50 protein-coding genes (1 of these 50 running past the window's edge) are annotated in these 57,671 nt (G+C 49.3%); 19 read left to right on the forward strand and 31 right to left on the reverse strand.

From position 1 onward, the window contains the following. Positions 1-27: 27 nt before the first annotated feature. Together gabD and gabT are read right to left on the reverse strand one after the other, a co-directional pair. Positions 28-1,416 (reverse strand): succinate-semialdehyde dehydrogenase, encoded by a 1,389-nt coding sequence (gene gabD, locus NQS30_RS11960; protein WP_007410282.1) that lies wholly within the window; start codon positions 1,414-1,416, stop codon positions 28-30. A gap of 105 nt (positions 1,417-1,521) precedes the next feature. Further along, a complete protein-coding gene (gene gabT, locus NQS30_RS11965; protein WP_023356706.1) occupies positions 1,522-2,829 on the reverse strand; it encodes a 4-aminobutyrate--2-oxoglutarate transaminase in 1,308 nt (435 codons plus the stop codon). Positions 2,830-2,936: 107 nt separating this feature from the next. Here gabT and gabR point away from each other — a divergent pair, with 107 nt between their 5' ends. Next, positions 2,937-4,346, forward strand: coding sequence for a MocR-like transcriptional regulator GabR (gene gabR / locus NQS30_RS11970; protein WP_099566396.1), 1,410 nt, complete (start codon positions 2,937-2,939; stop codon positions 4,344-4,346). Positions 4,347-4,373: 27 nt separating this feature from the next. Here the strand turns inward: gabR and NQS30_RS11975 are convergent, their stop codons facing one another. Next, entirely contained in the window at positions 4,374-4,688 is a 315-nt protein-coding gene (locus NQS30_RS11975; protein ID WP_012116810.1) for an ArsR/SmtB family transcription factor, read from the reverse strand. A 141-nt stretch (positions 4,689-4,829) separates the two neighbouring features. Here NQS30_RS11975 and NQS30_RS11980 point away from each other — a divergent pair, with 141 nt between their 5' ends. The 4 genes from NQS30_RS11980 (at position 4,830) to NQS30_RS11995 (ending at position 8,358) form a co-directional block, all read left to right on the forward strand. Continuing rightward, positions 4,830-5,117, forward strand: coding sequence for a putative quinol monooxygenase (locus NQS30_RS11980; RefSeq protein ID WP_003156323.1), 288 nt, complete (start codon positions 4,830-4,832; stop codon positions 5,115-5,117). A 16-nt stretch (positions 5,118-5,133) separates the two neighbouring features. Continuing rightward, positions 5,134-5,880: an oxygen-insensitive NADPH nitroreductase gene (nfsA, locus tag NQS30_RS11985; protein ID WP_025284232.1), complete on the forward strand. Its 747-nt coding sequence runs from the start codon at positions 5,134-5,136 to the stop codon at positions 5,878-5,880. A gap of 160 nt (positions 5,881-6,040) precedes the next feature. Continuing rightward, positions 6,041-6,916 carry a TetR/AcrR family transcriptional regulator gene (locus tag NQS30_RS11990; protein ID WP_218791489.1) on the forward strand — a complete coding sequence of 292 codons (876 nt, stop codon included), beginning with the start codon at positions 6,041-6,043 and terminating at the stop codon, positions 6,914-6,916. A gap of 17 nt (positions 6,917-6,933) precedes the next feature. Next, positions 6,934-8,358 (forward strand): MDR family MFS transporter, encoded by a 1,425-nt coding sequence (locus NQS30_RS11995; protein ID WP_218791488.1) that lies wholly within the window; start codon positions 6,934-6,936, stop codon positions 8,356-8,358. Positions 8,359-8,399: 41 nt separating this feature from the next. On the opposite strand, the gene NQS30_RS12000 is transcribed toward NQS30_RS11995, so the two are convergent. Genes NQS30_RS12000 through NQS30_RS12015 form a run of 4 tightly spaced genes read right to left on the reverse strand, consistent with a single transcriptional unit; the run spans position 8,400 to position 12,008 of the window. After that, complete coding sequence (locus tag NQS30_RS12000; RefSeq protein WP_218791487.1) at positions 8,400-9,344, reverse strand: siderophore ABC transporter substrate-binding protein; 945 nt, start codon at positions 9,342-9,344, stop codon at positions 8,400-8,402. A gap of 21 nt (positions 9,345-9,365) precedes the next feature. Next, positions 9,366-10,124: an iron ABC transporter ATP-binding protein gene (locus NQS30_RS12005; protein ID WP_003156330.1), complete on the reverse strand. Its 759-nt coding sequence runs from the start codon at positions 10,122-10,124 to the stop codon at positions 9,366-9,368. Continuing rightward, entirely contained in the window at positions 10,118-11,065 is a 948-nt protein-coding gene (locus NQS30_RS12010) for an iron chelate uptake ABC transporter family permease subunit (RefSeq protein WP_007410274.1), read from the reverse strand. The genes NQS30_RS12005 and NQS30_RS12010 overlap by 7 nt, the downstream gene beginning before the upstream one ends. After that, positions 11,055-12,008 (reverse strand): ABC transporter permease, encoded by a 954-nt coding sequence (locus tag NQS30_RS12015; RefSeq protein WP_012116802.1) that lies wholly within the window; start codon positions 12,006-12,008, stop codon positions 11,055-11,057. The genes NQS30_RS12010 and NQS30_RS12015 overlap by 11 nt, the downstream gene beginning before the upstream one ends. A 413-nt stretch (positions 12,009-12,421) precedes the next feature. On the opposite strand from NQS30_RS12015, the gene NQS30_RS12020 reads away from it, so the two are divergent. Together NQS30_RS12020 and NQS30_RS12025 are read left to right on the forward strand one after the other, a co-directional pair. Continuing rightward, positions 12,422-13,786 carry an aspartate kinase gene (locus NQS30_RS12020; RefSeq protein WP_052827044.1) on the forward strand — a complete coding sequence of 455 codons (1,365 nt, stop codon included), beginning with the start codon at positions 12,422-12,424 and terminating at the stop codon, positions 13,784-13,786. A 79-nt stretch (positions 13,787-13,865) separates the two neighbouring features. Further along, positions 13,866-13,976, forward strand: a complete 111-nt coding sequence (locus NQS30_RS12025; protein ID WP_369719092.1) for a YjcZ family sporulation protein — start codon at positions 13,866-13,868, stop codon at positions 13,974-13,976. A 148-nt stretch (positions 13,977-14,124) separates the two neighbouring features. Here the strand turns inward: NQS30_RS12025 and phrC are convergent, their stop codons facing one another. From phrC to yclJ, 4 genes are all read right to left on the reverse strand, one after another. Then, positions 14,125-14,244, reverse strand: a complete 120-nt coding sequence (phrC, locus tag NQS30_RS12030; protein WP_033575081.1) for a phosphatase RapC inhibitor PhrC — start codon at positions 14,242-14,244, stop codon at positions 14,125-14,127. Then, positions 14,228-15,376: a Rap family tetratricopeptide repeat protein gene (locus NQS30_RS12035; protein WP_007410270.1), complete on the reverse strand. Its 1,149-nt coding sequence runs from the start codon at positions 15,374-15,376 to the stop codon at positions 14,228-14,230. The genes phrC and NQS30_RS12035 overlap by 17 nt, the downstream gene beginning before the upstream one ends. A 152-nt stretch (positions 15,377-15,528) precedes the next feature. After that, positions 15,529-16,962: a two-component system sensor histidine kinase YclK gene (yclK, locus tag NQS30_RS12040; protein ID WP_162492834.1), complete on the reverse strand. Its 1,434-nt coding sequence runs from the start codon at positions 16,960-16,962 to the stop codon at positions 15,529-15,531. Then, a complete protein-coding gene (gene yclJ, locus NQS30_RS12045) occupies positions 16,949-17,632 on the reverse strand; it encodes a two-component system response regulator YclJ (RefSeq protein WP_007410267.1) in 684 nt (227 codons plus the stop codon). Before yclJ ends, yclK begins: the two co-directional genes overlap by 14 nt. Before the next feature lie 212 nt (positions 17,633-17,844). Between yclJ and NQS30_RS12050 the strand changes: the two genes are divergently transcribed. Together NQS30_RS12050 and NQS30_RS12055 are read left to right on the forward strand one after the other, a co-directional pair. Further along, positions 17,845-19,281 carry an ABC transporter permease gene (locus tag NQS30_RS12050; protein WP_218791486.1) on the forward strand — a complete coding sequence of 479 codons (1,437 nt, stop codon included), beginning with the start codon at positions 17,845-17,847 and terminating at the stop codon, positions 19,279-19,281. Positions 19,282-19,295: 14 nt separating this feature from the next. Next, positions 19,296-19,979 carry an ABC transporter ATP-binding protein gene (locus tag NQS30_RS12055; RefSeq protein WP_099566393.1) on the forward strand — a complete coding sequence of 228 codons (684 nt, stop codon included), beginning with the start codon at positions 19,296-19,298 and terminating at the stop codon, positions 19,977-19,979. 103 nt (positions 19,980-20,082) lie between these two features. Here the strand turns inward: NQS30_RS12055 and NQS30_RS12060 are convergent, their stop codons facing one another. The 10 genes from NQS30_RS12060 to gerKA all read right to left on the reverse strand — a co-directional run bounded on the left by NQS30_RS12060 (position 20,083) and on the right by gerKA (position 30,871). Then, entirely contained in the window at positions 20,083-21,429 is a 1,347-nt protein-coding gene (locus tag NQS30_RS12060) for an MmgE/PrpD family protein (protein WP_218791485.1), read from the reverse strand. Next, the gene (locus NQS30_RS12065) at positions 21,426-22,577 is read right to left on the reverse strand and encodes a M20 peptidase aminoacylase family protein (RefSeq protein WP_124692595.1); all 1,152 of its coding nucleotides are present in this window, start codon (positions 22,575-22,577) and stop codon (positions 21,426-21,428) included. The genes NQS30_RS12060 and NQS30_RS12065 overlap by 4 nt, the downstream gene beginning before the upstream one ends. 17 nt (positions 22,578-22,594) lie before the next feature. Further along, on the reverse strand, positions 22,595-23,344 hold the full coding sequence (locus NQS30_RS12070; RefSeq protein WP_012116792.1) for an amino acid ABC transporter ATP-binding protein: 750 nt from the start codon (positions 23,342-23,344) through the stop codon (positions 22,595-22,597). Positions 23,345-23,357: 13 nt separating this feature from the next. After that, positions 23,358-24,032 (reverse strand): amino acid ABC transporter permease, encoded by a 675-nt coding sequence (locus NQS30_RS12075; protein ID WP_007410261.1) that lies wholly within the window; start codon positions 24,030-24,032, stop codon positions 23,358-23,360. Between the two features lie 22 nt (positions 24,033-24,054). Beyond that, positions 24,055-24,846, reverse strand: coding sequence for an amino acid ABC transporter substrate-binding protein (locus tag NQS30_RS12080; protein WP_012116791.1), 792 nt, complete (start codon positions 24,844-24,846; stop codon positions 24,055-24,057). A gap of 28 nt (positions 24,847-24,874) precedes the next feature. Then, entirely contained in the window at positions 24,875-25,366 is a 492-nt protein-coding gene (locus NQS30_RS12085; RefSeq protein WP_003156352.1) for a GNAT family N-acetyltransferase, read from the reverse strand. A gap of 13 nt (positions 25,367-25,379) precedes the next feature. Then, entirely contained in the window at positions 25,380-26,705 is a 1,326-nt protein-coding gene (locus NQS30_RS12090; protein WP_029326230.1) for an LLM class flavin-dependent oxidoreductase, read from the reverse strand. Between the two features lie 169 nt (positions 26,706-26,874). After that, positions 26,875-27,993, reverse strand: a complete 1,119-nt coding sequence (locus NQS30_RS12095) for an endospore germination permease GerKB (RefSeq protein WP_014416891.1) — start codon at positions 27,991-27,993, stop codon at positions 26,875-26,877. A gap of 24 nt (positions 27,994-28,017) precedes the next feature. Further along, entirely contained in the window at positions 28,018-29,244 is a 1,227-nt protein-coding gene (locus NQS30_RS12100; protein WP_218791484.1) for a Ger(x)C family spore germination protein, read from the reverse strand. Then, positions 29,231-30,871 (reverse strand): spore germination protein GerKA, encoded by a 1,641-nt coding sequence (gene gerKA, locus NQS30_RS12105; RefSeq protein ID WP_039252803.1) that lies wholly within the window; start codon positions 30,869-30,871, stop codon positions 29,231-29,233. The genes NQS30_RS12100 and gerKA overlap by 14 nt, the downstream gene beginning before the upstream one ends. A 122-nt stretch (positions 30,872-30,993) precedes the next feature. On the opposite strand from gerKA, the gene NQS30_RS12110 reads away from it, so the two are divergent. Further along, positions 30,994-31,215 carry a YczF family membrane protein gene (locus NQS30_RS12110; RefSeq protein ID WP_007410254.1) on the forward strand — a complete coding sequence of 74 codons (222 nt, stop codon included), beginning with the start codon at positions 30,994-30,996 and terminating at the stop codon, positions 31,213-31,215. 91 nt (positions 31,216-31,306) lie between these two features. On the opposite strand, the gene NQS30_RS12115 is transcribed toward NQS30_RS12110, so the two are convergent. Further along, positions 31,307-33,052, reverse strand: coding sequence for a right-handed parallel beta-helix repeat-containing protein (locus NQS30_RS12115; protein WP_124692597.1), 1,746 nt, complete (start codon positions 33,050-33,052; stop codon positions 31,307-31,309). A gap of 278 nt (positions 33,053-33,330) precedes the next feature. Between NQS30_RS12115 and NQS30_RS12120 the strand changes: the two genes are divergently transcribed. Continuing rightward, positions 33,331-34,809 (forward strand): peptide MFS transporter, encoded by a 1,479-nt coding sequence (locus NQS30_RS12120; protein ID WP_012116786.1) that lies wholly within the window; start codon positions 33,331-33,333, stop codon positions 34,807-34,809. A gap of 48 nt (positions 34,810-34,857) precedes the next feature. On the opposite strand, the gene NQS30_RS12125 is transcribed toward NQS30_RS12120, so the two are convergent. Genes NQS30_RS12125 through NQS30_RS12140 form a run of 4 tightly spaced genes read right to left on the reverse strand, consistent with a single transcriptional unit; the run spans position 34,858 to position 37,602 of the window. Next, positions 34,858-35,319 (reverse strand): hypothetical protein, encoded by a 462-nt coding sequence (locus tag NQS30_RS12125; protein ID WP_076425718.1) that lies wholly within the window; start codon positions 35,317-35,319, stop codon positions 34,858-34,860. Next, positions 35,319-35,546, reverse strand: coding sequence for a non-oxidative hydroxyarylic acid decarboxylases subunit D (locus tag NQS30_RS12130; RefSeq protein ID WP_007410250.1), 228 nt, complete (start codon positions 35,544-35,546; stop codon positions 35,319-35,321). Before NQS30_RS12130 ends, NQS30_RS12125 begins: the two co-directional genes overlap by 1 nt. 17 nt (positions 35,547-35,563) lie before the next feature. Continuing rightward, positions 35,564-36,985 (reverse strand): phenolic acid decarboxylase BsdC, encoded by a 1,422-nt coding sequence (gene bsdC, locus NQS30_RS12135; RefSeq protein WP_007410249.1) that lies wholly within the window; start codon positions 36,983-36,985, stop codon positions 35,564-35,566. Positions 36,986-36,987: 2 nt separating this feature from the next. Continuing rightward, positions 36,988-37,602 (reverse strand): non-oxidative hydroxyarylic acid decarboxylases subunit B, encoded by a 615-nt coding sequence (locus NQS30_RS12140; protein WP_094032062.1) that lies wholly within the window; start codon positions 37,600-37,602, stop codon positions 36,988-36,990. 91 nt (positions 37,603-37,693) lie between these two features. Between NQS30_RS12140 and NQS30_RS12145 the strand changes: the two genes are divergently transcribed. The 6 genes from NQS30_RS12145 to NQS30_RS12170 all read left to right on the forward strand — a co-directional run bounded on the left by NQS30_RS12145 (position 37,694) and on the right by NQS30_RS12170 (position 42,441). Next, complete coding sequence (locus NQS30_RS12145) at positions 37,694-38,566, forward strand: LysR family transcriptional regulator (protein ID WP_025284216.1); 873 nt, start codon at positions 37,694-37,696, stop codon at positions 38,564-38,566. A 128-nt stretch (positions 38,567-38,694) separates the two neighbouring features. Further along, positions 38,695-39,492, forward strand: a complete 798-nt coding sequence (gene tcyA / locus NQS30_RS12150; protein ID WP_020955311.1) for a cystine ABC transporter substrate-binding lipoprotein TcyA — start codon at positions 38,695-38,697, stop codon at positions 39,490-39,492. Then, the gene (locus tag NQS30_RS12155; RefSeq protein ID WP_003156375.1) at positions 39,479-40,183 is read left to right on the forward strand and encodes an amino acid ABC transporter permease; all 705 of its coding nucleotides are present in this window, start codon (positions 39,479-39,481) and stop codon (positions 40,181-40,183) included. The genes tcyA and NQS30_RS12155 overlap by 14 nt, the downstream gene beginning before the upstream one ends. Before the next feature lie 12 nt (positions 40,184-40,195). Then, positions 40,196-40,939: a cystine ABC transporter ATP-binding protein TcyC gene (gene tcyC, locus NQS30_RS12160; protein WP_025284215.1), complete on the forward strand. Its 744-nt coding sequence runs from the start codon at positions 40,196-40,198 to the stop codon at positions 40,937-40,939. An 81-nt stretch (positions 40,940-41,020) separates the two neighbouring features. After that, complete coding sequence (locus NQS30_RS12165; RefSeq protein WP_007609337.1) at positions 41,021-41,668, forward strand: YczE/YyaS/YitT family protein; 648 nt, start codon at positions 41,021-41,023, stop codon at positions 41,666-41,668. A 98-nt stretch (positions 41,669-41,766) separates the two neighbouring features. Beyond that, a complete protein-coding gene (locus NQS30_RS12170; RefSeq protein ID WP_024084876.1) occupies positions 41,767-42,441 on the forward strand; it encodes a 4'-phosphopantetheinyl transferase family protein in 675 nt (224 codons plus the stop codon). On the opposite strand, the gene NQS30_RS12175 is transcribed toward NQS30_RS12170, so the two are convergent. Further along, positions 42,436-43,746, reverse strand: a complete 1,311-nt coding sequence (locus tag NQS30_RS12175) for an aminotransferase-like domain-containing protein (RefSeq protein ID WP_007609335.1) — start codon at positions 43,744-43,746, stop codon at positions 42,436-42,438. The genes NQS30_RS12170 and NQS30_RS12175 overlap by 6 nt on opposite strands. Positions 43,747-43,864: 118 nt before the next feature. Here NQS30_RS12175 and NQS30_RS12180 point away from each other — a divergent pair, with 118 nt between their 5' ends. Together NQS30_RS12180 and NQS30_RS12185 are read left to right on the forward strand one after the other, a co-directional pair. Then, complete coding sequence (locus NQS30_RS12180) at positions 43,865-44,827, forward strand: DMT family transporter (RefSeq protein ID WP_163113839.1); 963 nt, start codon at positions 43,865-43,867, stop codon at positions 44,825-44,827. Between the two features lie 139 nt (positions 44,828-44,966). Next, a complete protein-coding gene (locus NQS30_RS12185) occupies positions 44,967-45,362 on the forward strand; it encodes a YcxB family protein (protein ID WP_015239136.1) in 396 nt (131 codons plus the stop codon). A gap of 34 nt (positions 45,363-45,396) precedes the next feature. Here NQS30_RS12185 and NQS30_RS12190 read toward each other — a convergent pair whose 3' ends face one another. From NQS30_RS12190 to srfAB, 4 genes are all read right to left on the reverse strand, one after another. Beyond that, positions 45,397-46,707, reverse strand: coding sequence for an aminotransferase class I/II-fold pyridoxal phosphate-dependent enzyme (locus tag NQS30_RS12190; RefSeq protein WP_012116776.1), 1,311 nt, complete (start codon positions 46,705-46,707; stop codon positions 45,397-45,399). Positions 46,708-46,828: 121 nt separating this feature from the next. Next, positions 46,829-47,560 carry a surfactin biosynthesis thioesterase SrfAD gene (srfAD, locus tag NQS30_RS12195; protein WP_012116775.1) on the reverse strand — a complete coding sequence of 244 codons (732 nt, stop codon included), beginning with the start codon at positions 47,558-47,560 and terminating at the stop codon, positions 46,829-46,831. Positions 47,561-47,579: 19 nt separating this feature from the next. Then, positions 47,580-51,416 (reverse strand): surfactin non-ribosomal peptide synthetase SrfAC, encoded by a 3,837-nt coding sequence (gene srfAC / locus NQS30_RS12200; protein WP_032866972.1) that lies wholly within the window; start codon positions 51,414-51,416, stop codon positions 47,580-47,582. A 34-nt stretch (positions 51,417-51,450) separates the two neighbouring features. Then, on the reverse strand, positions 51,451-57,671 hold the 3' portion of the coding sequence (srfAB, locus tag NQS30_RS12205; protein WP_167340473.1) for a surfactin non-ribosomal peptide synthetase SrfAB. 4,540 nt of this gene lie beyond the right edge of the window; only the last 6,221 of its 10,761 coding nucleotides appear in the window; its start codon lies off the right edge, out of view; its stop codon occupies positions 51,451-51,453.

Raw genomic sequence — 57,671 nt, forward strand, 5'->3', positions numbered from 1 at the left:
TAGAAGCGGGGCTTTCTTTTCGGCTGATTAAAGTCCGATAGACATGTACTTGGTTTCCAGGTACGGCTCAATGCCTTCCGTACCGCCTTCACGGCCGATGCCGCTTTCTTTCATTCCTCCGAACGGCGCTTGAACCGCGGACGGACCGCCGTCATTCCAGCCGATGATGCCGTATTCAAGCTGTTCAGAAATATAGATGCCGCGGCGGTAGTTTTCTGTGAAGAAATAAGCCGCAAGCCCGAACGGCGTATCGTTCGCAAGCTTGATCGCTTCATCAATATCTGAGAACGTAACGATCGGCGCAACCGGGCCGAATGTTTCTTCATGCATGATGTTCATGGATGTATCTACATTTGACAGCACGGTCGGTGTCACGAAATAGCAGCCTTTTTCATCGTTTTGGTCATACGTTCCGCCCGTCAGCACTTTTGCGCCTTTTTCCACGGCGTCATTAATTTGGCCGACGATTTTATCGAAGCCTTTTTTGTTGATGACAGGGCCGACGTTTACGCCTTTTTCAAGACCGTTTCCGACTTTGAGTTTCGCAGCTTCTTCACTCAGTTTTTTCGCAAACTCGTCTTTTACGGATTCGTGTACGATCAGCCGGTTCGCACAGACGCAGGTTTGGCCGGCATTTCTGAATTTAGAGGCCATTGTTTGAGCTACCGCCAGATCAAGATCAGCGTCTTCATCCACGATCAGCGGCGCATGTCCGCCAAGCTCCATTGACATATGTTTTACGGTGTCGGCGCTGTTTTTCATCAGGATTTTGCCGACAGGCGTTGAGCCGGTAAAGGTAATTTTGCGAATTTTCGGGCTGCTGGTGAAGACGTTTCCGATTTCGGCTCCGTCACCGATCACCACTTGCAGCACGTCCTTCGGAATTCCCGCTTCATATGCGAGACGCGCAAGGGCGTAAGCGGAAAGCGGCGTATCCTCCGCCGGTTTGATGATGAACGTACAGCCTGCCGCCAAAGCGGGCGCGGCTTTTCTTGTAATCATCGCATTCGGGAAATTCCACGGCGTGATCGCGGCTACCGGGCCGACCGCCTGACGGGTGACGACAATCCGTTTGCCCGTTGTCGGCGCAGGTACTGTTCTGCCGTAAATCCGTTTTGCTTCTTCGGCGAACCATTCAATATAGCCGGCGCCGTATAAAACTTCTCCGACCGCTTCTTCGTACGGTTTGCCGTTTTCTTTCGTAATTAATTCCGCAAGTTCTTCTTTATTTTCAACAATCAGCTCATACCATTTTCGCAAAAGTGAGGCACGTTCTCCCGCTGATGTTTTGGACCATGATTGAAACGCTTGATGTGAACGTTCAATCGCTTTTTCAACATCTTCGGCCGTCTGCTGGGGGATGCTTTCGATCGCCTCTCCCGTTGCCGGGTTGTACACTGTTAATTGTTCTGGCATATTGAACATTCCTTTCTCTGCTATAGTAAAGCCATTGAATGCTAGTTGATGTATCTCACACTTTCATGATAGCAGACACATCCGCCGGCATTCCAATAATTGAACTCACAGAGCTGCTTCGATAATGGAAAGGCCTTCTTTGAGCTGCTCATCCGTCACGACAAGCGGCGTCAGGAATCTGATAATGTTGCCGTTAATGCCGGCCGTCAGCAGCAGCAGTCCGTTCTCGTTCGCCGTTTTGGCGATCGCCGCGGCTTTTGCTTTGTCCGGTTCCCGCGTGTCCGGATCTTTGACAATTTCGATGGCCGCCATCGCGCCGAGTCTGCGCACTTCTCCGATACAGGCATGCTCTTTTTTCCACTCGAGCGCTTGATGCTCGATGATCCGGCCGATCTCCTCGGAACGCTGATTCAGCCCTTCTTCTTCAATAATATCCAAGACCGCAAGCGCAGCCGCACAGCCGAGCGGGCTTCCCGCATATGTGCCCCCGAGTTCCCCCGGCGCGGCGGCATCAAGCATTTCCGCCCGGCCGATGACGCCGCTGAGCGGCAATCCGGCCGCAAGTGATTTGGAAACGGTGATCAAATCAGGAACGGCTCCGAAATGTTCAATCGCAAAATACGTTCCCGTTCTGGCAAAACCGGTCTGAATCTCATCCGCCACAAAAACGATGCCGTGTTTTTGACAAAAAGCGGCGACGTGCTGGACGAAACGTTTTGACGGAATGATGAAGCCGCCTTCTCCCTGAACCGGCTCCATGACGACACAGGCGACGGTTTCCGGTGCAACTGCGGCGATAAAGAAATCCTCAAAAGCGCTGATGATAAAGTCGTCATACTGCTCGTCGCTCATGCCGGCCGGCTTTTGATAATAGTAAGGAAACGGCGCCTGATACACCTCTGAGGCAAACGGGCCGAAACCGAATTTATAAGGCTTCACCTTGCTCGTCATGCTCATCGTCATGTTCGTGCGGCCGTGGAACCCTCTTGTAAATGACACGACAGCCTGGCGCTTCGTGTATTTTCTGGCGATTTTCACGGCGTTTTCCACCGCTTCCGCCCCCGAATTGAGAAAAATCGCTTTTTTCGCATGATCTCCCGGCGCAAGGGCGCAAAGTTTTTCGGCCAGCTCAATATAAGACGGATACATCATGACGTTAAATCCCGGGTGAATCAGATCCTCCGCCTGTTTCTTCACGGCCTCCACCACTTTCGGATGGGAATGGCCGACATTCAGCGTTCCGATCGCTCCGGCAAAATCAATGAATCGTCTGCCGTCCAAATCGTACAAAAGCGCCCCTTCCCCTTTTACCGCCATGCTGCGGTTTCCGTTGCCGACCCCCTTGGAAACGAATTGATCCCGTTTTTGCTGCCACTGGGCAGTTGTCACTTCCGATGATGCTGTTCGACTCATAGATTCCATCCCCCTGCATTGTTTTCTTATCATTCTGACTTCTTTTTGGTATGATGAAAAGTACCAAAATCAATTTATCCATGGTATCAGAAAGGGGCATGGTCTGGATGCTGACGATTTCCATTGATCATTCGGAAACGGCGGATTATATCTATCAGCAGATCTATCAGCACATAAAAGCGGCCGTTTTGAAGCGCAGTCTGATGCCTCATACAAAGGTGCCGTCTAAACGGGAGCTTGCCGAGACGCTGAAGGTCAGCGTAAATTCAGTGAATTCAGCTTATCAGCAGCTGCTTTCGGAAGGTTATTTATATGCAGTCGAAAGAAAAGGTTTTTTCGTGGAGGAAATTGATACGGTTTATCATGAAGAAACGCCTTCGCTCTCATTGCCTGATAATTTGAAAGAGCGGGAGACGGATAAAAGCGGCTGGATTTCGTTTTCTCATATGAGCGTGGATACGGCGCATTTCCCCCTGAAAAGCTGGTTCCGCTGTGAGCAGAAAGCAGCCGCCCGTTCATTTCATACACTCGGAGAACTCGTCCATCCGCAAGGTTTATATGAAGTCCGTGAAACAATTTCGCGGCTTATTTCCCTGACAAGGGGCGTTACATGCCGCCCGGAACAAATCGTGCTCGGAGCGGGCACGCAATTGCTGGTGCAGCTGCTGACGGAACTGCTGCCAAAAGACGCGCTCTACGCCATGGAGAACCCGGGATATATGAGGATGTACCGGCTGCTGCAAAACCTCGGGAAAAAGACGGCGACGATCAGCCTTGATGAAAAAGGCATGTCCATGAACGAAATCGAAAAACGCCGGCCCTCTGTATTGATCACCACGCCTTCCCATCAATTCCCCTCAGGCGTGATCATGCCGGCTTCCCGGCGGATTCAGCTTTTAAACTGGGCCGCCGAACAGAACGGCCGCTTCATCATTGAAGATGATTATGACAGTGAATTTAAATATGACGCCGATACGATACCGGCGCTTCAAAGCCTTGACCGGTTTCAAAATGTCATCTACATGGGGACCTTTTCAAAATCCCTTTTCCCAGGTCTGCGCATCAGCTATATGGTTCTGCCGCCCGGGCTTTTGCGGACTTTCAAAGAGAGAACGTATGACCTGCATACGTGCAGCACGCTTGCCCAGCTCGCGCTGAAAGAATTTATCGAATCAGGTGAATATCAGAAACATATTAAAAAGATGAAGCAGCATTATAAGAACATGCGGGAACGCCTCATTTCGGCTTTGGAAGAAACATTCGGTGAAAGAATCAGTGTAAAGGGCGCCAATGCGGGGCTTCATTTTGTCACTGAGTTTGACTGCGCCCGTTCAGAAAAAGAGATATTGGCACGGGCGGATGCGGAACAGCTCGATCTGTTTGCGATGAGCCGGTTCCGTCTGAGAGCGGGAGGCGATTCAAACAAACCGCAGCTCATTCTGGGGTTCGCCCGCCTGAAGGAGAGCGATATTCAAGAAGGCGTCTACAGGCTTTACCGGGCGGTTTTCGGCGCATAAAAAAACCCCCGGAATTCGGGGACTTATTTACCAGCGGTCCGGCTCTGTCTGCAAAATCGCCTCCAGCAGGCCGGGAAACGCCGCTTGTAAATCATCTTTGCGCAGGGAATAATAGCGGTGCTTCCCGTCTATGCGCACCTGGGCGATCCCCGCTTCCCGCAGCACTTTGAAGTGATGGGACAGCGTTGATTTAGCGACCCGGACATCAGCGCAGGTTCCGCACGTTTTTTCTGTTGTTTCCGCCAATTGTTTGACCAGCTCTAAGCGGAGCGGATCACTCAGAGCATGAAGAACCTTTGTCAGCTGTAAGCGTTCGGTTTCAGGATGGTTTGGAATGTTCATGAGTCAAATGTAACACAGATCATCGGCGGGTGACAATTTAGGCGGTGAGGGTTTTTCCTTTACCATTCGCAACGAAACATGTTACAGTTAGTTCGATAATATTCGAACTATAACAAATTAACCCAATCAGGAGGAATAACCATGATCGTCTTACAGGCTTACATGAAAGTAAAAGCGGATAAACGCGAGGAATTTTTAGGAGAAGCGCAATCACTTGTTCAGCATTCACGCGCAGAAGAAGGAAATGTGCAATACGACCTTTTCGAAAAAGTCGGTGAGGAAAATACATTCGTCATGCTTGAACAATGGAAAGATGAAGAAGCGATGAAATTCCACAACGCAACTGACCATTTCCAAGGATTCGTGGCAAAAGCAAAAGAAGTGCTGAGTGCGCCGCTTGACGTCGTCCGCACAGAACTGTCAGAGTAACGAAAGGATGAATGACATGAACGAAGTCCTTCAATTATTAACAGACCACCGTTCCATCCGCAGCTACACAGATGAACCCGTATCGGATGAACAGCTGGACCTTATCATCCAAGCCGCTCAGGCAGCGCCCACTTCCATTAACGGCCAGCAATTTACCGTTATTGCGGTGAAAGATAAGGAGCGGAAGAAAAAAATATCCGAATTGGCTGGCGGCCAGCCGTGGATTGACCAAGCGCCGGTTTTCCTTTTATTCTGCGCTGATTTTAACCGCGCCAAAATTGCGCTTGAAGAGTATAATGATACACCGCTTGAGATCACGAACGGTTTAGAGTCCGTCTTAGTCGGAGCCGTAGATGTCGGGATTGCGCTGGGTACGGCAACGGCTGCGGCTGAATCAATGGGACTCGGCACTGTGCCGATCGGCGCCGTGCGCGGCAAGCCGGACGAACTCATTGAATTGCTGAAACTCCCGAAATACGTTTTCCCGGTTTCCGGTCTCGTCATCGGCCATCCGGCAGACCGCTCCGCGAAAAAACCTCGTCTGCCGCAAGCAGCCGTTCTGCATCATGAAACGTATCAAGAAGAAGATTTAAGAACACATATCGAGGCCTATGACAAGCAGATGTCCGAATACATGAAAAAACGCACCGACGGACAGGAAACGAGAAACTGGTCACAAGGCATCACCTCCTACTATAAGCAGCTTTATTATCCTCACATTCGTGAAATGCTTGAAAAACAAGGGTTTAAGACGGATAAATAAGCGGATCAGCCTGCCGGAACACTCCGGCAGGTTTTTTCTGTTTCTCAAACAAAAGCGTTGACACTGTGTAAAAATTTTTGTTAATATTTTCATCATATACTCATTGGTTTTCTGTGAACCGATGGGTTTTCTATTGTGACGAAAGAAGGAATCTGGGCTTATGAATGATAAGAAAACGGATATTCTGCTGGCGGCAAGGAAGCTTTTTTCCGGGAAAAGCTTTTCGTCGGTTTCGATGCAGGCGATCGCAGAGGAGTGCAAAGTCTCCAAAGCGTCTTTATATAAGCTGTTTGAATCAAAGGAAGACCTGCTGTTGGAGCTGCTCGACTTTAACCAGAAACAGATGGTAGCCGCCGCTTCATTATTGAATGAAGAAACAAGCCTCTCCCCTGAGGAACGGTTTGCCAAAAAACTGATGGCTGAGCTTGAAGGCTTCAGGCGCAATCAGCAGTTTTTTAATATGCTGATGTACGGAAGCCCCTCTTCCATTAATGAGCGGGTAAAACGGCATATTCACAGGGCCCGCTCCACCTTTATCTGCTGGCATCGCGATTCACTGATTCAGACGTACGGCGAAGACATTATTCCTTATGTATGGGAGCTGGTGATCGTCCTGCAGGGGCTCCTGAGAGAATGCATCACGCTGATTAAGCTGGAAAAAGAACCGCTCGCCCTGGAGCCGCTCACGGAGTTTATCATCCGCCACCTCAATCTCATCGTCGAAAACAGGACAACCGAAACCGCTTTGCCTCAGGAGATGATTGACCTTTATATCGCCTCCGCTACCTCATTTGAGCCGAAAGACAAAACCGTATTGCTGGCTGAAAGCCTGAAGGAACTGAAAGAAGCCGTCTCAGCCCTTCCGGAGGAAAAATATGACGCCGCAGGACTCGCTTCCGCGGCGGCTATGCTGGAGAAAGAATCAGCGGACAAACAGCCGCGGGATTTTCTCATCAAAGCGCTCATCGGTTATTTGGAGCAGGCCGGACCGCTGCACCAGCCGCTTGCAGCCGTTAAAACATTGCTCAAACTATAAAGAAAGAAGGAATCAGCTTGAATAAGAGTATTAAAACTGCACCATACAACCGCTCTGTCATTGTCGGGATTCTTTTGGCGGGAGCGTTCGTCGCCATTTTGAACCAGACACTGCTTATCACGGCGCTGCCGCACATTATGAATGACTTCAATATAGACGCCAACAAAGCGCAATGGCTGACAACATCGTTTATGCTGACGAACGGGATTTTGATTCCGATTACCGCGTTTTTAATAGAGAAATTCACAAGCCGCACCCTCTTGATTTCCGCCATGAGTATTTTCACGGCGGGCACCATTGTCGGCGCATTCGCACCGAACTTTCCGGTGCTCTTGACGGCCCGGATTATCCAGGCGGCCGGTGCCGGAATTATGCTGCCGCTCATGCAGACGGTATTTCTCACGATTTTCCCGATGGAAAAGCGCGGCCGCGCCATGGGTATGGTCGGCTTAGTTATTTCGTTCGCGCCGGCGATCGGCCCGACGCTTTCCGGATGGGCGGTCGAAGCATTCTCTTGGCGGTCTTTGTTTTATATCATCTTCCCGATCGCAGTCATCGATTTGCTTTTAGCGATTATTCTGATGAAAAACGTCACGACATTACGAGAAACACAGATTGATATTTTATCCGTGGTCTTATCGACCCTCGGATTCGGCGGTCTGCTTTACGGCTTCTCAAGCGCCGGTTCATCAGGGTGGACCAGTGCTGAAGTGCTGACTTCGCTGCTTGTCGGAGCGGTCGCGCTGATTTTCTTTATCGCAAGACAGATGAAGCTCAAAAAACCGATGCTGGAATTCCGCGTGTTTTCTTTCGGGATTTTCAGCCTGACCACCCTGCTCGGAACGCTTGTTTTCGCGCTGCTGATCGGAACGGAAACCATTCTCCCGCTTTACACGCAAAAAGTCCGGGGCGTAACCGCGTTTGATACCGGATTAATGCTTTTGCCGGGCGCGATTGTGATGGGGATGATGTCTCCGTTTATCGGCCGGGTGTTTGACAAAATCGGCGGAAAGGGCCTTGCGATGACCGGATTCTTCATCATCCTGCTCACGTCCCTGCCGTTTATGAATCTGACGGACTCGACGTCTCTCATTTGGATTGTCGTCGTTTATACCGCGCGGCTTTTGGGAACAGCCATGATTATGATGCCGGTGACGACAGCGGGTATCAACGCCCTGCCGCGCCACTTAATTCCGCACGGCACAGCCATGAACAATACCGTCCGCCAAGTCGGCGGTTCTATCGGTACGGCGCTGCTAGTTTCCGTGATGAGCAGCCAGGCCGCGCACGCAAATGCGACAACTCCGGCAAACGCCGCCCTGCACGGCATGAATGCGGCATTTGTCGTAGCCGCCTGCATCGCGCTGGCCGGCTTCCTCCTATCTTTTATATTGAAGAAAAAAACGCGTCAGCCCGAGCAGCAGCAGGCCGTTACGCGGTAAACCAAAAAGAACCCGATCACGTATGTGACCGGGTTCTTTTTTTACTTCTCGATTCCGTCTTTAACTTCTTTCACCATTTGTGCCATGGATTCCAGGCCGCCTCCTGATAAATACCATGTAGCTGAATCAAGGTAGACAACATGGTTGTTTTTCACGGCTTTCACCGATTTTACATAATCATTTTCAACCACTTGTTTTGTTGAAGATTTTGTGCCGATCGCTGTTCCGCGGTCAACGACAAACATGTAATCAGGGTTTGTTTTGGCGATATATTCATAGGAAATGCTTTGTCCGTGCAATGAGGCTTCGATGTTTTTGTCAGCCGGTTTGACGCCGAACACATCATGAATGAAGCCGTATCTTGATTTAGATCCGAACGCGCTGATTTTGCCGTCGTTCGCCATCACCACTAACCCGTTTTTATCCGTGCTGCTTGTCTTTTTCTTCAGATCCGCAATGGATTTGTCAATTATCGCAAGCTTATCTTTCACTTCATTTTCTTTGTTAAAGATTTTGCCGATCACTTCGGTGTTGTGCTTGAATCTGTCAACGTAGTTTGTATAGTCATCATCAAGATAAATCGTCGGAGCGATTTTTGAGAACTCTTTAAAAGAATCAGATTGTCTGTGGGCGATAATGATTAAATCCGGATCAATATCCGCGACTTTTTCAAAATCCGGTTCTTTTAAACCGCCTGTATTGGCGTATTTATCACTTTTATATGAAGATAAGTATTTTGGAAGGTTTTGTTTCGGAAGTCCCGCCACATGATCCTGTAAACCGAGTTCATCCATCGTGTCCAGCATTCCGAAGTTGAATACGACGACTTTTTTCGGATTCTTCGGCACTTTGACGCCTTCTTTGTTCAGGTCATCTTTGATTGTGATTGTTTCTTTTGATTTGCCTGATGTTTTGTCCCCGTTTCCGCATGCAGAAACAACAAAAATCGTAACGAGCGCAATGAATAGCAGCGCGAATTTTTTCATGACTTTCACCTCATCTGGTTTTTAAGAAAAGTACACACCGATCCGCTGACTGTCAATCTCTTGAATCGGGATGGTCATATCATAAATATCTTCAAGCACGGAGGTTTCAATGATCTCCTCCGCCGGCCCTTCTTTGACGATCCGGCCGTTTTTCAGTGCGACGATATGGTCTGAATATACGGATGCGAAGTTGATATCGTGAATCACTACGACGACCGTTTTTCCGAAGTCTTCCACAAGCCGCTTCAACAGCTTCATCATTTCAACGGAATGCTTCATATCTAAATTGTTCAGCGGCTCATCGAGAAAAATATAGTCCGTATCCTGAGCGATGATCATCGCGATAAACGCCCTCTGGCACTGGCCTCCGCTGAGCTGATCGAGATATTTATCCTTTAAGTCATCCAGCTTCATATAACTGAGTGCCTGGTTGATATGCACCCAATCTTCATCCGTCAGTTTCCCCTGGGAATACGGAAATCTGCCGAAGCTGACCAGGTCTTTAATCGTCAGCCTGATATTGATTTGGTTCGTCTGCTTCAGGATGCTGATTTTTTTTGCCAGATCGTTGCTTTTACAGGCACCGATCTCTTGCCCGTCGACCGTGATTTCCCCGGAATCCGTCTTAATCAGCCGGCTCATGATAGACAGCAGCGTGCTTTTTCCCGCGCCGTTCGGACCGATAAATGAGGTGAGCCTGCCCTTTTGAATGGATAGAGACGTTTTCTCAAGGACGGTTTTCCCTCCGTATTGTTTGCTTACATTTTTGACCTCTACCATGATTTATTCTCCTTTAACAGCAGATAGATAAAATAAATCCCGCCGGCAAAATTAATGATGACGCTCAGCGTCGTGGAAAACGTGAACACTTTCTCCACGACGAACTGGCCCCCGACGAGCGCGACGATGCTGATCAGGACAGAACCCGCGATTAAATACGTGTGCCTGTAGGTTTTTAAAAACTCTCTCGCCAGATTGACGACAAGCAGTCCTAAAAACATAATCGGCCCGACAAGAGCCGTAGAGACAGACACAAGAATGGCAACGACAATGAGCATCTGTTTCACAAGCTTATCGTAATCAATCCCCAGGTTGACGGCGTGCTCCCTGCCGAGCGACAGCACGTCAAAAAACCGCGTGAACCGCCAGACATAAATGCCCGTCAGAAGAAAGACAGCACCGGCAAACCCTAAAAGATCGGTATTGATATTGTTAAAACTGGCAAACATTTTGTCCTGAACAACCTGGAACTCATTCGGATCAATCAGCATCTGCATAAAGGATGACAGACTGTTGAACAGCGTCCCGAACACGACGCCGACAAGCAGAAGGAAAAACACGTTCCGCCCCTCGCCTTTAAACATGAGCTGATACAAAACGAGTGACAAGAGCACCATCAGCCCGACGGAGATGACGAAATTAAGATTTTTGTTCATCATGACGATATTCATTGAACCGAACAGGAACACGATGACGGTCTGAATGAGCATATACAGGGAATCGAGGCCTAAAATGCCCGGTGTCAGTATGCGGTTATTTGTAATCGTCTGGAAGATGACCGTTGAAAACGCGATCGCTCCTCCGGTGAGCATCATGGCAAGCACTTTGAAGCATCGTCTCGGCAGGGAGTATTCCCAATTGCCCAGTCCGTAGAACAGGAAGAATCCGATACATATCATGGCGAGCGCCGCCAGCAGCGTAATTTTTTTATTATGACTCATATGCTTTTCTCCTTAACAGCATATACAGGAAGATGCCGCTGCCGATAACACCGACCATCAGGCCGATGGAAATTTCGTACGGGAAGATGATCACCCTTCCCAAAATGTCGCAAAACAGCACAAAAACAGCGCCCAGCAGAGCGGTGTGAGGCAGGCTGCTCCTCAGGTTGTCCCCTTTGTAAATCGACACCATATTGGGAATGATCAAACCGAGAAACGGCAGCATCCCGACGGTCAGGATCACCAGTGAAGCGATGAGCGACACGATAATCAGACCGATATTAACGACGCGTTTGTATTTCAGGCCGAGATTGACGGAAAAGCTCTCTCCCATTCCCGCCACCGTAAATTTATCCGCATACACATAAGCGATGATCAAAAGCGGGATACTCAGATATAAAAGCTCATACCGGCCTTTGACGACCAGTGAGAAATCTCCCTGCAGCCAAGACGACAGGTTTTGGATCAGGTCATATTTATATGCGATAAACGTGGCGACTGAACTGACGATGTTCCCAAGCATTAAACCGACGAGAGGAATAAAAATCGCATCATTGAACTTGATTCTCTCGAGGATTTTCATGAAAAGGAAATTTCCCGCCAACGCGAAAACGAAAGCGATAGACATTTTCACAAGCGGACTCGCTGACGTAAAAAGCATTAATGAAATCAAGATTCCGAGCCTTGCCCAATCCATCGTTCCCGCAGTCGTCGGCGATACAAATTTATTCCGGCTGATCTGCTGCATGATTAATCCGCAGATGCTCAGGCTCATGCCGGCGATGATAATGCTCACCAAACGCGGCAGCCGGCTGTCAAACAATGTACCCGCCTGTTCTTTATTTAAATGAAAAATATCCAGCGGCGACAAATCTTCTACACCGATAAATATAGAAGTACACGCCAAAACCGCCAGTAGCAAAAGTAAGTAACGTAGCTTCATGCTGCCTCCCTGCACCCATCACAAACGGTATGACTGATTGCCAAACAACTCCCATATATCCCACTCGTAATGATTATCATTATCAACGACAATTATAATCTTATCATCTTTCCAAGCGCAGTCAATACAGTTTTGCTTTCAAAAGCGGTCATCCGCGGGCCGTACACTAAATTGTCTTACAATCAGTCTATCAAGAATTTGCAGGATTTTCTATAACCTACATTTGGCTGCTTATCATTTTTTGCACATGATGACACGCTTGAGGGAAACAAATCTGACAAACAGCGGCAAAATTCCTCCACGAAAATACAAATGTTCTTCTCACGTAGAAAAAATCCTTGATTTACATGTTTGAAAGAGAGATAATAAAAATTAAATTTGTGAGAAAATTTAAATATTAGGGGATGTAAATCATGAAAGTTGTAAAATTCGGAGGCAGCTCTCTTGCGTCAGGAGCCCAGCTTGAGAAAGTGTTTCAAATCGTGACGGCTGATCCCGCGCGGAAAGCCGTCGTCGTATCGGCACCGGGAAAACGCTTCTCGGACGATACAAAGGTGACGGATCTGTTAATCCGCTGTGCGGAGCATTATTTGCAAAAAGGTGCAGCGCCCGAGCTTGCCGAAACGGTCATTGAACGGTACGCCGCCATCGCGCGTGAGCTGAACCTGGATTTCTCTATTATAGAAAGAATCCGCAGTGACCTATTCGCTCTTTTAAACAGCTGTAAAACCAATCCCGAACAATATATGGATGCGGTGAAGGCGAGCGGCGAGGACAACAACGCGAAGCTGATCGCAGCCTACTTCCGACGGCAGGGCGTGAAAGCGGAATACGTAAGTCCGAAAGAAGCGGGGCTGTTTGTGACGGATGAACCCGGAAGCGCGCAGGTGCTCCCTGAGTCTTATGGTCATTTGTACCGTCTGAGAAACCGTGAAGGCTTGATCATTTTTCCGGGATTTTTCGGTTACACGAAGGAGCATGAGATTGTGACGTTTTCCCGGAGCGGTTCTGATATTACCGGCTCCATTCTCGCCAGCGGCTTAAAAGCCGACCTGTACGAAAACTTTACTGATGTGGATGCCGTCTATTCCGTCAACCCGTCAATCGTGCGGCATCCGAAAGAAATTAACGAACTGACGTATCGGGAAATGCGTGAGCTCTCCTATGCCGGATTTTCCGTTTTTCATGATGAAGCGCTGATTCCCGCATTTCGGGCCGGCATCCCCGTTCAAATTAAGAATACGAATAATCCGGATGCGAAAGGAACACGCGTCGTCAGCAGCCGTGACAATACGAACGGGCCAGTCATCGGCATCGCAAGCGACACGGGCTTTTGCAGCATTTACATAAGCAAATATTTAATGAACCGGGAAATCGGTTTCGGCCGCAAAGCCCTTCACATTTTGGAGGAAGAAGGATTGACGTATGAACACGTTCCATCCGGCATTGACGACATCACGATCATCCTTCGGCACAATCAGATGGACTCAGAACTGGAACACAGGCTCGTCACCCGTCTGAAGCAGGAACTTCAAGCAGATGAAGTCACAGTCAGGCACAATCTGGCGCTGATTATGGTCGTCGGGGAAGCGATGCGCCATAATGTCGGCACAACCGCCAGGGCATCCAAAGCACTGTCGGAAGCCGGCGTCAACATCGAGATGATCAATCAAGGGTCATCGGAAGTCAGCATGATGTTCGGAGTGAAAGAAGAACAGGAAAAACACGCGGTGCGGGCACTGTATGACGAATTTTTCGCCGGAGTCTTACTCTCATAGGACACCGCCTCTTTTTTCTCTTGTCCACTAATATCCCTTACAAAGCAGCTTCTTTTACATATTGTATGGTATAGACAATATGGAGGTGAAGCTCATGTCAGGATATTCTGGAATCAGCTCTTTCGCTTTGATCGTTGTTTTATTTATCCTGTTGGTTATTGTAGGTACTGCCTATGTTGGCGGCTTCTAAGCATCACTCCGTCTATATGAGGACGCTGCGGGTTTTGACCTGCGGCGTTTTCTTTTGTTTTCCGCCGCTGTCCGAGTCCGGCCGCGCAAAAAAAGACTGCCGGGAACATTCCCAGGCAGTCTTTTCCTTTGTTCAGGCTATTTTCTTCTCACGTCATTCCTCTTTCAGCTACATGGAAGTCAGCCTGATCTGTCTGGCCTGCACCTGTCACTGTAAAAATCGCGGCGGCTGCTAAACAAATAACAAACCATTTAGATTTCAATTTCATACAAACCCTCACTCCTTTGTATTTGTTTCCTTGCCTCTTCGACTTTCAGAAAATAGTCAGAAGAAATTTTAAAGCAATTTTGTTCATAGTAATATTTAGCTGCTTCTAGTGCTAAATCCTCTATATCGGCGTATAAATTTTTATCTTCCAGGTAACGGAAACACGCACTGATTGTTTCCTCATCCGGTTTCGCCTGATACAGAGCCTGCAGCCATTCGAATTTTACCGTGTAAACGGGATCGTCTGTTTCTTTAGCATATTCATATCCCCGCTTGTGATATTCCGACGCTTTTTCTTTTTTTCCGAGTTTAAAGTAAATGAGTGTGATTAGAAAATATGCTTGAGGAAGAGAATTGACGATTCTTTGTGATTCAAATGTATCGACCGCCCGTTCAAAGTACGGAATCGCTTCGCCGATGCGGTCCTGATTGTAGTAGCACAGTCCGAGGTTATACAGCGCCCTCCCGACAAGCTGCGCTTTTTGTTCTTTTTCGGCCATTTGCAGAGCGTGCTGAAAATGTTTGGCCGCCTGTTCAAAGCGCCTTTCATCCATTAAATTGACGCCGAATACAAAATGGCATTGAATGATCCGGACGTTATATGTGTCCTGCTCTACGTAAATTTCATAAGCGTTTTTTATATGTATCAAAGAAAAATACGTTTGTTTCATATGATAATAAGCTTCGGCCACTTTAAAATAAAACTCCGCCCGTTCCACGTGGTCCGATACGAAGGCCAGTTTTTTCTCAGCTTGTTTATAATATGTAATCGCTGAGATAAATTCTCTTTTATCAAATTCAAACATGCCTTTGAAAAAGTTGACGTAATAATCGAGAAGCCCTTTGAGGCCGGCCTGGCTGTTATCAATGTTATCAAGAATTTCCGACAGGGTCGGCTGGTCTTCTATCTTCAGTTTTTCCAGCGGCTCCAAGTAGTCCAGCATCAGCTGATGGCGAAATTCCATGAGGGAATAATAAAGCACTAAGTTCGAATCAGGCTCCATATGGTCAAGCTCTTGTTTGATCTCGGCCTTCAAGATCTCCGCATCCGGCACGCTGAATGTTCTGATGTATCGATACCACTCGTTAATTTTCTGCCCGACTGCTGAAGAAGGAATTAACCCGCTCTTCATTCCTTCACCCTCCCCATCCAAGACCTGTTTACCAGTTATTTTATCACGTTTCCGTCTCTTTCCATCCCGAAAAACACGCAAACTTTGTTTCGGCAGAGCGCAATTTTCCGAGTGGAGATAAAACAGACGGCGGCCAGACGGGACCGCCGGTTTCAAGATGATTCATGTTTCGTATTCAGCGGAAGGCGGATTGTAAAGGTCGTGCCTTTTCCTTTTTCGCTGTCAATATCTATCGTGCCCTTGTGCATTTCGACGAGCTGCCTGACGATGGAAAGGCCGAGTCCGTATTCGCCGTATGCCGTATTCGTCCGGGACACGTCCGCCTTATAAAACCGCTCCCATATATGTTCAATTTCCTCTTTGGAGATGCCGATCCCGGTGTCTTCGATTTCAATCACCGTTTCTTTATAGCCTTCATACCCGCGCAGCGTGATGTCTCCCTTTTGCGTAAATTGAATGCTGTTTTTCGTGATGTTGACGAGAATCTGGATCAGCCTGTCATAATCGGCGAATACTTTGACGCCATCCTCCACTTGAATCCGCAGCTGATTTTGTTTTTCCTCCGCCTGCTGATTGAGATGCTCTTTAATAATTTCAAACACCTCGATGAGCGGCAGACTGAGCTTGTCCAGTTTGATTTGCTGGGATCTGATTTTTTCATAATCCAGGTTTTCTTTCACGAGCCTGAGCATCCGCTTCGTTTCTTCGCTGATCAGCGAGAAGCATTTCTCTTTATCTTTTTCCGGGATGGTGTTGCTGTTAAGCCCCTCCACAAGTCCGTTAATGGTCGTCAAAGGCGTTCTCAGCTCATGGGAGACATCGGCGATAAATTGGCGCCTCCGTTTTTCAAGGCGGTCAATCTGCTCTCTCGATTGCTTCAGATTTTTGGCCATGATGTTGAAATCGGACGCCAGCATGCCGATTTCATCGCCGCCGCTGTTCTTGAGCGAAATATCGTAATCACCGGATGCCACTTTTCCGGTCGCATCCCGCAATGTCTGAATCCGCTTGACGTGAAATTTAGATAAAAGCCAGCTCAGCAGAATCGTGATGATAAGGGTGCTGATGATCGCGTAAATCATATAGCGGTTGACCTGGCTGATCATCTGCTCGACCCCTCTGACGGGAGACACGAGCAGCACCGCGCCTTTAAATTGATCGTTGATAAAAAGCGGTTTTGCGACAAGCGATACTTCCAAGCCTTCCGTATTAAAACGGTTCATCTCCGCTCTGATCTGAACGGTTTTCCCTTGCTTCAGCATGTGCCACTCTTTACTTTTCAGCTTCTCGCGCGGCGGCATATCGTCAGGAAAAAAGTAAGGGCGCTGATGTTCATCAAAAATAATAAACCTGGTCTCGCGCGTTTTTAACATGTCCTGATACGGATACAGGCGGCGCAGATCAAGATCGCGGCCGTTCAGCTCACTAGTGATCTGCTGCGCGTAAGAAGACAGCTCATCCACTTTATTTTGATACGCAAAATCTTTCACAAAGTGCGAAAACAGGGAAATGATGATGAAAAAGGCCAAAATCAAAATGCTGACATGGCTTAACAGCAGCTGATATAAGTATTTAATCCTCATCAAATTTGTATCCTACCCCCCACACCGTGTATAAAAACGGTTTTTCCTCACTGGACAGTTTTTTGCGCAGCCGTTTAATATGAACATCAACCGTACGTTCATCGCCGTAAAATTGATAGCCCCACACCTGCTCAAGCAGCTGCTCTCTCGAAAAAACCTGGCGCGGGTTTTGTGCGAGATAAAAGAGCAGATCGAATTCCTTCGGCGTCAGATTCTCGACAGGTTTTCCGTGCAGAAACACTTCCCGCGTCTTCTTATTGATTGAAAAACACGCCGTTTCGATCAAGTCGTCGCTTTTAACGGCCTGCCCCGTCGCCCGGTATCTTCTGATCACCGCTTTAATCCGCGCTACTAGTGTCAGCGGGCTGAACGGCTTGGTGACATAGTCGTCGGCTCCCATTTCAAACCCGATCACCTGATCAGACTCCGTGTCCTTTGCGGTCAGCATAATAATCGGCACACTGCTCGTCTCTCTTATTTTCCGGCAGATCGTCACTCCGTCCATTGATGGAAGCATAATGTCCAGAATGACCAAATCCCAGTCCTCTTCCGTGAAACGCTGATAGCCTTCCACTCCGTCATGGACAAATTCGGCTTCAAATCCTTCTTTAAAAAAGAACATTTCCGTCATGGTGCATACGCTTATATTGTCTTCTATCATTAATATCTTCATTGGTTCCTCCGCTTATCTTCACGCTTTTTCTTATAATAGCACCATTTTACCCGGGTGTTTTCGGGTTTCACAATTGTTAGTTTTTATTTCATCATCCGGAAATAGTTTGTTCATATTTTTTTCATACATTTCTCCTACTATATACATATCGGATGGCCGGTGCTAAAGAAGGCCGGTTTTACAAGATCTGACACCCACACGGAGGAACAGACATGAACTTTATAAAAAGAGCCTTTTGGAGCATGAAGGCAAAAAAGGGAAAAACATTTTTGCAGCTGGTTGTGTTTTCAGTGATTTGCATTTTTGTCCTGTCCGGTCTTACGATCCAGTCAGCAGCAAAGAAATCAAGCGAACTGGCAAGGCAGCAGCTCGGCGGGAGCGTCACACTCCAGGCTGACCGCCAAAAGCAAATGGCGCAGCAGCAAAAAGACGGTGAAAAGAGGACGTTTGAATCAACGCCGATTTCCGTCTCAGATGCCAAGAAGCTTACATCTTTACAGCATGTTAAAAATTACAACTTCCTCACGACAGCGTCAGCAAATGCAGAAAGCTTTGATGCGATAAAAAGCTCAGGCGAATCAGCCGATAACAGTTCCGGCGCCGGCCGTTTTCAAGGCGGCGGAAGACAGATGATTTCAGCTGATATCTCGATCGAAGGCGTGCTCTCTACGGCATTGCTTGATGATTTCACAGGCGGGAGCTCAAAAATCACTGACGGCCGCGCCATCACAAAGACAGATGCGGACGCAAAAGTCGCCGTGATTAATGAAACGCTGGCAGATCAAAACAAGCTGAAGGTCGGCGGCTCCATTACCGTTTCCTCAGCAGCGGATGATTCTGTGAAAACGAAGCTTAAAATTGTGGGAATCTATAAAACAACATCATCAGGAGACGATCAGGCACAGCATTTTTCATTCTTAAATCCTGACAATAAAATCTATACGCCTTACACCGCCGCGGAGGCGTTAAAAGGGTCTGATAACAAAAACAAAATCAGCTCAGCCGTTTATTATATGGATGATGCCAAATATATTGACTCATTCGTTGCGGCTGCGAAAAAAACATCTATAGATGATAAAACCTACGCGCTGACGACAAATGATCAGGTGTATCAGCAAATGGCCGGCCCGATTGAAAATGTCGCGTCATTTTCTAAAAACGTGGTATACCTTGTATCCATCGCGGGCGCGGTCATTCTCGGGTTGATCGTGATGATGTCGATCAGGGAACGCAAGTATGAAATGGGTGTCTTGATGGCGATCGGCGAAAAGCGCTGGAAGCTCATCGGACAATTCTTAACGGAAATTCTGGTTGTCGCCGTTATTGCCATCGGGATCGCATCCGTCACGGGCAGCCTTGTGGCGAATCAGCTCGGAAATCAGCTTCTTTCCCAGCAGGTCAGCTCAGCCAATGATTCACAGCAGCAAACAAGCGGCTGGGGCGGCGGAGAAATGCCGCGGGGAGGCGGCTTGTTCGGTCAGCATTCATCCGGCGCGGATGTCATCAGTACAATGCAGGTAAACGTCTCACTGAATGACCTTCTGATTCTTGGCGGGATTGGCGTCGCAATTGCCGTCATCGCCACATTACTGCCGTCTGTATCAGTCATGCGGCTTCACCCTAAAACGATCCTGACCAAGCAGGAGTAAGAGGAGGCAGCATAATGAGCCTATTAACCTTTCAACAGACCGGCTACTGGTACCAAGAGAAATCACAGCCGCTGTTTCAGGATATAACAATCAGCTTTGAAAAAGGGAAGTTTTATACAATTGTCGGCGCCTCCGGAACGGGGAAAACAACGTTTCTGTCTCTGGCGGGCGGCCTTGACACACCTAAAGAGGGAAGCATCCTTTATAACGGAAAAGACATCTCCAAAATCGGATTAACCAAATTCAGAAATCAATATGTCTCTATCGTCTTTCAATCTTATCATCTGATCCCGTATATGACGGCGCTCCAGAATGTCACAACGGCGATGGAGATCACCGACTCTAAGGAGAACAACAAAGATGCGTTCGCGCTCAGCATGCTGAAAAAAGTCGGCATCACCGAACAGCAGGCCCGTCAGCGGGTGCTGACATTAAGCGGCGGACAGCAGCAGCGCGTTTCAATTGCGCGGGCTTTCTGCTGTAACACGGATTTGATTTGCGCGGACGAGCCGACGGGAAATCTCGACGAGGATACGTCAAAGGAAATCGTCCGGCTCTTTCAGGATCTGGCGCATAAAGACGGCAAATGCGTCATCATGGTTACGCACGACGAACAAATTGCCAAAGTTTCGGATATCAACATCCGCTTATCAAGAGGAAGTTTCACGGTTAAAGAAAACGGCACGGCCGTTTCCTGATACCGCGCCCCTGCCAGCGCAGACAGGGGCGCACCCTATATCCCCCTATTCAATAGAAGTGAACGTAAAAAGAGCGAGGGCTGCATCCCCCCGCTCTTTTTATTTATATCAGCTGTAAATAACGGTCCATATTTGATTGTCCGGCTGCTTTGATCAATTCTTCCGCCTTTTTCTCTTCTCCCGGTAAAGCGAGCCGGAGTTTGTCTTCAATGTCTTTTTCAGAAAGACCGTTTCCCGGCGCTCCCTTCGGACAGTCGATACGTGTTTCATAAACATGACCGCTGGAAGCCGTGACCCGTACAATTGTAAAACGGCCCTTCGGAACGGCGTTGTCAGCCGGCTGAATTTGATCATCGCAGCTGCGGTGAATCCGCTCAAATCCTTTTTGAAGGGATTCCGGAATCGGCTCGGATGTGAAATGTTCAACTGAAAAATCCTTACCGTGCAAAGCCAAGGTGATCACATATTCCACGCTGAATCTTCCCGCTTCGCCTGTTTTCGGACGCCGTTCTGTCAATGCAGCGTCACCGCCCGGCGGATAAATCACGTCGATCCGTTCCGTTTGGCCGAAAGTGAGACCATGTTCGGCCTTCAGCTTGAGAATGGCGTCCGCCGCATGATGAGCCGCCGAGCAAAACGGATAAACCTTAAACCAAAGTCCCGGGCTCACAATCCGCCAAGGGTTTCCCCACCTGTTTACAAGCAGGGTTTCTGCCCGTTCAAAATCGCCGTACAGTCCAAAAAAACCTTTCTCCCCGTCGAGCGCATGAACTGAGCCGCCGAAACCGGCCTTTGCAAGCTTTACGGCGAACAATCCGGCTTGAGCGGCCAGTCCGGCGTGGAGCGGCTTCATTTCTGTCCCGAATTGCACTCTCATGCCTCCGGAGCGGGCAGCCGCAAACCCGATCGCCGTCTGCAATTGGGTTTGATTCAGATTCTCCGCGAATCCGACGGCGCATGCGGCCGCAATGGCACCTAACGTTCCTGTATTGTGCCAGCCTTTCTCGTAATGATGCCTTCCAGCTGACTCGCCGAGCCGCGCCATCACTTCAATTCCCGTCACATAAGCACCGAGAAAACGGCTTTTGTCTATCCGGCCGGCTGATGCGGCTGCAATCAAAGCCGGAAGGATGACTGCGCTCGGATGTCCTCTTACATCAGAATGAACATCGTCAAAATCAAGCGCATGTGCGATGAATCCGTTAATGAGCGCGGATTGGGACGGCGTGGTTTTTTGATTTCTGCCGATAAGCGGCGCTATCGGCACCCCGCCTTCTTCTTCGGCCAGTTTTACCAGCTTTTCAACTCCTTTATCCCGTCTCCCCGCAAAAGCTGCCGCTGTAAAATCAAGCAGTCCTTTGCGCGCTTCTTTCATCGCTTCAGCGGATGTTTCCGGCACAGACGACATGACGGCCTGAGCAAGCCCGGCCGTCAGATTTTCCGTATTCATTCCGTCTGCTCCAATACGTTGACGGCAAGCCGGGCGAAAAACTCAGCCGCTGCCGGGAGCGCTTTTTCGTCGAGTGTGAAGGCGGGATGGTGCCATTCTTCTGTTCCGTTTGTTCCCATCCAGACGAAGAAGCCGGGGATTTTTTCTTGATATAATGCGAAGTCTTCCCCGCCGGGCGACTGTTCTGCCCGAACGGTCTGAAGCCCGAGGCTTTCAGCCGTTTGTTCCGCCGCCTGTATGAAACGGGCGTCGTTCATCACTGACGGAAGGTAAGGATACCAGCGGAAATCAGCCTCTGCCCCGAATCCGGCTGCGATTCCTTCGGCAACCCGCTTCATATGTTTCGGAACAGCGTCACGCGCTTCTTTTTGAAACGTCCGGACGGTGCCTTCCATTTCAACATGGTCCGGGATGACATTCCAAGAGCTGCCGCCTTGAACTCTTGTGATGCTGACGACGGCATTATGAAGCGAGCTGATATTTCTGCTGACAACTGATTGCAGGCCGCCGATAATCTGTCCTGCCGCCTGAATCGGATCAATGCTGTTATCAGGGATTCCGGCGTGGCCGCCTTTTCCTTTAACAGTGATTTCAAAGCGGTCGACACTCGCCATCAGCGGGCCTTCTTTCAGACCGACCGTGCCGACGGGGAGGTCAGGTTTGTTATGCATGCCGAATATCGCCGATACACCGTCAAGCGCGCCGGCTTCAATGACCTGTCTTGCTCCGGCGGCGATTTCTTCCGCGGGCTGAAAAATAAACCGCACCGTTCCTTTCAGCTCATGCTTTCTCTCATTTAATAAAAAAGCCGTGCCGAGGATAGATGCCGTATGGAAATCATGGCCGCAGGCGTGCATCACGCCGCTGTTTCGCGAAGCAAACGGAAGGTTTGTATTCTCTTCGATCGGCAGTGCGTCGATGTCCGCTCTGACGGCGATGACGGGGCCGCTTTTGTCTCCTTTGATTTCAGCAATCACTCCGGTTTGAAGTTTCGGCATATCAAGAACCGTAACTCCTTCTTCCTCCAGCCAGCGGCGGATTTTATTCGTCGTTTCGTATTCCTCGCCTGACAGCTCAGGGTGTTCATGAAGGTCGCGGCGGATATTGATTAAACGTTTGTTTAATGATTCATACGTTTCATTTGCCATTTCTTCTTCTTCCCTTCTTAGACAAGTTCGGCGGGCTCTCCCACTTGCTTAATAAATTTTTTCGTCCGTTCGTTCTGCGGATTGTCAAACAGCTCTTCCGGCGTTCCCTGTTCGATGATGCGTCCGTCCGCCATAAATATGACCTTGTCGGCCACTTCACGAGCAAAAGCCATCTCATGCGTGACGATGATCATGGTTGTCTGTTTTTCGGCAATTGATTTGATGACTTGGAGCACCCCGGCTACAAGCTCAGGGTCAAGGGCCGAAGTCGGTTCATCCAGTAAAATCGCGTGGGGATCAACGGCCAAGGCGCGCGCAATCCCGATCCGCTGCTGCTGTCCGCCTGACATCGTAATCGGGTAGCTGTCCGCTTTGTGTTCTAAACCGACTTGCCGCAGCAGATCCATACCGATCTGTTCCGCTTCTTTTCTCGGTTTCTTTTGCGCGGTGATCAGCGCCTCTGTCACATTTTGCAGGGCGGTTTTGTTTTTGAACAGGTTGTAATTCTGAAACACCATCGCCGTCTGCTGGCGAAGCTTATGAACGTCTTTGCGCGAATAGGACGCTGCATTCAGCTTTGCATCACCGATTTCAATGATGCCGTCATCCGGGCGCTCCAGCAGATTCAAACAACGGAGGAGCGTTGATTTTCCCGAGCCTGACGGGCCGATGATGGCCGTGACTTCGCCGCTTTTGATCTCAAGATCGATCCCGTCAAGTACGGTAAGGTCTTTAAATGCTTTTCGAATATGTCTGACTTGTATCATCCTGAGCCTCCTCCTATGTGCGATAAGGCTTGCTGATCGCCCGTTCGAGCAGATCCTGCAGCACACTGTAAATAATCGTAAGAATCCAGTACATGACCGCGACGGCTAAATACGTCTCAAAATATTTGAGGTTGCCTGATGCATACATTTTTCCTTGGGCGAACATTTCCATCACTCCTAATGTAAAGGCGAGCGATGTTTCTTTTAACAGGCCGATAAACGTATTTCCCGTCGCGGGAAGCGCGTTTCTGACGGCTTGCGGGAAAATGATTCGTCTGTACGCCTGGGATTTTGTCATTCCGACAGACAGACAGGCTTCAAGCTGCCCCTCATCGACTGAGTTGAGCGCCGCGCGGAAGATTTCAGCCAAGTAGGCGGCATTCTTCAGGCTTAACCCGATAATCGCCGCGGTTAACGCCGTCATCTTGCTCATTCCGGGAAACAGCTGAGGCAGGCCGTAATAAATTAAGAAAAGCTGGACAAGCGTCGGCACGCCCCGGAAAAATGAAATATACACCTTTGACAGCTGGTGAAGCACAGGAACACGATTTTTTGTGATAAGCGCTAATATAAGGCCGCCGATCACGGCAAATACCATGGCCGCAACGGCCATTAGTAATGTGATCGGCAAGGCTTCGATTAACGCGGGAAAAGCTGAAAACATAAATCCCCAATCAATGCTGTTCATTCTCGATTTTCACCGCCGTTTCTTAATGCTTTGCTTCTGTTGTGATATCTTCTTTAAAGTACTTTTCAGACAGCTTTTTCAGCGTGCCGTCTTTTCGCAGGTCTTCAATGGCTTTGTTTACTTTTTTGCGGATTTTATCGTGAGCCGCATCTTTCGCAAACGGGAAAGCGACTTTTTCATAGACAATCGGGTCTCCTGCTAATTTCAGAGGCAGACCGGTCTTTTTGATCTGGGCGATCAGGACGCTGCGGCTGTTTACATAAGCGTCAACCCGTCCGTAAGCCACGTCTTTCAGCGTGCCTTCTTGTGTTTCATATGTTTTCATGTTGATTTTTTTATCCGGGTCCTTGCTCTCAAGGTTTTTCGCGTGGTTTGAGCCCAGAACGGCCGCCACTGTTTTTCCTTTTAGATCGTTGACTGATTTGATGTCTTTGTTATCGTTTTTGACGACGATTTGAGTGCCCGCATACGAATACGGTTCTGTGAAGTTATACGTTTTCTTGCGTTCGTCCGTGACAGCGACCTGGTTAGAGATGGTGTCGAGTTTGCCGGTCTGGAGCTCTCCCATCAGACCGCTGAATTCAAGCAGCTTCCAGTCCAGTTTCATGTTGATTTTTTTCGCGACGGCTTCCATGACATCCACGTCAAAGCCGGTCAGCTTGCCGTTTTCTTTATATGCGAACGGATAGCTTTGTCCCGTGGCGCCGACATGCAATACATTATCGCCGCCTTCGCTTTCTTTTCCGTTTCCGCATGCTGATAAGACCGCCAAAAGCGCGGCAGACAGCAGCAAAGCCCATGTTTTCTTCTTCATTAAAATCCCGCCTTTTCCTATTAATATGTTAATCCTGCAATTGTTTTTTTAAATAGATGGTGATGTGCCCTTTTCCTAGATCCTTTTCGCCTGCACGGACGTAGCCTTTTCGCTCGTACATGCCGATCAGCCACGGATGCTTGTCCGCTGTGCCCAGTGACACGAAAGGCGCTTTTAATGTGTCGCGGAGCACTGTATTCTCCAGCCACTCCAGCATGTCTGAGCCCGTCCCTTTTTTTCCGGTTTCAGGATCGACGGCAAACCACCAAATATGTGGAACACCGTACGGCCCGGGATTCGGCCCCCACGGCATCCGCAGAGAAATCGTCGCCAGAATCCGGCCGTCTTCCTCCAAAACGTAACAGGCGTTTTTTTGTATGTTATTCAAAACGAGTTCTTTATCCGCCGTGGCAGCGGCAAAGTTGATGCCGAGCTTGCGGATCGGTTCATACGCCCGCAGTGTCAGTGAAAGCAGCTCATCAGCGTCTGCCTCCGTTGCGAGCCGGTATTGTCTTGACATGATGAGCCCTCCTTTAGTCGGCATATCGGTTTGCCGGTTTTTCCAGTCCGAAATGTTCTCTGAGCGTCGTTCCTTCATACTCTTTTCTGAACACGCCCCGTTCTTGTAAAATCGGAATCACTTTGTCTACAAAAAGAGTGAGACCTTCAGGCAAAAGCGGCGGCATGATGTTGAAACCGTCACAAGCTTGTTTTCCGACCCATTCTTCCATCTTATCGGCAAGCTGTTCTGGCGTTCCGACAAAGATATGATGGCCTCTTGAACCCGCCACATATTTGTACAGCTCGCGGATGGTCATGTTATCGCGTTTGGCCATCTCCTGAACGAGCTTGAAGCGGCTTTTAACGGCATTCGACGCATCCGCATCCAATTCAGGCAGCGGGCCGTCAAGCGGGCAGGCGGAAAGATCGACGCCGCCCAGATAGTTTTGCAGAATGTTCAGGCCGACAGACGGAATGATGAGGTCTTGGAGCTCTTCATATTTTGCCTGCGCTTCTTCTTCGGTATCGGCGATAACGGGAAAAATTCCCGGCATGATCGCGATTTTTTCAGGATCACGGCCGAAAGAAGCCGCTTGTTCTTTAATAGATTGATAGAATTCCTGCGCGGACTCCAAATGATTTTGCGCGGTGAAAATGACCTCCGCCGTTTTGGCGGCCAGCGCTTTTCCGTCTCCTGATGATCCGGCCTGAATAATGACCGGGCGCCCTTGAGGTGTGCGGGCGACATTTAACGGCCCTCTCACGGAGAAATATGTTCCTTTATGGTTCAATTCATGCATTTTGTCTTTATCGAAAAATGCTCCTGATTCTTTGTCACGGATAAAGGCGTCTTCCTCCCACGAATCCCATAATCCTTTGACGACTTCAACGAATTCTTCCGCGCGCTGATATCTGAGATGGTGCTCAAGATGCTTTTCGCCGCTGAAATTAAGCGCGGTCGATTCAATCGAAGATGTGACGACGTTCCAGCCCGCGCGGCCGTTGGAAAGATGGTCAAGCGATGCAAATTGTCTCGCGATATGGAACGGTTCGCTGTATGTGGTAGACGCGGTCGCCGTCAGACCGATGCGGGATGTGACCTGAGCGAGCGCCGACAGAAGCGTAAACGGCTCAAAGCGCGTCAGCACATTCGGATGTGATTTGCCGTCTATTGATAAACTGTCCGCCAAGAACAGCATGTCCAATTTCCCCCGCTCCGCTGTTTTCGCCAGTTCTTTGAAATAATCCAAATTCATGCTCGCGTCCGCCGGTGCCTGAGGATGTCTCCAAGAAGCGACATGATGGCCGGTGCCCGCGAGAAACACACCGAGTTTGATTTCTTTTTTCTTTGTCATGATGGATCTCCTTCTATTCTGAAATACGGTTTCGGAACATATTAACACCACTAAACCTATATTTCCTAGTAATTTTATAAGAATAAATCAAAATGTACAATTGTCAGGCAAGTTTGTCAATGCATTAAGACAAAAATCATGATTTTTTAAAAAACCCGGCGCACCGGCCGGGTTATTTCTTCGAAACTGTATAGACGGTCCCTTTGACCTTTTTCTTAATAACGGCAATGATAAGCAGCAAAACGGGGAACAGCACTTGAAACGGAAGATGAATATAGATCGGCACAATGTTTAAGCCTTCATTCATGTGTTCCGAAAAATTGCTTGCGATGCTGATGGAGAGAATCAGCACCCCTAATCCGACCGGGAAGGCCAGCTGGGACGGATTTTTTTCTTTAAACAGCGTGGACACGCCCACGACAACCGCATATGTAAAAAGGCTGACTTTGAAAAAACCGCCGATGACGAGCACGAGCATGAAAAAGACATCCAGCCGGTCTAAAAACTCTTCCACTTTAATTGTCTGTATGGTGCTCAGCAGCGGAAATTGAGAGCGGAGCATTAAGTTGACGTCCAGCACACAAATATTAATCGCCACTGACATTGCCAAAAACAGCCCGCTGATGATAATCGCCAGAAATCCGGTTTTCTTCACCTTTTTCCGATCTTTTAAATAAGGGAAAATCATGACAAACACGATTAATTCACCGAACGGGATGAACATCGTCTGTTTAAACACGGAATAAATGACCGTTCCTGCACCCTCCGCTAAAACGGGCTGGAGAAATCTGAGGTTTATCGTGCCTGAGCTGATAATGAGGATCAGCCCGACGGCTGTCAGGAAATACATAATGCCAAACAGCAGCTCGCCGGCTCTCGCTATCACTTCAATTCCCTTTCTGACCGCAAATATTGCGGCGATCATCAGCATGGCATTCACAATTAAAAGCGGCGTGTCCTGGTAGGCGAAGGTGACAAGCATTTCGCCAAAATCCCGCAATACGCGGGCGGCGATATAAGCAAAATAGAGAATATAAAGAAGGGAGACCGCCCAGCTCAGATGTCTGCCGATCAGTTCGTTCATGTAATCTCTCGGAGAAGACTCAGGAAAAAATTGATACAGCGCCTGATAAACGTAGAAAAGTCCGAGACCGATAACGCACCCGAGAAGCACGGACAGCCACGCATCCCGCCCGGCCATCGTGCCCGGCGGGATCAATAACGAACTGCCCAATTCAAACAAAATGATCATAATAAACAGCTGACGCGTGCCGATTTTCGCATTTTCCATACGCTTCGCTCCTTTCTCCTCAAATCAATCATGCTCAAGCTTGTCTGAGAGAGGATTATTCCGCAAGCCCGTTCTTCTGATAATGACTTCCGTTTTGACATCTACGGGGAGATTGGGGAAATATTCTTCATCCCACTTCCCTTCGAACTTTTTCCATTTGTCCGGATGCTTCCGATAGATCAGGTCTCCGAAGCCGACGAAGTCATTCTTATGGGCTTTTATATCTTCAATCGATTTGGTGATATCTTTCTCAAGCTGCACACTGAGCGCCTTTTGCATCGTCATCAGCACTTGCGGATCAGACAGATGGAAAGGGTATCTGACAGCGTCCACCAGCCCTTCGACCTGAGCATGCACGTGAATATGCGGTTTTCCGTTCGGAAAAGTGGCCGTCACCTTTGTATTCTGGCGGGTGACCTGCAGACTGATTGCATGCTTCACATTCTTCCAATCCGCATTGATGAACGTATGCTTGATCCTATTGAGCAGCCATACAGCCCCCACACTGTCGTCATCCTCAATCCAGTAATCCAGCCTCCCATCCTTTTTGAACACCGCCAGTCCGTCCGCTGACAGCACTGCTTTCGGTTCAGTTGTCTGCGTATTTTCCATCGTAGGACCGGCTTTATCGTCTCCGTGCATTTCATAACCCGGAATAAACGGCGACCCGGTCGGAGAAGCGAGATCAATCAGAACGTCCTGAAGGTTGGTTTTAATGACTCTGCCGTATTGTTCCTGCGTGAAGCTGAGCGTCTTGTTCACTTTATTGGAAGGGATTTTATCAATCGGCGTCAGCACTTTAATAATGTCTTCAGCCTTGCAATTATGCGCGATCACAACGGTTGCGGTCGTCCTGAATTCGGTGTCGCGGTCAAGATTGTCCAGAATAAAACTGAGCCCTTCCTCTTTCGCCAGTTTTTCACTGAACACCACGAGATTCGTATGCGCAAAATAGAGCCTTCTGGACACTTTCATCGAGCCTTTTCTCAAAGCTTCCGTCATATTGTCTCCGGACACCGAATAGACGGAAACCGGAGGCCGGTCTCCCGCTCCGCCGCCCTGCAGACCGCCGGCCACGTTTCCCGGATTGATAATTTGCAAGTGAAGGACGTATTTTCCCGTTTCGGTCCGGTCAATACCGATGGCGGAGATCACCGCTAGATCGGTCAGCTCCCTTTTATCCCAGCATCCGGATACAAACATAAGGGAAACCATCATACAAAGGATAAGCATCCATTTACGTCTTTTCATTACCGTCGCCCTCTTCTACATCTTTATTAACCATTCCTCTGGATGTCTCCGGTTTCGGTCTTTGATGTTCCCCTTGGCGCCTGTTGTTTTCCTGCACGAGCAGTCCCGGCCTTTTTTCATCCGCCCATAACGGAGCTCGGAGAAGGGAATCCTTCAGCCCGCCCGGGGTTAAAGGAGCGAGCGGGGACATATACGGAAATCCGAATGAACGCAGGCCGCACAGATGGACAAACATCATGATAATGCCCAGAATCAGCCCGTAAAATCCCATGACCGCCGCCGACAGAATAAAGAGAAACCGGATCAGCCGCGCAGATATCGCCATGTCAAAAGCCGGGGTCGCAAAGCTGGCAATCGCCGTCAGGGCGACGACGATAACCATGGCTGGGGAAACAATGCCGGCCTGTACGGCGGCCTGGCCGATGACAAGCGCTCCGACTATGGAAACAGCGGAGCCGACAACTCTCGGAAGCCGGACACCCGCCTCCCTGAGAATCTCAAAGGCCACTTCCATCGTCAGCGCTTCAATCACGGCCGGGAACGGCACCGTCTCCCGCTGAGCCGCGATGACAATCAGCAGCTGCGTCGGAATCATTTCCTGGTGAAAGGTCGTCGCCGCCACATAAATCCCCGGCGCCACCAGTGAAATGAAGAAAATCAAAACCCGCAGCACCCTGATGCTAGTGGCGATATCAAATCGTGAATAATAATCCTCAACAGATTGAAAAAATTGAATAAATAAGGCCGGCGCGATGAGAACGAACGGCGTTCCGTCCACGATAATCGCAAATCGTCCTTCCAGCAGATTCCCCGCCACAACGTCCGGCCGCTCCGTATGATATACGGTGGGGAACACAGAAAACGGCGCGTCTTCAATGAGCTGTTCAATGTAGCCGGATTCCAGAATGCTGTCGATGTCAATGTGCTTCAGCCGCTTGCGGACTTCCTTAATCAGCTTTTTATCGCAAATTCCGTTAATATACATCAGCGCGACATCCGTATTCGTTTCGTGTCCGATCTCCATTTTTTCAACCCATACATCAGGCGTTTTTACATACCTGCGGATCATGGAAATATTGGTTTGCAGAGATTCAGTGAATCCCTGCCGCGGGCCGCGGAAAGAGACCTGAGTGCTCGGCTCTTGAATGGACCGGTGCTCTCCCCCTTCCGTGCTGGCGATCAGCGCCTTGTCAGCCCCGTCGACAAAAATGAGCGTGCTGCCCGCCACCAGCCCGGCATAAAGACTTTTCCATTTTTCTGCCTCTTTCACCCCGCCGATCGCAAGCGTTTTATCGTATATCAGGCAGACCGCTTGTTCCGGCTGAACGGACGGGATGTCGATTAAATCCTCCAGAAGGGATTGGCTGACGAGCTGTTCGTCTACCAAACCGGCGATATACACAATTGCGGCCGGAAGCTCTTCTTTTCCGATTTTAAGCCGGCGGATGACGACATCGGCACTGTTGCCGAACCTCTCAGACAGCTTCTTCATATTTTGCTTTAAGCTGAGGGAGATCGGCTCATCCCGCTCTTTGTCCGGCTGGCTGTCCGCTTCTTTTCTGCCTTCATTGTCACGGTCGTTTTGATCGGCTTTTTTTTGTTTCTTCTGCTTAAAAAATGGCGGCATATCGCAAAAAACCTTTCCTCGTTTTTTTTCATATTCTTCCTGTACGGCAAAAGATTATGCACGGCGGAAAGTCTGTATAAGTTCTGCGTAATCGAAAAGGATAAAAAGGGAGAGTGATGCGCATGAAAATATTGGGGGTTTCATTTTTTTTGCTGGCTGCCTGTCTGATCATTTCAGTAACGATAGATATGCTGCAAGGTTTCAGTTTCTATGGAGCGGTCCAAAACAACCTGTCCGCTTTTAAATTGACCACCTTCTCAGAATGGCTGATGCTGTTTTTATTCGCCCTCTTTTTAATCAGAGAAATGATCGTTTTATATAAATCAGGTAAAAAAGATGCCTGACAGGCGCACGGCTGTATTGTGTCAAAAAAGAACACATCCCTCCTTCTTTCGGAGTTCATGTGTTCTTTTTATTTTTCCGGCGGGACCGTTTTCAGATGACGATATTTCCGCTGTCCGTATCTGTCGCGTGTTTCACAATGACGCCTCTGATAATGCGGTTGCCGATGATTTTAGTACTTGCGGAGGAATTGGTTTGGATGGCGGAAGCAGAAGCGGCGGAAAGGTTGTTGATGGTATTGCCCGACACGAGGGAATTGGAGGTTCCGTTCAGATAGATGCCGATCGGGCTGCCCGCCGTTCGGTTGATCGTGAGCGTATTGTCTATGACTTCATGCGTGCCTGAATTCAGATACACGGTAACGATAAGCGGTGATGATTCAAAGCGGTTGCTGATGACAGAGGTTCCCGAGGATGTTGAACTGAAAATGGGATAGTTTTTGTAGCTTTTGAAGAGATTTCCCTTGATGACAGCCCTGGCGTCATTTGTCACAGATACGGCATAGGACTCCGCGGCGCCCTGATACGCATTCGGAATCAGCGTATTTCCTTCAATAACGGCATTTCCGCCTGTGACCCATATGCCCCGGCTGAACGATTTCAGCACATTTTGTTTTACGGTGATATTGCCGGCCGACATGCTGATTCCGTCCGTTACCTGATTCAGAGTATTATTCATAAAGACGGCGTTTTCCGACAGCGTCGCCTGCATCCCCGTGCTTCGTCTCGTTTCGGAACGTCCGTTTTCAATGACATTGCCGTCAACGGTCACATCTTCTGCCTGATAGACGGAAATGCCCGTATTTTCAAATTGACTGATTTTGTTATGGGTGACGAGGACGCTTTTTCCCCTTACATCTATTCCGGTGGAAAAACCGGTAATCAGATTGTTGGAAATGACGGCATTGCTGCTGTCCTGTCCTTGTGACACACCTTGTCCGGCGACTGCGGTCCTTGAGCCGCCGTCTGACCGAAAGAAGACATTCCCCGAAATGACGGTATGTGCCCCATACCCGTAGCTGATTGTGTTATCGGAATGATTTCCTTCAATTAACACATGATATCCGTTAAAGTTGGTGACTGAGCTTGCGGCGTTTCCGGAAAAGAAGTTGTTGCGGACCGTAATATGAAGAGCTTCTTCATAATCAATATCGCCTTCTCCGTACGATTCAATATCGATTCCGAATTTCGGAGCCGTTCCGTTCCCTTGCCCGGCGTCTTCAATCACGCATTCTTCCACCGTAACGGTATTGCAGCCGGTGATTGAAATGTTGTTTCGCCTTGACTGCCTGATCTCACAGCGGCGGATGGTCACCTGTTCTGAAGTTTCGTAATCACTGTTTGTTTTTAACCCGAGCGGGCTGACAATAATGCCGTCTCCCGTAAAATCCGAAATCTTCACATTTTCGATCAGCACATTGCTGCTGCCTTCAATACAGATTCCAAACCCCCATTCATGGGTCGAACGCAAAGGGACATTGGTATACGTGTGTTCATCCCGTTCGCCGATGATCCGGCCGCCGGTGATGGTGACATTTTCCCGCCTGCCTATATAGAAAGCCGAGTAGCCCCAGGAGCTGTTCGGCGCCACTTTAATCGTGCATTCCGGATCTAAAACGATGGTGAGATGGCTCGGCACGTTAATCCCGGCGTTCCGAAACGGCTGGCTGCTGTCCCCGCCAAGCGTGCCGTTGATTTTATAGGTTCCCGGCGGAAAAAACACCGTATGACAGCCTTCGCTGACGGCCTTGGCCAAGCATTGGTTGATAGCGCCCGTCACATCGGTTTTTCCGTCTGCCGCCACACCGCAATCCGTAATATCCAATATACGATTCGGCAAGTGATAATCTCCTCCTTCCTCTCTTATTGTCATCTTATTCCGCCATATCCCGCTCCGCCTGTACATACTTTAAATTTTATTAAAAAAGTTTATAAAGATAGTTTAGTCAGATAATATAACAAAATAAGTCATTGGAATTAGGAAAATTCGTCTATATTCAACGTTTTAATATCTTTTCATTCTGGAATTTTTTGAATTCAGTATAAATTATATTGACACAAGTATTATATAAGAATATGATTTTTGTAATACACTTTTTTAAGAAAGGGTTGGCTCAGGTGGCATCTATTGATAAGGACTCTATAACAGAAACTGTGCCGCAACGAGGCTTTTTCGGTCATCCCCGCGGCTTGTTCACACTGTTTTTCACCGAATTTTGGGAGCGTTTCTCCTACTATGGTATGAGAGCCATATTGCTTTACTATTTATACACGGAAGTCGCTCATGGCGGTCTCGGCTTTGATAAAACGACCGCAGTTGCCATCATGTCCATATACGGGTCTCTCGTATACATGTCGAGCGTCATCGGCGGATGGCTGGCCGACCGGGTATTCGGCACGGCAAACACCGTATTTTACGGCGGAATTTTAATTATGTTCGGGCACATCGCTCTTGCCTTCCCTGGCAGCACGGCGGCGTTTTTTACCAGCATGGCTCTGATCATTATCGGAACCGGCCTGCTTAAACCAAACGTATCCAGCGTTGTCGGAGATTTATATACGAAGGAAGACGAGCGCCGCGACTCAGGTTTCAGCATCTTTTACATGGGGATCAACCTCGGCGGATTGCTTGCGCCGCTAATTGTCGGAACACTCGGACAGAAGTACAACTACCACTTAGGCTTCGGATGCGCCGCGGCCGGTATGTTCCTCGGACTGATTGTTTTCGCTCTTACGAGAAAGAAATACCTCGGCAAAGCAGGCTCCAATGTACCGAATCCGATTTCTAAATCATCAGTGATCGGCACGGGAATCGGAGTGGTCATCGCAGCAGCCGTTATCATCGTTCTGATTCAAACCGGCTGGCTGACGATCCAGCGTGTGATTGATACCGTCAGTATCCTCGGCATTGTCATTCCGGTTATTTACTTTATCGTGATGTTCACGAGCAAAAAAGCGACGAAAACGGAAAAATCACGGCTTGCGGCTTATGTTCCGCTGTTTGTTGCAGCGGCAATGTTCTGGGCGATTCAGGAGCAGGGCGCGACGATTCTTGCTTTATATGCGGATCAGCGCACGAGACTTTCCTTTGCGGGCATGCATCTTGAGTCTTCATGGTTCCAGTCTCTGAACCCATTATTCATCGTTATTTTCGCGCCGGTGTTCGCCTGGATCTGGATGAAGCTCGGCAAACGCCAGCCTTCAACACCGATTAAATTCGCGATCGGCATTATCCTTGCCGGATTATCATTTTTAGTCATGGTGCTTCCGGTTATGGGCGGGAGCGGCGAGCTTGTGAGCCCGCTTTGGCTTGTGCTCAGCTTCCTTTTGGTTGTGCTTGGTGAGCTTTGCCTTTCACCGGTCGGTTTATCCGTCACAACAAAACTTGCGCCTGCCGCTTTCTCAGCGCAGACGATGAGCATGTGGTTTTTAACAAACGCCTGCGGTCAAGCCCTGAACGCAAAAGTAGTCGGTTTGTTTGATAAGATTTCTGAAGCGGCCTACTTCGGCTCAATCGGTCTTGTTTCGATCATTCTCGGTATTATTTTGATTCTTCTGTCTCCCGTCATTAAACGGGCGATGAAAGGCGTACAATAACAGATAAAGAAAAGCCTGCGGAATCGTCCGCAGGCTTTTTTGATGCGTCTATCGTTTTAACTCCTCAAGTGTTTCTCTCCATCTCTTCAAGACATCTTCCGGTTCGTGGAGCTGGATGGCCGGTCCGGATGTCAGATCCGCGTATTTCGCCCGATCTTCCTTGACGGTGATCACGCGGCAGCTGAACCGTTCCCGCTCGTGTTTCGCCTCTTTCAGCGGCGGAAGCGCCTCACATTCCAATGTGACGTAATATGCGGCTCCTCCGTGCCAGGCGATGAAAAGAGCTTGTCCCGAATGCAGAAGGCTTCTTACGGTCGTCGTGTTTTTCCATAAGGCGAGCCGGAGATTTGTTCTGCTCACGGCCACGATTTCACCGGCGCTGATCATGGCCGCGTGCGGACGGCCTTCTTTTGTCACGGATTGGAGCACAAATGCGTCGTGCTGCTTTTTTTCAAGCTCCGTCCCGTCTAAAAGCGTGTAAAGCGTCTCCGGCAAGTGCTCCGTCAGCATTACGCTTTTCTTTCCGGAACAGCGGGAACATGTGCGGCCGTCTCCGTTTCTTTCGGATCAATTTTAAATGCCGGGTTGAATGCCGCCGGATTCGTGATGCTTTCCGGTTCACAGGATCTCCATGTGAAAAAGCAGGTTTGGCATTGGTAAATTTCCCAGGCGCCTTTGACCGGCGATTGGCTGACGGTTTCTCCTTTTTTCGATTCACAGCGCGGGCATGTTTTCATTGCAACCTCATCCTTTCTTATTGATTCATTAAGTCCATCAGTTTTTGTTCCCATTCTTTCGTTGTCAGCGGAGAATCAAGCGGCTGAGAATAATGGCCTCTTGTTTCCGGCGCGGCGGGCGTTGTGGCGTCAAGAATCATTTTGTGTGTCATCCCTGCCGGATCAGACCCCGGGTCAAGCGGAAGGACGGACAGGTCAGGAATGATGACTGCATCGTGTTTCGGATGCATTTTCGTTGAGAGCGCCCACATGACTTGCGGCAGGTTAAACGGATCGACATCCTCATCCACGACAATGACCATTTTGCAGTAGCCGAGTCCGTGCGGCGTGGTCAGGGCGCGCATGCCGACCGCCTTGGCAAATCCGCCGTAGCGCGTTTTCGTTGAAATGATGGCGATCAGGCCGTGCGTATACATCGCGTTCACGGCGACAATTTCGTTCGGATAAGCTTCCTTGAGCTGCTGGTAAAGCGGCACGCACGTATTAATGCCGATCATATAATCGCACTCCGTCCACGGCATGCCTAAGTATAAATGTTCAAAAATCGGATTGTTTCTATGATATACCCGTTTGATTTTGATCACCGGCATGCTGCGGCCGCCTGAATAATGGCCCGTGAACTCACCGAAAGGTCCTTCGTATTCCCGTTCTCCCGCAAGGATCTCTCCTTCCAGAACGACTTCAGCGCCCCAAGGGATGTCTAAATCAGACAATTTAGATTTGACGATTCTGTAGGGCTCCCCTTGAATCGCGCCGGCCATTTCATACTCGGATTGATCGTATAACAGCGGAGTTGACGCAGCTGTCGTAATCACCGGCTCACAGCCGAGCGCGATCGTAACGGGAAGATTCACGCCGCGTTCTTCAGCTTGGCGAAGATGAATCGCAATATCATGCTGAGGCACGGGCTGAATGCCGAGGCGGTCTTTTCCCTTTACCTGCATTCTGTAAATGCCGACATTCTGCTTGCCGAAATTGTCCGGATCTTCAAGATCGCGGGAAATGACACACGCTTTATCCAAATAGTAGCCGCCGTCCCCCTGGTTGATTCTGAATAGCGGAAGGATGTCAAATAGATTGATATCTTCCGTTATTTCATTTTCATGAAACGGCGCGGTTTCTTCCCGTTTGACCGGCACCGGAAATGCATCGTACCGTTTGGCGAACTCAAAGAATTGTTCTTTAACAGGCGTATCTTTCGGCATGCCGAGCATCATCGCGTGATTCGGCCACGAGCCGATGACATTCAGAGCCACCTGCGCATGGTGATGTCCGTAAATATTGTTAAATAAAAGCGCAGGGGTTTTATCCCCGAGATTGCTGGCTGCACGCGCGGCGGCACCCAGATCCGGCTCCGGTTTCACCTCTTCGTTGACTGTTAAGAGCTGCCCTTCTTTTTCAAGAGCGGCGAGAAATTCCCTAAAATCCTGATAGGCCATTATCAGATTCCTCCTTTTTGTTTTTCAATTCCGTACCACCGTTTCGCTTCCGGCAGACGGATGCCGAACTGATCGAGCGTCCGGAACACAATATGGTCTATCAATTCATCCATGTCAGCCGGCTTGTTATAAAATGCCGGCATCGGCGGAAGAATGACGGAACCCATTTTTGTAAGCGCTAGCATATTTTCTAAATGAATTTGGCTGAGCGGCGTTTCTCTTGTCAGCAGCACAAGTTTTTTCCGCTCCTTCAGGATGACGTCAGCCGCCCTTGTCAGCAGATTGTCAGCCATTCCGGTGCGGATGCTTGCCAGTGATTTCATGCTGCACGGAGCGATGATCATCCCGTCCGTTTCAAACGAGCCGCTTGAAATCGCCGCCGCCTGGTCTTTGTGAGAATACGTATAGGATGCGAGTTTCTCGACATCTTTTAACGTATAATCGGTTTCATGTGTAATGGTGACATTTGCCCAAGGAGACACGACAAGATGGGTTTCGATTTCCGCGGCTTTTAAATATTCTAAAAGCCTGATCCCGAATATGGCTCCCGTTGCCCCGGTCATTCCGATGACGAGCTTCATATCGACCCCTCCTTTACGCTTGAAATGTGGTGTCAAAACCATCATACTCCTGATATATCCATATGAAAAATATTCGTTAAATCTATGTATCATACCTTAAAGGTATAAAAGAAAGGAGCGCGTTCTCATGGATATCCGGCAATTGCGTTATTTCATCACCATTGCCCAAGAGCAAAAAATCACGACGGCCGCCAAAAAGCTTCATATGGCACAGCCGCCTTTAAGCAGACAGCTGAAACAGCTCGAAGAAGAATTGGGCGTCATTCTGTTTGACCGCAATAAAAAGAAACACATGACCCTTACATATGAAGGAAATGTCTTTTTGAAAAGAGCGAAAGAGATTCTTCATAAGTTTGAGGATGCCATTATCGAGGTACAAGAGCTGAAGGAGGAGGTGGCCGGGACACTTGCCGTCGGGTCAACCATTTACTGCGCCGCGCTCATGCTTGAGAAAGTGTCACAGATGAAAGAGCGGTTTCCGCATCTCACCTTTAACATTTGGGAAGATGAGCCCGTCTCACTGCTCGAGCTGCTGGAAACCCGGCAGATTGACGCCGCCGTCACCACCACCTTGATTAAAAACGACGGCATTGAATCGAAGGAGCTTGAAGACATTCCGTGTGTATTGGTGCTGTCCGAGCATTCAAAACGACTGTGCGGTGAAACGATTAAACTGAATGACATCGCCTCTTTGCCTTTGATCCTTTTGCGCACCGTCAATGGAAGAGGTGTGTATGACCAAGTCCTCCAAGTTTGTGAACAGTACGGTCTCGACCTTCAGGTTGTCTGTGAATGCCATGACTCCGCGACGCTCTTGAGCCTCGTATCATCAGGGTTCGGCGCCACAATTCTGCCTTTGACGATGATTCCCGTCCATATGCGTTCGCATGTCAAAACGGTTATCATCGAAGACAACCCGTTTGTCATGACACCGGCCGTCATCTGGAGAAAAGACAGCTATCTGCCGAAGCCGGTCAGACAGTTTTTGGCATTATTTTGATCCGGAACACGAAGAATTCCCGCTTATGAAAACCAATTACTTGACTCATACTAAAAAAAAGTTATCCTTTACAATTGGGAGCTATTTTTTCTCAATAAAACTACTCAGAAAAGTGGGGAATAAAGAAGATGAAAAAAGCATTATTCGCTTTGTTCATGATGGTCAGCATCGCAATGCTTGCAGCCTGCGGAAACTCACAGGACAGCGGATCTAAGTCAAAAGACGGCGATCTTTGGGCTTCTGTCAAGAAAAAAGGCGTACTGACCGTCGGCACAGAAGGAACGTACGAACCGTTTACCTTCCATGATAAAAAGAGTGACAAACTGACCGGGTATGATGTTGAAGTGATTCAAGAAGTCGCGAAACGCCTCGGTCTGAAAGCTGACTTCAAAGAAACGCAATGGGACAGCATGTTTGCCGGATTAAACGCGAAACGGTTTGACGTCGTTGCCAACCAAGTCGGCAAAACAGGCCGTGAGAACCAATATGATTTTTCGGATAAATACACAACGTCAAATGCAGTCGTCGTGACGAAAAAAGACAGCACGATTGCGAAAGAGGCTGATGTCAAAGGAAAAACAGCGGCTCAGTCATTAACAAGCAATTACAATAAATTAGCGAAAGAAGCCGGCGCGAAAATTGAAGGCGTTGAAGGCATGGCGCAATCCCTTCAGCTCATTCAGCAGGGCCGCGCTGATCTGACTTACAACGATAAGCTTGCCGTACTGAACTACTTAAAAACGTCCGGCAATAAAAACGTGAAAATCGCGTTTGAAGCAGGCCAGCCGCAGCAGACGTATTTCGCATTCCGAAAAGGAAGCGGCGAACTTGTGACTCACGTCAACAAAGCGTTAAAAGAAATGAAAGAGGACGGGACTCTTTCTAAAATAGCGAAAAAATGGTTCGGCGAAGATGTTTCTAAGTAACATGCCGGAACCCGTGATTGCAACAGCCATTCCTTGGGATCTGGTGCAGCAGTCATTCTGGCCGATTCTTTCCGGGGGAATCTATTATTCGATTCCCCTTACCATTCTTTCCTTTATTTTCGGAATGATCATCGCGCTGATTACGGCGCTCGCCAGAATGTCAAATATGAAACCATTGAGATGGGTGTTCAGCGTATACGTATCAGCGGTGCGCGGCACTCCTCTTCTCGTTCAATTGTTCATCATTTTTTATCTGTTCCCGACATTTAATATTACGCTGGACCCTTTCCCAAGCGCAGTCATCGCGTTTTCGTTAAACGTGGGTGCCTACGCTTCAGAAATCATCCGGGCATCTATTTCATCCGTGCCGAAAGGGCAATGGGAAGCCGGTTATACGATCGGCATGACCTATCGCAAGACATTGTTCCGCGTGATCCTGCCGCAAGCGTTTCGCGTGTCCATTCCGCCATTATCAAATACATTTATCAGCCTGATCAAGGATACATCTCTCGCGTCACAGATTCTCGTCGCGGAGCTGTTCAGAAAAGCGCAGGAAATCGGCGCGCAAAACCTTGATCAAATCTTGGTCATCTATATTGAAGCCGCCTTTATTTATTGGATCATCTGCTTCTTGCTGTCAATCGTACAGCACGTGATCGAACGGCGTCTCGACCGTTATGTGGCCAAATAAGGAGGTTTCGATATGCTTTCCGTCAAAGGATTAAATAAATCATTCGGACAGAATGAAATTTTAAAAAAGATAGATATGGAGATAGAAAAAGGGAAAGTCATCGCCGTTCTGGGACCGTCCGGTTCAGGAAAAACGACGCTTCTGCGCTGTCTGAACGCGCTTGAGATCCCCAATCGCGGCGAGCTGGCATTCTCCGATTTTTCAATAGATTTCTCCAAAAAAGTGAAGCAGGCTGATATTCTTCGCCTCCGCCGCAAATCAGGCATGGTCTTTCAGGCGTATCATCTGTTTCCTCACCGCACGGCGCTTGAAAACGTCATGGAAGGACCCATTCAAGTGCAAAAGCGCGACAAGGAGCAAGTCAGAAAAGAAGCGATGGAGCTTCTGGAAAAAGTCGGACTCAAAGACAAAATGGATTTATATCCGTTCCAGCTTTCCGGCGGTCAGCAGCAGCGTGTCGGCATCGCCCGCGCGCTTGCGATTCAGCCCGAGCTGATGCTGTTTGACGAACCGACGTCAGCGCTTGATCCGGAGCTGGTCGGCGAGGTGCTCAAAGTGATTAAGGATTTGGCGAACGAGGGCTGGACGATGGTCGTCGTCACCCATGAAATCAAATTCGCGCAGGAAGTGGCCGATGAAGTCATCTTCATTGACGGCGGCGTCATTGTGGAACAAGGACCGCCGGAGCAAATTTTCTCCGCGCCGAAAGAAGAACGCACGCAGCGGTTTTTAAATCGTATACTGAATCCTTTGTAGGAGCGGGAGAAGAAGCGAAACACTGATTTCGCTTCTTCTTTTTTTTGGCGGTTATGCTACAATGACAATTAATGAAATTTTATGAAAGAAGGGACCTCTTTGAAGCGGGAATTCTTGATGCGCTGGACGTTTTATTTTGCCGGTCTGTTAATTTTGTCTTTCGGGGTATCGTTAACCATTAAAGGAAAAGCTCTCGGCATCAGCCCTTGGGATGCCTTTCATTATGGGCTTTTTCAGCATTTCGGACTTTCTGTCGGCCAATGGTCCATCGTGGTCGGCGCGGTCATCGTGGCTTTAACCTGCCTGTTCACAAGGACACTCCCGAAAATCGGCGCTATCTTAAACATGGTGCTGATGGGAATGTTTATTGATTTCTTTTCGTTTCTGCTTCCTGAGACGCACGCTTTTTCCTTAGCGGCCGTGTGTTTTTCTATCGGATTGCTGCTGATCGGCTGCGGTGTCGGTATTTACGTATCAGCAGGGCTTGGCGCGGGCCCCCGGGACTCTCTGATGATGCTGATATCTGAAAAAACAGGCTGGAACGTGCAATGGGTGCGGAACGGCATTGAGCTGACGATTCTTGCCGCAGCCTGGATGATGGGCGGACCGATCGGTGCCGGAACCATTATTACGGCTGTTTTGACGGGGCTGATTCTGCGTTTTTCTTTGCCGCAGTCCTCTAAACTGTTAACATACGCGATCTCCGGGCGTGCAACGTCCGTTCATTAAAAACAAAGCCGAAACGGTTTTGTTTTTTTATTTTCGGACAGCTTTCGCCTGATATGATAGGATGGTTTTGACAATATTTTCAGACGGAGGATCTGGACATGAAAATTTACGGAGTATATATGGACCGCCCGCTTTCTGCAGGGGAAGAGGATCGGATGATGGCGGCCGTGTCCGCCGAAAAGCGGGAAAAATGCCGGCGCTTTTACCATAAGGAGGATGCTCACCGCACCTTGATCGGCGACATGCTGATCCGCACCGCTGCGGCGAAGGCTTACGGACTTGATCCGGCCGGGATTTCATTCAGCGTTCAGGAATACGGAAAGCCGTACATCCCCGCGCTTCCGGACATGCACTTTAATATTTCCCACTCCGGTCGCTGGATCGTGTGCGCCGTTGATTCAAAACCGATCGGCATTGATATTGAAAAAATGAAGCCCGGCACGATTGATATCGCCAAACGGTTTTTTTCGCCGACGGAATACAGTGATCTGCAAGCGAAACACCCCGATCAGCAGACCGATTATTTTTACCACCTGTGGTCGATGAAAGAAAGCTTTATCAAACAGGCCGGAAAAGGGCTTTCCCTGCCGCTTGATTCATTCAGCGTCCGCCTCAAAGACGACGGCCATGTGTCCATTGAGCTCCCGGACGGACATGAACCTTGTTTCATCCGCACATATGATGCGGACGAGGAGTATAAGCTGGCCGTTTGTGCGGCGCATCCCGATTTTTGTGACGGGATTGAGATGAAAACGTATGAAGAGCTGTTATAAGCAATCCGTCAGCATTTTGATGCCTCGCGTGATATCCCCTGTCTTGACGTTGGACACGTTGAGTTTGATGATATTTTCTTTCGGAAAATCCGATAGGTAATGGCTGTCAATCGGCTCCACCAGCACGCCTTGCGCTTTCAGACGCTGCACAACTCTTGAAGCGGAAAGGCTTTTCTCCAGCACGAGATGGGTATGGATCGACGTTTGCTTTACAGAAAAACCGTCGTACTCCTGCAGCGCGTTTTGGAGCAGCTCGGAACGTGCTCTGTAAGAGGCCCGGATTTTTTCTTTATGCCTTTTGAACATGCCGCTTTTGATATACACTTCAAGGGCCGCTTGGGATATCATCGAACAGTCGATATCGCTCAGCTTTTTATACGTATGGAAAACCGGGGCCAGCGAATCCGGGAGCACAGCCGCTCCAACACGCAGCCCCGGAAAAATCATTTTCGAAAAGCTTTTCAAATAAATCACGCGGGAAGACAGATCGTAGGCGTACAGCGGGTCTGCCTTCTGATTGTCCTCTAAATCTCCTAGGAAATCATCCTCAACCAAATAAACGTCATACGCCTCCGCTAATCGGACAAGCTCTCGTTTTTGCCATTCTGTCAGAGAGCTGCCGAGCGGATTATGAAATCGGGGCATCGTGTAAAAAAACTTAATTTCCTCCGTCTGAAACAGCCGCTCGACTTCCGCCATATCAAGCCCCTCAGCCGTCCGTTTAATGCCGCAGGCGGGAAGGCGCAGCGCTTCAAGCTGCTCCACCATCAGATGATAGCCCGGCTGTTCGATTAAAATCTTCTTTTTTCCGTTCGGAAACGGCATCAGAGACAGCAGGGATAACGCCTGCTGCACACCCGAGGTGATAAAAATGTTCCGCTCTTTTGCAAATACCTGATAATCGGATAACAGCGTCTGAAGCACCCGGATTAAAGACGGAAGCCCCTGCGGCGTGCCGTAAATGAACAAATCATTTTTATACATATCAATGGCTTTGTTGATGCAATGCTGAAAGTCGCGGTACGGAAAAATATCAGGGTCCGGCGCCGAGGCTGCAAAATCAATGATACCTGTTTGTTCTCGCTCCTGCTTTTTGTCATTTTTAATAAGATAGTAGCCGCTTTTCGGCACGGCATAAATAATGTGCCGTTTTTCAAGCTCCTGAAGCGCACGGATGACGGTGCTTTTACTGACGTGAAAACGCTCGGCCAGCTGCCTGATAGAAGGCAGCCGCGCCCCTTCCTGAAAAGTGCCGCCTTCAATGAGACTCTCCACTTCTATCATCACGTTCATATACTTTTCCATGCTGAACCTCCATCTGTACCGGTACAGTTTATCATTATTCTCATTGTACTGCTTCTTCCCTTCCCATACAATAAAAGGGAGCGGCCGGCGCTCGATCTCATTAAAGGAGTTCGTAAAGATGATTAATCAAAACCGTTTGGCTGCTGCTTACCTCGCTGCCATTTTAAATGCGCTGATTATCGGTTTTTCCTTTATATTTGTCAAGATTGCGCTTCAATCCGCCAATCCGTTTGATATATTGGCTCATCGGTTCACAGCGGCCTTCATCTGTGCAATGCTTCCTGTTTTATTCGGCTGGATCAAACTGTCCGTCAGCTGGAAGAATGTGCTGGCGATCTTGCCTTTGGCCCTTTTATATCCGGCTTTGTTTTTCAGTTTTCAGGCGTTCGGCCTTTTGTATTCTTCATCATCGGAAGCCGGTATCATTCAAGCCGCCATCCCGATTTTTACGATGCTGTTTTCGTCTTACTTTTTAAAGGAACGTCCGACATGGGCGCAAAAGGGATTCACATGCCTGTCAGTGGCCGGGGTGGTATTTATTTTCACAATGAAAGGGGTGTCCGCGGAATCGGCGAGTTTTAAAGGTGCTTTCCTGATCCTGTTGTCCGCGCTGTCCTCCGCCCTTTACAATACGGCAGCGAGACGCATGACCCAGCGTTTTTCATTGGGTGAGCTGACCTGGTGCATGTCTGCGATCGGCTTTGCTTCCTTCAACTGCATCGCTCTCTTCCGGCACGGAGCGGAAGGAACGATCGGGCAGTATTTTCTGCCCTTCCGCGATCCCGGTTTTATCGCAGCGATTCTGTATTTAGGCATTTTGTCTTCTCTCATTACATCATTGATGTCAAACTACGCGCTGTCCAAGATTGAAGCGTTTAAGATGAGCGCCTTTAACAATTTGTCCGTCATCGTGACGATGCTTGCGGGTGTCCTCGTTCTCCATGAGTCACTCCGCTGGTATCATATCGCCGGCGCCGTCTGTATCGTCATCGGAGTCTTGGGAAGCAATGCTTCAGGACGGAGGAAAAAAAGCATATTACGACATAGGGAAAAAATGAAAGGAAACGTAGACGGAATATGATCAACACACGAAATGAAAATATCTATCTCGCGGGCTGCTTAACATTTGCCGATGTAAGAAAACACTTTGCTTATCATCAAGGAAAATCCGCGGCTGTCTGTTTTTTGATTATGCTGCTGGCTTCTGCCATCTGTTTTGAATGAACGGCCCGGTTACAGGCGGCACATGGGGCGTCAGAGCTCTCCTGAATTTCCTTGCAGCTGTGATTCTCTCTTTGGCAGTCACGGTGATCGCAACGGCAATCTCATTCTTCCGTCTTTACAGAACATACAAAACGAATCAGCGGCTGAAATCTGCCAGAAGTATTACGATTCATCAGCTCGGAATCAGCCAAAAACAAAAAAACGCAAGCATTCTTTTTGAATGGGATGAACTGCTCTCGGCTAGGGAGCACAAAGATATGTTTCGATTACAAACATCGGGTTACGGAACACTTCTGCTGCCGAAACGACTTTTCTATTCGCAAAAAGATATCGCCGTTTTCAGGCAAATGCTCCGGGAAAATGTGAATGGGAAAGTAAATGTAACAGAATAAAAGACAAAAAGGAGGGTGTCCCCCTCCTTTTTTGTCAGCCTGATATTTCCGCCTGTTTCTGCAGCTGCTTTGCTTCTTGATAAATTTCTTCGAACAGATCCGCGATGTGTTCTTCTTCAACACATGAAAATGCGATTCGCAAATCGGTTTCATTAATGGATATCGTCCCGATTCCTCTCTTTTCAAGCAACGATACTCTCAATTCGCCGGCGTTTATGTCTTTCAGCCGGACACACATGAAATAACCCGAGTTAAACGGATAAGGCGTCCATACGTCTTCATAGTGCTTGTTTTCTGCAAGAACGGCTTTCACTTTGTCAGCCCGTTTTTTCATGATGTTATATTTCAGCGATTTTTCTTTCTCGTATTCCGGTGACTGCATCGCCCGCAGCATAAACGTTTGGGACGGGTGCGGGGCGCTTGAAATCGTTCCCCTGATAATTCCTTTTGTTTTTTCCTCGAGCACGCGCAGCGCTTTTTCGCTTTTTGTGCTGTACGTAATAAAACCGACGCGGAAGCCCCACGCGTAATTTTCCTTCGTCGCGCCGTCTATTTTCACGCAAAGCACCCGGTCGTGCACTTGGGCGAGTTTGCTGAAGATGGATTCCTGAATGGCCGTTTCATCGTAAAACAGATTGTAATACGCATCGTCTACGAGCACGACAATCTCTTTGCCGGCCTCCGCCGCCTCCAGGATCACGCTGACGATTTCTGCCGCTTCCTCTTCTCCCGGCGTGTAGCCTGTCGGATTATTCGGGAAATTCAGCACGACAATCGCCTTTTCTTCCTGCTTTTTCAGCAGCTCGGACAGCCCCGCCGCATTAAAACGCCCATCCTGCTGAAAAAGCGGGTACGTCTCAATGGATGCCTTGCGCCGGACACCGAAAATGAAATTGTAATTTCCCCAATATTTATCAGGCAGAAGCAGCGTATCCCCTTCATTGACGAACAAGTCGGCGGCGATGCTCAGCCCGTGTGTTAAAGCGTTTGTCACGATCGGCGTGCTGATGTCTTTGCCGGCTAATGAAGGATTTTCGAGACGCATTTTTTTCAGCCATTCCTGTCTGAGCGGCTCTTTTCCCTGCGGCGGAGCATAATCGTAGATATCATCGGGGTTATAGGCGGACAGTGTCTCTTGAATATGGGAAAAGTGCATGGACTCGCCCTGTGAGGTGGCGATTCCGATCGTGGCATTATACTTTCCGGCCTTGGCTTTCGCTTCCGCCGATTGTGTCAGCACCCCTTTCGGATAAAACAACTCTCTGCCCAAATCAGAAAGCATATGAAGCACGTGCGGGTTTTCTTCAGATAATGTTCTGTTCAGCTCTTTTGCTGCATCATTCATGTACGACAATCCCTTCAAAATTATATTCCATCAAATCATAACATAAAATTTTTGATAAATGAGAAAACTCGCGGGCAGATTTTGTTACAAAAAACAGACAGCGAATGCTGTCTGTCATATCCTATAACAATTGGCCTGCAGTGCTCCTGTTAATAATCTCATAGATTCGTTCCGCCACTTTTTCAGTTTCACTTAATATGAACATGTGGCCGTCCGAAAACTCATGAAATACGGGATTGTCGGCCCATTTTTTCCATCCGTCCGCATCTTTGATACATTTTTTATCCTTCCGCCCGTTAAAAATATGGACGGGTGATTGAATGATGTGAGAATCAGACGGACGGAAGCTTTCAAGCGCGCGGTAGTCGGATCTGAAAGAAGGCAGGAAAAATGACATGACCTCCTTATTCTCCACTAACTCCTGCGGCATTCCGCCAAGCTCGATAATATGGGCGAGAAATTTTTCATCATCAAGATGAGACACTTTTTTCCTTTCCACATGCGGCGGCTGAATGGCTGAGATGATCACGGCCTGCGGGTAAATGCCCTCCCGCTCCAGCTTTTGCGCCAGCCTGAAAGCGACCATGCCTCCCATACTATGGCCGAACAGCACAAACGGGCGGTCGGGATGGAGATTCAACTCCTGCTTGTATAAACTGACAAGCTGTTCAAAATCCTCAACGGCGGACATTTGATTTGTTCCGTGTCCCGGCGGTTCCGCGGCAAGCATCTCACACTCACCTTGAAGGTAGGTGTGGAGCGGGCGGAATGATGCGGAATAGCCTCCTGCGAACGGAAAACAGATGAGCTGCGTTTTTTCTGTGGTATCGAACGATTTAAAGAGCTGGACCATTGGCGGGCTTCCTCCTTTTCTATCGTGAAGTTGTCAGCTTCAGATGTTCCTTCTTTAGGAATTCGAGCAAATATGCCGCATTCCTTTCGAGACATTCCCCCTGAAGCATTTCTGCGTGCGTGCCGCAGCCTTTTTTCACACGGTATTCACCTGTCGTGGCTTCCTCCCACGAAGCGAGCCACGGCGGCATCGCAAAGTCCGGTTCTGACGTTAAAAGATCTATATCCGCATTGACCGTGCCGGTGCTGACGGTATGCACAAAATAAGAATAAAACGCGTTTGTTTTTTTGGCGAGACCTTCTTTGACAGCTTCGTCATTCAGCGCTTCATTGTCCCGGTTTACCTTCATCAGCGCCTGGACATCACTTTCTACGGTGCGGCCTTCCAAGTCGCTGACGCCTTGTTTTTTATAGGAATCAACCATGATCAGCCGCTCCACTTTACGGCCCCCTGCTTCAAGGCGTTTGGCCGTTTCAAAGGCGAGCGTGCAGCCTGCCGAGTATCCGAACAGCTTGACCGGTCCTTCCGGCTGGAGCTGATTGATCAGCTCTGTGTAGCGTTCGATGCGGTTGTCTTCCTCAATAAAATCAAACGCACAGATTTTATAGCCGGACAGCTGTTTTGCCAGCGGCTGGTACATCAGCCCGTAACCGAGAACCGGCGGGAACGCAAACAGTGTGTCAGACTGATTTTTATTCATGATGGTGAGATCTTTCATTCCTTTTTCTTCACCGTGAAGCAGATAACCGGCAATGTCTGCAATTGTCGTCGCTTCGAATAACAGCTGCACCGGAATGTCCGTACCGAGCTCTTTTTTAATGCGCGACGCTGCCGTCATCGCTTTTAAGGAATGGCCTCCGAGCGCGAAGAAATCATCATGAATCCCGATCTGCTGTCTGCCGAGGATGTCGGACCAGATGTGTGCAATCGTTTCTTCCGTCGCGTTTCGAGGCCCGATCCATTCTTTGGCCGCCTGAGCCTGATCCGGTTTCGGCAGCTGCCGTTTATTGACCTTCCCGTTTGTCGTTAAAGGAAGCTCCTCTAAGAAAGTAAAGGTTTGCGGCACCATGTAAGCAGGAAGCTGTTTTTTCAGGTGCCTCTTTACGTCTTCAGCTGAAAGCGGCGTCCGGTTCACGAGGTAGGCGTTGATTGATGCATCTCCAGACTCATGGCAGTCTGCAACAACGACCGCATCTCTCACGCCCGGGTATTCCTGCAGCTGCTTTTCGATTTCTTCAAGCTCAATCCGGTGTCCGCGTATTTTGACCTGATCGTCAATACGCCCGGCGTATTCAATTGTTCCATCCGGCAGCCAGCGTGCTAAATCCCCTGTGCGGTAAAGCATTTCTCCCGGCTTGAACGGATTTGGGATAAACGTTTGCTTCGTCAGGTCATGACGGTTCAGATACCCTTTTGATACACCCATTCCGCTGATGCACAGTTCACCGACAGCTCCAAACGGCTGAAGCTGATTTTGCCCGTTAAGAATATAAACGCTGGCATTGCTGATCGGCTTTCCGATCGGCAATGAGGAAAGGGAATCCGGTATATCATGCACGACGTGAGCTGTCGCAAACACCGTGCCCTCAGTCGGCCCGTAGCAATTAATCAGCTTGCCGGGCCCCATGATCTCAAGCGCCTTTCTGACGTGAGGCACTGACGCGCGCTCACCCCCGAATAACACACAGCGAAGCCCCTTCAGCCACTCCTCTCCCGCATCGGTGAGAAGATTAAAAAGTGCGGTTGTCGCAAACATGACATTGACATTCTCCTGCCGGATCAGATCAGTGAGCCGTTCTGTATCAAGCAGTGTATGTTCATCTGCGATAATGAGCCGTGCCGCATTTAATATTGAAGCATAGAAATCAAAGGTAAATGCATCAAAGGCGTAATTCGAAACAGATAAGAACGTATCTTTTTCAGAAAATGCCATGTAGTCTACATGCTTGACCAATCCTTGAATATTGGCATGAGTCGTGATATTGCCCTTCGGCTTTCCGGTTGTGCCGGACGTATACATAATATATGCCGGATCATCGGGATCAATTGCGGCTGCAGGATCGCTTGCCTGTTCCTCAAACCGTGCTTGATCATCGATGATGAGTGTTGTTCCTGTATACGGCAGCTGAGCCGCTTTTTCTTTCATCTCCTGATGTGTCAGCAGACAGGCTGCCGCACTGTCAGCCAGCATGTACGAGATTCGGTCCTCCGGCAGCTTCGGATCAACCGGCAGATAAGCCGCTCCCGCTTTTAATACGCCGAGAATGCCGATCACCAGCTCAAGCGAGCGCTTCGTGTATAACGCGACAACGGTGTCCTTACCCGCACCTTGCTTTTGCAAACGGCGCGCAAGACGGTTCGCTTCCTCATCTAATTCACGATAGGAAAGAGTCTGGCCGGAATACGTAAGCGCCGGTGCATCTGGATTTACATTCACCGCTTCCTTGAACCAATCTGTCAGAGGCTTCGCCTGATGAGTCTGAGCCGGCGGGTTTAAGCCGGTAAGCAGAAGCTCTCTTTCCTTTTCGTCAACAAGTCTGATCGTATTGACAGGCTGATCCGGCTTCTGGATGAGCTGCTGGATCGCTGTGAGAAGCTGAGATTTTAAGCGCAGGATAAACGCCTCATCAAACACATTCCCGTTATAGGCAAGCTTAATCAGCATCTCATCACCTGGAGAAGCCATCAGGTTGAGATCATAATTCGATTTCTCAAAAACGTGTACATCCTCCATATCAAAGCCGTTTTCACTGTTCTCTTCATTTTTTGCATCCTGAAGCGGATAATTTTCAAACACAATGATGTGGTCAATCAGCTTTGGCTGATCGGCCTGGCTTTGAATATCATAGAGCGGCACATATTGATGCGGCTCAGACTGCAGCGATTGCTCCTGCAGCTGCTTGAGCAAGCCGTTAAATGTGGTATCCTCAGACAGCTTCACCCGCCTCGGAACAGCATTGATAAACAGCCCGACCATATGTTCAACGCCTTTGATTTCTGCGGGACGCCCGGAAACGACTGTGCCGAAGATCAAATCGCCGGACTGCTGGTAGCGGCTGATTAATACACTCCAAACCGCCTGAAGCGCCGTACTCAAAGTGGTATGCTGCGATTTTGCAAGCTCGGTAAATGCTTTTGTTTCCGCCTCCGGCAGTGAGAAGAGCAGCTCTTTCGGCTCATAGCCGTCCTTTTGTTTCTTTCTTTGCTCCGCAAATGTCGTTTGTCCTTCAAAATCTTCTAAGTACCCGCGCCAGTAATGCAGTGATGCTTGTTTATCCTGCTTTTCAAGCCACTTGATATAGTCTTTATACGGTTTGACCGGCGGCAGGCTGTACGGCTTTTGTTCACGCAGGGCATTGTATACCTTAAACAGATCCTGCACGACGATGCCGAAGCACCAGCCGTCCAAAATGATGTGGTGGTAGCTCCACACCCATTCAAAGCTATCTTCCGATTTTTTGAAAATGGCTGCCCGCATCGGAATATCCCGCGTCAAATCAAAGCCCTTGATCTTATCCTGTTCTTTGTATTCATTGATTTTGGCTGTTTGCTCGCTGTCCGTTACATGTGTCAGATCGATTTCTTCTATTTGAAACTGCCGTTTTTTCAATACGACTTGGACCGGCCTTTTTACTTTTTCGTGAATGAACACGGTACGAAATACATCGTACCGGTCCATGATCACATTCATGCTTTCTTCAAGGCTTTTGATATTCAAGCTGCCTTTTACTTTCATTGTCATTTGTTCGATGTAAAAACTTTGGCCGGGATTCAGGAGAGTATGAAACAGCATTCCCTCCTGCATCGGCGACAAATAATACATGTCCTGAACCTGATCTTTGCTGAATTGGCTCATCTGCTCCGCTCCCCCCTTCTGTTATCTGTTTTTGTCACGTTAAATTCTCCTCAAGCATGTCAAAGATGTCTCCCATTTCATCCATCTCAAGATCCTGCGCGCTGAAATCGCTCGGCGTAAATTCTTTCTCCTCTTTGGCCGTGCAATGGCGGATGATCATTAAGAGATTGTCTTTAAACCGCTGCATCTGTGTTTCGACGGTGCTTCTTTCATATTCTTCCTGATTGTATGAGCAGGAAATGACGAAGCGGCCGCCTGTAACCATCCCGCTGAAGCTCAGTGCGTATAACGCCTCTGACTCTTCGCTGACTTGACGTCCCATATCATATGGAGACGGCTCAAACCATTCCGTTTTCACTTCATTGTCAAACTGCCCCAAGTAGTTAAAACTGATTTCAGGCGCGGCGCCTTTTTCTGTTTCATCGGATGACAGATACCGGAGAATCCCGTATCCTACACCTTTATCAGGAACGCGCCGCACCGTCTCTTTTACCGTTTTAATGACGGAAGAGACGCCGTCTTCCTTGCTGATCTGCAGAATCAACGGATATTGGGCCGTAAACCAGCCGACCGTCCGTGAAATATTGACATTCGGTATGATTTCTTCCCGGCCGTGTCCTTCTAAGTTGATGCCGACTTTGCCGTTTTCCGTCCATTCACCGATCGTTAAGCCGAGCGCGCTGAGCAGAATGTCGTTGATTTCCGTCCCGTACGGATGATGAACATCTGTGAGCAGCTGTGCCGTTTCTTCCTCAGTCAATTCACATTTCACGGCCGCCGTATGTTTGACGAGCCGTTTGTTCGGATCATGGTCTTTCGGCAGCGGCTGAAGTTCTTCCGCATCTGCCTGCGCCCAATAAGCCGCCTGCTTTTTCAGCTCTTCTGATTGCGCAAACGAGTTCAGCGCCTCCGCCCAATCTTTAAAGGAGTGGGTTTTCTGCGGGAGGACGATGCTGTTTTGCTGCTGCGCCTGTTTATAACCTGAAGCGAAATCCTCAAGCAGAATTCTCCATGAAACCCCGTCCACGACGAGATGGTGAATCGCGATTAACAGATGATCGCCTTGTTCTGTCCGGTATTGCTCCGCTTTTAACAGCGGGCCGTTCTCCAGATCCAGACTTCCCTGAAGATGATCGGCAAGCCGCTGAATCTGGCTTTTCAGCATATCCTCGTCAGTTCCGTACAGATCAACGATTTCAAAGCTTGCCTTGCATTCTGTGACAGGGAGGTATGTCTGAATGATGCCTTCCCTTTCTTCACGGTAAACCATGCGGAGCGCATCATGGTGTTCAATCAATGCTTGCAGGGTTTTTTCCACCAGGTCCGGATCAAAGCCGTCTTTCGCGTGAAGCATGACGGATTGGTTCCAGTGGTGTTTGTCCGTGAAGTTTCGTTCAAAGAACCAGCGCTGAATCGGCGTTAAAGCCGCTTCGCCTTCGACCGGTTCTTGGTCGGCCTGCTTGCCTTCCGTCCGCTCCACATACGAGACGAGCTCTTCGATGGTCGGGTGCTGGAAGAGATCTTTCATCTCCAGCTTGTAGCCGTGCTGGTTCAGGCGGCTCGCCATTTGGATGCCTTTGATCGAGTCCCCGCCGAGCGTGAAGAAATTATCGCTTACGCCGATCTGGTCAAGACCGAGCACTTCCTGCCAAATGTCGGAAAGCAGCGTCTCCATCTCCGTTTCCGGCGCTTTGTATGCCGCGCTTCCCGCTTCAATGTCAGGCGCCGGCAGGGCTTTTTTGTCAATCTTTCCGTTTGCGGTGACCGGAAGCTCGTCCATCTCCACCCAGAACGCCGGCACCATGTAGTCAGGCAGCGTGTCTTTCAGCGCGGATTTGAGCGCTTCAATATCGTCCTGCTGAGGCGCGACATAGGCGCAAAGCGCGGTATTGCCCGCTTTGTCTTCCACGGCCGTCACCGCTGCGTCATGAACGTCCGCAAGCTGGGCGAGGCGGACTTCGATTTCTGAAAGCTCGATCCGGTAGCCCCGCACTTTGACCTGCTGGTCAATACGGCCGATGTATTCGATGCCGCACTGCGCGTTCCATTTGACGAGGTCGCCGGTCCGGTACATGCGCTCGCCGGGCACGAACGGATCTGCGGTAAACCGCTTCGCCGTTTCTTCTTCACGGTTCAGGTATCCGCGCGCCAGACCGCGGCCGGCCACGCACAATTCACCGGCAATGCCTTCCGGCTGCACCTGATCGCCGCCGCCGAGAATATAAACTCTCGTATTGGCAATCGCCCGTCCGATCGAAAGCGATCCTTCCTCCGGATTGATGACGCCGCTTGTCGCGACGACGGTGTTTTCCGTCGGGCCGTAGTTGTTGACGATCGTGTACGGCTGTTTCACCGCCCGCTTCAGCTTGTCGCCGCCGACGAGAAGCATGCGGAGAGAGGTATTTTCCAGCTCCATAAATTGTTCGGCCAGCTGCGTCGGCAGGAAAGTGATGGTCACGCCGTGCTCTTCGAAATAGTGATTTAAGCGGGTGATATCCAGCCGGATCGCTTCGTCAATGACGTGAAGCTCCGCGCCGATGGTCCATGTCGGGAACATTTCCCAGATGGAGGCGTCAAAACCAAAGCCCGCGTATTTGGCGCTTTTATCATCCGCCGTCATGGCGAATGCGTCGTGATGCCAGAAACACAGGTTCACCAGCGCATGGTGTTCGACCATGACACCCTTCGGCTGTCCGGTCGTTCCTGACGTGTAAATCATATAAGCGAGATGATCCGCCGTTGTTTCCGTCTGCGGGTTCGCTTCATCGTTTTCATCAAGCGGCAGGCTCAGAATGGAGCGGCTGCCGTCAAGCAGAATCGTTTCTCCGTTGTAGCTTTCCGGCACGTCGAGCGCTTCCTGTGTAAGAAGAAGCTTGGCGCCGCTGTCCTGCAGAATGTAGCTGATCCGCTCTTCCGGATAGTCGGGATCAATCGGCACAAATGCCGCGCCTGCTTTCAGGACGCCGAGTACGCCCGCGGCTATTTCCAAGGACGGTTTCGTCAAAATGCCGACACGTTCGTCAGCCGTGACGCCGCAGTCCATGAGAATGCGCGCGATCCGGTTCGCCCTTGCGTTCAGCTCGCCGTACGTCCATTTCGCGCCGTTGTATGCCGCGGCCGGCCGGTTCGCGTGGCGGGCGGCCGTTTCTTCAAAGAGACGGTGAACCGTTTTGTCCCGCGGCACAGAAATTGTTTTTCCTTTCCATGCGTTGAGGAGGGCTTGTTTTTCAGCATCGCTGATCAGTGAAATCTCAGGCAGCTTTCTGTCCGGACTTTCTGCCGCTTGCTTCAGAATCCGCAGGAACCCGGCGCTCCACTTTTCAATTGTTTCTTTTTTAAACAGATCAGTCGCATATTCAAACTGAAGGCCGAGACCTTCTTGATCCGTAAAGCCGCCGAGTGTCAGATCGAATTTCGCCGTGCCTTGGTTTGACTCATACGGAGTGATGCGCAGGTTCTCCAGTTCCAGTGTTTCTTTATCCGGATCTTCTGTCGTCACCATCACCTGGAACAATGGGTTACGGCTCATATCTCTCGGCAGGTCAAGCTTTCCGATCAGATCTTCAAACGGATAATCCTGATGCGCCAGCGCGTCGAGATTGGTTTGTTTCACCCGTTCGAGCAGCCCGGCAAAGGTCTGCTCTTTTTGCGTTTCATTGCGAAGCGCAAGCGTATTGACAAACATCCCCGGCATTTCCTGAACTTCGGCGCTCGTTCTTCCGGCGGTCACCGAACCGATAATGATATCGCGCTGCCCCGTGATTTTCCTCAAAAAGACATGGAACGCGGCGTGAAGCACCATATGAAGAGTCGCTCCCGATGATTCCATTAATTCACGCACCGCTTTTTCCGTTTCACGCCCCGCTCTGAAACGGACGGATTGTCCTTTAAAACTTTGAACCGGCGGACGAGGGAAATCGGTCGGCAGATTCAATTCAGGAAGCTCGCCGGAAAATGCGGAGAGCCAATAACGCTCATGGTCTTTCATCCGTTCGGCCTGCTCGGGTTCATTCTGCCAGACGGCGAAGTCTTTATAGTGCAGGTTCGGCGACGGCAGGCTTCCGCCTTTGTAAAGATGAGCGAGCTCTTTGACCAGCATGCTTCTGGACACGCCGTCGGCAATAATATGATGCATATCCAGCAGCAGCAGGTGTTTCTTTTCATTCAGTCTGACAAGAGCGGCCCGAATGAGCGGAGCCGCACTCAGATCGAACGGCTTAATGAATGCCTGAATGATAAGATCCGCTTTCTCCTCGTCTGCTGCTTCAAAGATGTGCAGGTCGATGTCAGCCTGTTCTGCGATCTGCTGCATCGGGCGGCCGTTTTGATCGATAAAGGACGTCCGCAAAGACTCGTGGCGATTGATCATCTGATTGAGCGCTTCCTGAAGCCTTGAAATATTGACTTCTCCTTCCATCAGAAGAACGGACGGCATATTATAACTGATTGTCTCCCGGTCAAGCTGGTTCAGGACGTACATCCGTTTTTGGGCGGATGATAACGGGTACGCGTCTGCACTGTCGGCCGGTGAGATCATCCGATATCCCTCAGATACCGCTGATTTTTCGATATATGCGGCAAGCAGGCGGACAGTCGGCTGTTCGAACAGCGCTTTTAACGGAACCGTTTTGTCCAGTTCAGCCTGAATATTGGCGAGGAGCATCATGCCTTTTAAAGAGTGCCCGCCGTAATCGAAGAAATTATCGTCAATGCCGAGCGTATCCGTACCGAGTGTCTGTTTCCAAATGCGGCACAGCTTTTCCTCCAATTCCGTTTCCGGCAAGGCTGAAGCTGTTTGCGCCGTTTGGCTGACGCCCGGTTTCGGAAGGGCGTTTTTATCGGCTTTTCCGTTGGCTGTGAGCGGAATGCGGTCTACTTGCATGAAATAAGCCGGAAGCATATGAGACGGCAGTGTTTCGGAAAGCCGTTTGCGAAGCTCAGAGCCTTTCAGCCCGCTGTCGGCTTTATAGTACGCGCACAGTTCCGGCAGCCCGCCTTCGCTGACTGCGAGAACGACCGCCTCCTGAATGCCGTTTACGCTTAACAGCACAGTTTCAACCTCTTTTAATTCAATGCGGTAGCCCCGGATTTTCACCTGATCATCCGCACGGCCGATAAATTCAATCGTCCCGTCAGGAAGCCTGCGGACGACATCTCCCGTTTTGTACATGAGGCTGTCCGGTGAAAAAGGATTTGAGAGAAATTTCTCCGCCGTCAGCTGCGGACGGTGAAGATATCCTCTGGCAAGCCCCTTCCCGGCAATATAAAGCTCGCCGCTTGCGCCCGGAGGAACGAGCTGCATTGCTCCGTCCAATACAAGCGCGCCGGTATTCGCGATCGGGCGGCCGATGACGGGACGCTGTTCATATTGATCAAGGCGCTCCATATTGATCCGTCCGGCAATGGCGCCGATCGTCGTTTCCGTCGGCCCGTAGTGATTGATGAAGTCGGTATGGGCGTATACGTCATGATACTTGCGGACATCGGACGTGATGATCTTTTCTCCGCCGAGCACCACTAAACGAAGCGGGCTGAAACGGCGTTCTGACGTAAAACGGGCTGTATTGACGATCATATGGAACAATGACGGCGTCAGTTTCATATACGTAATGCCGTTTTTCTGTATATACTCACCAAGCTGATCAGGCGCGGTGTACATCTCTTTCGGCACAATGTGCAGCTCTCCGCCCGCCTGAAGAATCGGGAATATAGCCGTATAGCCGAGATCAAATGCGTAAGAAGACAGCAGCACAGATTTGTCAGCTTCGGTCAAACCGGCTTCACGGCTGAACCATGTGACATAATTGATTAGATTGCGGTGCTCCAGCTGGACGCCTTTCGGTTTGCCCGTTGTTCCCGAGGTATAAATGATATATGCAAGCTGGTCGGCGCCGGGCTCCGTTTCAAGCCGGCCGGCGCTTTCGTTCTGCCATTCTCCGTCTTCCATTACGACCGTTTTTCCTTTATAAACGGCGGCCGCGGTCATGTTTCTTTCATTGACGACCAGAAGCTTCGTTCCGCTGTCTTCAAGAGAGTAGCGGATTCTCTCTTCAGGAGTCTCCGGATCAATCGGGAGAAATGCCGCTCCGGCTTTCATGACGCCGAGAATCGCGGTAATCAAGTCGGCCGAACGATCCATCATAATGGCTACGATGTCCTCACTGCCCGTTCCGCAAGCCTGAAGGTGGCGGGCAAACCGGTTCGAGCGTTCATCAAGCTCACGATATGTCAGACTTATTCCGCCCGCAACCGCCG

It is taken from the genome of Bacillus sp. B1(2022), from assembly GCF_040259625.1.
Lineage (GTDB): Bacteria > Bacillota > Bacilli > Bacillales > Bacillaceae > Bacillus > Bacillus velezensis.

Excerpts from the sequence above, each read along its gene's own strand:
- gabD (WP_007410282.1), bottom strand. The coding sequence starts at position 1,416 with ATGCCAGAACAATTAACAGTGTACAACCCGGCAACGGGAGAGGCGATC.
- gabT (WP_023356706.1), bottom strand. The coding sequence starts at position 2,829 with ATGAGTCGAACAGCATCATCGGAAGTGACAACTGCCCAGTGGCAGCAA.
- gabR (WP_099566396.1), top strand. The coding sequence starts at position 2,937 with ATGCTGACGATTTCCATTGATCATTCGGAAACGGCGGATTATATCTAT.
- NQS30_RS11975 (WP_012116810.1), bottom strand. The coding sequence starts at position 4,688 with ATGAACATTCCAAACCATCCTGAAACCGAACGCTTACAGCTGACAAAG.
- NQS30_RS11980 (WP_003156323.1), top strand. The coding sequence starts at position 4,830 with ATGATCGTCTTACAGGCTTACATGAAAGTAAAAGCGGATAAACGCGAG.
- nfsA (WP_025284232.1), top strand. The coding sequence starts at position 5,134 with ATGAACGAAGTCCTTCAATTATTAACAGACCACCGTTCCATCCGCAGC.
- NQS30_RS11990 (WP_218791489.1), top strand. The coding sequence starts at position 6,041 with ATGAATGATAAGAAAACGGATATTCTGCTGGCGGCAAGGAAGCTTTTT.
- NQS30_RS12000 (WP_218791487.1), bottom strand. The coding sequence starts at position 9,344 with ATGAAAAAATTCGCGCTGCTATTCATTGCGCTCGTTACGATTTTTGTT.
- NQS30_RS12005 (WP_003156330.1), bottom strand. The coding sequence starts at position 10,124 with ATGGTAGAGGTCAAAAATGTAAGCAAACAATACGGAGGGAAAACCGTC.
- NQS30_RS12010 (WP_007410274.1), bottom strand. The coding sequence starts at position 11,065 with ATGAGTCATAATAAAAAAATTACGCTGCTGGCGGCGCTCGCCATGATA.
- NQS30_RS12015 (WP_012116802.1), bottom strand. The coding sequence starts at position 12,008 with ATGAAGCTACGTTACTTACTTTTGCTACTGGCGGTTTTGGCGTGTACT.
- NQS30_RS12020 (WP_052827044.1), top strand. The coding sequence starts at position 12,422 with ATGAAAGTTGTAAAATTCGGAGGCAGCTCTCTTGCGTCAGGAGCCCAG.
- NQS30_RS12025 (WP_369719092.1), top strand. The coding sequence starts at position 13,866 with ATGGAGGTGAAGCTCATGTCAGGATATTCTGGAATCAGCTCTTTCGCT.
- phrC (WP_033575081.1), bottom strand. The coding sequence starts at position 14,244 with ATGAAATTGAAATCTAAATGGTTTGTTATTTGTTTAGCAGCCGCCGCG.
- NQS30_RS12035 (WP_007410270.1), bottom strand. The coding sequence starts at position 15,376 with ATGAAGAGCGGGTTAATTCCTTCTTCAGCAGTCGGGCAGAAAATTAAC.
- yclJ (WP_007410267.1), bottom strand. The coding sequence starts at position 17,632 with ATGAAGATATTAATGATAGAAGACAATATAAGCGTATGCACCATGACG.
- NQS30_RS12050 (WP_218791486.1), top strand. The coding sequence starts at position 17,845 with ATGAACTTTATAAAAAGAGCCTTTTGGAGCATGAAGGCAAAAAAGGGA.
- NQS30_RS12055 (WP_099566393.1), top strand. The coding sequence starts at position 19,296 with ATGAGCCTATTAACCTTTCAACAGACCGGCTACTGGTACCAAGAGAAA.
- NQS30_RS12060 (WP_218791485.1), bottom strand. The coding sequence starts at position 21,429 with ATGAATACGGAAAATCTGACGGCCGGGCTTGCTCAGGCCGTCATGTCG.
- NQS30_RS12065 (WP_124692595.1), bottom strand. The coding sequence starts at position 22,577 with ATGGCAAATGAAACGTATGAATCATTAAACAAACGTTTAATCAATATC.
- NQS30_RS12070 (WP_012116792.1), bottom strand. The coding sequence starts at position 23,344 with ATGATACAAGTCAGACATATTCGAAAAGCATTTAAAGACCTTACCGTA.
- NQS30_RS12075 (WP_007410261.1), bottom strand. The coding sequence starts at position 24,032 with ATGAACAGCATTGATTGGGGATTTATGTTTTCAGCTTTTCCCGCGTTA.
- NQS30_RS12080 (WP_012116791.1), bottom strand. The coding sequence starts at position 24,846 with ATGAAGAAGAAAACATGGGCTTTGCTGCTGTCTGCCGCGCTTTTGGCG.
- NQS30_RS12085 (WP_003156352.1), bottom strand. The coding sequence starts at position 25,366 with ATGTCAAGACAATACCGGCTCGCAACGGAGGCAGACGCTGATGAGCTG.
- NQS30_RS12095 (WP_014416891.1), bottom strand. The coding sequence starts at position 27,993 with ATGGAAAATGCGAAAATCGGCACGCGTCAGCTGTTTATTATGATCATT.
- NQS30_RS12100 (WP_218791484.1), bottom strand. The coding sequence starts at position 29,244 with ATGAAAAGACGTAAATGGATGCTTATCCTTTGTATGATGGTTTCCCTT.
- gerKA (WP_039252803.1), bottom strand. The coding sequence starts at position 30,871 with ATGCCGCCATTTTTTAAGCAGAAGAAACAAAAAAAAGCCGATCAAAAC.
- NQS30_RS12110 (WP_007410254.1), top strand. The coding sequence starts at position 30,994 with ATGAAAATATTGGGGGTTTCATTTTTTTTGCTGGCTGCCTGTCTGATC.
- NQS30_RS12125 (WP_076425718.1), bottom strand. The coding sequence starts at position 35,319 with ATGCTGACGGAGCACTTGCCGGAGACGCTTTACACGCTTTTAGACGGG.
- NQS30_RS12130 (WP_007410250.1), bottom strand. The coding sequence starts at position 35,546 with ATGAAAACATGCCCGCGCTGTGAATCGAAAAAAGGAGAAACCGTCAGC.
- bsdC (WP_007410249.1), bottom strand. The coding sequence starts at position 36,985 with ATGGCCTATCAGGATTTTAGGGAATTTCTCGCCGCTCTTGAAAAAGAA.
- NQS30_RS12145 (WP_025284216.1), top strand. The coding sequence starts at position 37,694 with ATGGATATCCGGCAATTGCGTTATTTCATCACCATTGCCCAAGAGCAA.
- tcyA (WP_020955311.1), top strand. The coding sequence starts at position 38,695 with ATGAAAAAAGCATTATTCGCTTTGTTCATGATGGTCAGCATCGCAATG.
- NQS30_RS12155 (WP_003156375.1), top strand. The coding sequence starts at position 39,479 with ATGTTTCTAAGTAACATGCCGGAACCCGTGATTGCAACAGCCATTCCT.
- tcyC (WP_025284215.1), top strand. The coding sequence starts at position 40,196 with ATGCTTTCCGTCAAAGGATTAAATAAATCATTCGGACAGAATGAAATT.
- NQS30_RS12165 (WP_007609337.1), top strand. The coding sequence starts at position 41,021 with ATGAAAGAAGGGACCTCTTTGAAGCGGGAATTCTTGATGCGCTGGACG.
- NQS30_RS12170 (WP_024084876.1), top strand. The coding sequence starts at position 41,767 with ATGAAAATTTACGGAGTATATATGGACCGCCCGCTTTCTGCAGGGGAA.
- NQS30_RS12175 (WP_007609335.1), bottom strand. The coding sequence starts at position 43,746 with ATGGAAAAGTATATGAACGTGATGATAGAAGTGGAGAGTCTCATTGAA.
- NQS30_RS12180 (WP_163113839.1), top strand. The coding sequence starts at position 43,865 with ATGATTAATCAAAACCGTTTGGCTGCTGCTTACCTCGCTGCCATTTTA.
- NQS30_RS12185 (WP_015239136.1), top strand. The coding sequence starts at position 44,967 with ATGAACGGCCCGGTTACAGGCGGCACATGGGGCGTCAGAGCTCTCCTG.
- NQS30_RS12190 (WP_012116776.1), bottom strand. The coding sequence starts at position 46,707 with ATGAATGATGCAGCAAAAGAGCTGAACAGAACATTATCTGAAGAAAAC.
- srfAD (WP_012116775.1), bottom strand. The coding sequence starts at position 47,560 with ATGGTCCAGCTCTTTAAATCGTTCGATACCACAGAAAAAACGCAGCTC.
- srfAC (WP_032866972.1), bottom strand. The coding sequence starts at position 51,416 with ATGAGCCAATTCAGCAAAGATCAGGTTCAGGACATGTATTATTTGTCG.